44 protein-coding genes are annotated in these 44,392 nt (G+C 70.9%); 28 read left to right on the plus strand and 16 right to left on the minus strand.

What is annotated here, in order from left to right; all coding sequences use genetic code 11:
• The first annotated feature begins 12 nt into the window (after positions 1–12).
• The 8 genes from ACTJI1_RS14485 to ACTJI1_RS14520 all read left to right on the plus strand — a co-directional run bounded on the left by ACTJI1_RS14485 (position 13) and on the right by ACTJI1_RS14520 (position 6,489).
• Positions 13–489: a CinA family protein gene (locus tag ACTJI1_RS14485; RefSeq protein ID WP_440743181.1), complete on the plus strand. Its 477-nt coding sequence runs from the start codon at positions 13–15 to the stop codon at positions 487–489.
• Positions 486–995 (plus strand): DUF6328 family protein, encoded by a 510-nt coding sequence (locus ACTJI1_RS14490; RefSeq protein WP_310132277.1) that lies wholly within the window; start codon positions 486–488, stop codon positions 993–995. Before ACTJI1_RS14485 ends, ACTJI1_RS14490 begins: the two co-directional genes overlap by 4 nt.
• Before the next feature lie 71 nt (positions 996–1,066).
• The gene (locus ACTJI1_RS14495) at positions 1,067–3,451 is read left to right on the plus strand and encodes a molybdopterin oxidoreductase family protein (protein WP_440743182.1); all 2,385 of its coding nucleotides are present in this window, start codon (positions 1,067–1,069) and stop codon (positions 3,449–3,451) included.
• On the plus strand, positions 3,448–3,912 hold the full coding sequence (locus ACTJI1_RS14500) for a hypothetical protein (protein WP_440743183.1): 465 nt from the start codon (positions 3,448–3,450) through the stop codon (positions 3,910–3,912). The genes ACTJI1_RS14495 and ACTJI1_RS14500 overlap by 4 nt, the downstream gene beginning before the upstream one ends.
• 10 nt (positions 3,913–3,922) lie before the next feature.
• A complete protein-coding gene (locus ACTJI1_RS14505) occupies positions 3,923–4,459 on the plus strand; it encodes an HPP family protein (protein WP_440743184.1) in 537 nt (178 codons plus the stop codon).
• Positions 4,456–5,085 (plus strand): nucleotidyltransferase family protein, encoded by a 630-nt coding sequence (locus ACTJI1_RS14510; RefSeq protein WP_440743185.1) that lies wholly within the window; start codon positions 4,456–4,458, stop codon positions 5,083–5,085. Before ACTJI1_RS14505 ends, ACTJI1_RS14510 begins: the two co-directional genes overlap by 4 nt.
• Positions 5,072–5,308: a DUF6457 domain-containing protein gene (locus tag ACTJI1_RS14515; protein WP_310132267.1), complete on the plus strand. Its 237-nt coding sequence runs from the start codon at positions 5,072–5,074 to the stop codon at positions 5,306–5,308. The genes ACTJI1_RS14510 and ACTJI1_RS14515 overlap by 14 nt, the downstream gene beginning before the upstream one ends.
• Positions 5,305–6,489: a molybdopterin molybdotransferase MoeA gene (locus ACTJI1_RS14520; protein WP_440743186.1), complete on the plus strand. Its 1,185-nt coding sequence runs from the start codon at positions 5,305–5,307 to the stop codon at positions 6,487–6,489. Before ACTJI1_RS14515 ends, ACTJI1_RS14520 begins: the two co-directional genes overlap by 4 nt.
• 165 nt (positions 6,490–6,654) lie before the next feature.
• Here the strand turns inward: ACTJI1_RS14520 and ACTJI1_RS14525 are convergent, their stop codons facing one another.
• The gene (locus ACTJI1_RS14525) at positions 6,655–7,551 is read right to left on the minus strand and encodes a glucose 1-dehydrogenase (RefSeq protein WP_440743187.1); all 897 of its coding nucleotides are present in this window, start codon (positions 7,549–7,551) and stop codon (positions 6,655–6,657) included.
• 329 nt (positions 7,552–7,880) lie between these two features.
• On the opposite strand from ACTJI1_RS14525, the gene ACTJI1_RS14530 reads away from it, so the two are divergent.
• The 7 genes from ACTJI1_RS14530 to ACTJI1_RS14560 all read left to right on the plus strand — a co-directional run bounded on the left by ACTJI1_RS14530 (position 7,881) and on the right by ACTJI1_RS14560 (position 15,679).
• Positions 7,881–8,882, plus strand: coding sequence for an SIS domain-containing protein (locus ACTJI1_RS14530; RefSeq protein ID WP_440743188.1), 1,002 nt, complete (start codon positions 7,881–7,883; stop codon positions 8,880–8,882).
• Positions 8,883–8,892: 10 nt separating this feature from the next.
• Positions 8,893–9,813: a PfkB family carbohydrate kinase gene (locus ACTJI1_RS14535; protein WP_310132262.1), complete on the plus strand. Its 921-nt coding sequence runs from the start codon at positions 8,893–8,895 to the stop codon at positions 9,811–9,813.
• Between the two features lie 34 nt (positions 9,814–9,847).
• Positions 9,848–10,948 (plus strand): LacI family DNA-binding transcriptional regulator, encoded by a 1,101-nt coding sequence (locus ACTJI1_RS14540; RefSeq protein ID WP_440743189.1) that lies wholly within the window; start codon positions 9,848–9,850, stop codon positions 10,946–10,948.
• 427 nt (positions 10,949–11,375) lie between these two features.
• Positions 11,376–12,701 (plus strand): ABC transporter substrate-binding protein, encoded by a 1,326-nt coding sequence (locus ACTJI1_RS14545; RefSeq protein WP_440743190.1) that lies wholly within the window; start codon positions 11,376–11,378, stop codon positions 12,699–12,701.
• Positions 12,698–13,696, plus strand: a complete 999-nt coding sequence (locus ACTJI1_RS14550) for a carbohydrate ABC transporter permease (protein WP_440743191.1) — start codon at positions 12,698–12,700, stop codon at positions 13,694–13,696. The genes ACTJI1_RS14545 and ACTJI1_RS14550 overlap by 4 nt, the downstream gene beginning before the upstream one ends.
• A complete protein-coding gene (locus tag ACTJI1_RS14555) occupies positions 13,690–14,526 on the plus strand; it encodes a carbohydrate ABC transporter permease (protein ID WP_310132253.1) in 837 nt (278 codons plus the stop codon). Before ACTJI1_RS14550 ends, ACTJI1_RS14555 begins: the two co-directional genes overlap by 7 nt.
• 4 nt (positions 14,527–14,530) lie before the next feature.
• Complete coding sequence (locus tag ACTJI1_RS14560) at positions 14,531–15,679, plus strand: MFS transporter (RefSeq protein WP_440743192.1); 1,149 nt, start codon at positions 14,531–14,533, stop codon at positions 15,677–15,679.
• Positions 15,680–15,788: 109 nt separating this feature from the next.
• On the opposite strand, the gene ACTJI1_RS14565 is transcribed toward ACTJI1_RS14560, so the two are convergent.
• Positions 15,789–16,349 (minus strand): GNAT family N-acetyltransferase, encoded by a 561-nt coding sequence (locus ACTJI1_RS14565; protein ID WP_440743193.1) that lies wholly within the window; start codon positions 16,347–16,349, stop codon positions 15,789–15,791.
• Between the two features lie 179 nt (positions 16,350–16,528).
• On the opposite strand from ACTJI1_RS14565, the gene ACTJI1_RS14570 reads away from it, so the two are divergent.
• Positions 16,529–17,410, plus strand: a complete 882-nt coding sequence (locus tag ACTJI1_RS14570; RefSeq protein WP_440743194.1) for a manganese catalase family protein — start codon at positions 16,529–16,531, stop codon at positions 17,408–17,410.
• A 3-nt stretch (positions 17,411–17,413) separates the two neighbouring features.
• Here the strand turns inward: ACTJI1_RS14570 and ACTJI1_RS14575 are convergent, their stop codons facing one another.
• The 5 genes from ACTJI1_RS14575 to ACTJI1_RS14595 all read right to left on the minus strand — a co-directional run bounded on the left by ACTJI1_RS14575 (position 17,414) and on the right by ACTJI1_RS14595 (position 21,764).
• Positions 17,414–18,886 (minus strand): aminotransferase class I/II-fold pyridoxal phosphate-dependent enzyme, encoded by a 1,473-nt coding sequence (locus tag ACTJI1_RS14575; protein WP_440743195.1) that lies wholly within the window; start codon positions 18,884–18,886, stop codon positions 17,414–17,416.
• A gap of 46 nt (positions 18,887–18,932) precedes the next feature.
• On the minus strand, positions 18,933–20,129 hold the full coding sequence (locus tag ACTJI1_RS14580) for an MFS transporter (protein ID WP_440743196.1): 1,197 nt from the start codon (positions 20,127–20,129) through the stop codon (positions 18,933–18,935).
• 53 nt (positions 20,130–20,182) lie between these two features.
• A complete protein-coding gene (locus ACTJI1_RS14585; RefSeq protein ID WP_440743197.1) occupies positions 20,183–21,124 on the minus strand; it encodes a helix-turn-helix transcriptional regulator in 942 nt (313 codons plus the stop codon).
• Between the two features lie 63 nt (positions 21,125–21,187).
• A complete protein-coding gene (locus tag ACTJI1_RS14590) occupies positions 21,188–21,361 on the minus strand; it encodes a hypothetical protein (RefSeq protein WP_310132241.1) in 174 nt (57 codons plus the stop codon).
• A 1-nt stretch (position 21,362) separates the two neighbouring features.
• Complete coding sequence (locus tag ACTJI1_RS14595; RefSeq protein ID WP_440743198.1) at positions 21,363–21,764, minus strand: ChaB family protein; 402 nt, start codon at positions 21,762–21,764, stop codon at positions 21,363–21,365.
• A 149-nt stretch (positions 21,765–21,913) separates the two neighbouring features.
• Here ACTJI1_RS14595 and ACTJI1_RS14600 point away from each other — a divergent pair, with 149 nt between their 5' ends.
• The 6 genes from ACTJI1_RS14600 (at position 21,914) to ACTJI1_RS14625 (ending at position 28,528) form a co-directional block, all read left to right on the plus strand.
• On the plus strand, positions 21,914–23,128 hold the full coding sequence (locus ACTJI1_RS14600) for a zinc-dependent alcohol dehydrogenase (RefSeq protein ID WP_440743199.1): 1,215 nt from the start codon (positions 21,914–21,916) through the stop codon (positions 23,126–23,128).
• Positions 23,129–23,161: 33 nt separating this feature from the next.
• Positions 23,162–24,013 carry an alpha/beta fold hydrolase gene (locus tag ACTJI1_RS14605; RefSeq protein WP_440743200.1) on the plus strand — a complete coding sequence of 284 codons (852 nt, stop codon included), beginning with the start codon at positions 23,162–23,164 and terminating at the stop codon, positions 24,011–24,013.
• Entirely contained in the window at positions 24,010–24,795 is a 786-nt protein-coding gene (locus tag ACTJI1_RS14610; protein WP_440743201.1) for a PGAP1-like alpha/beta domain-containing protein, read from the plus strand. Before ACTJI1_RS14605 ends, ACTJI1_RS14610 begins: the two co-directional genes overlap by 4 nt.
• A 68-nt stretch (positions 24,796–24,863) precedes the next feature.
• Complete coding sequence (locus ACTJI1_RS14615; RefSeq protein WP_310132232.1) at positions 24,864–25,247, plus strand: META domain-containing protein; 384 nt, start codon at positions 24,864–24,866, stop codon at positions 25,245–25,247.
• 141 nt (positions 25,248–25,388) lie between these two features.
• Positions 25,389–26,822 carry a glutamate decarboxylase gene (locus ACTJI1_RS14620; RefSeq protein WP_310132230.1) on the plus strand — a complete coding sequence of 478 codons (1,434 nt, stop codon included), beginning with the start codon at positions 25,389–25,391 and terminating at the stop codon, positions 26,820–26,822.
• A 53-nt stretch (positions 26,823–26,875) separates the two neighbouring features.
• On the plus strand, positions 26,876–28,528 hold the full coding sequence (locus tag ACTJI1_RS14625; protein WP_440743202.1) for an amino acid permease: 1,653 nt from the start codon (positions 26,876–26,878) through the stop codon (positions 28,526–28,528).
• 527 nt (positions 28,529–29,055) lie between these two features.
• On the opposite strand, the gene ACTJI1_RS14630 is transcribed toward ACTJI1_RS14625, so the two are convergent.
• Positions 29,056–29,970, minus strand: coding sequence for an SDR family oxidoreductase (locus ACTJI1_RS14630; protein ID WP_440743203.1), 915 nt, complete (start codon positions 29,968–29,970; stop codon positions 29,056–29,058).
• A 107-nt stretch (positions 29,971–30,077) separates the two neighbouring features.
• Between ACTJI1_RS14630 and ACTJI1_RS14635 the strand changes: the two genes are divergently transcribed.
• Together ACTJI1_RS14635 and ACTJI1_RS14640 are read left to right on the plus strand one after the other, a co-directional pair.
• Positions 30,078–30,641, plus strand: coding sequence for a TetR family transcriptional regulator (locus tag ACTJI1_RS14635; RefSeq protein WP_440743204.1), 564 nt, complete (start codon positions 30,078–30,080; stop codon positions 30,639–30,641).
• A gap of 371 nt (positions 30,642–31,012) precedes the next feature.
• Entirely contained in the window at positions 31,013–31,957 is a 945-nt protein-coding gene (locus ACTJI1_RS14640; protein WP_440743205.1) for a PrsW family intramembrane metalloprotease, read from the plus strand.
• Here ACTJI1_RS14640 and rimK read toward each other — a convergent pair.
• Positions 31,944–33,143 carry a 30S ribosomal protein S6--L-glutamate ligase gene (gene rimK / locus ACTJI1_RS14645; protein ID WP_440743206.1) on the minus strand — a complete coding sequence of 400 codons (1,200 nt, stop codon included), beginning with the start codon at positions 33,141–33,143 and terminating at the stop codon, positions 31,944–31,946. The two genes, ACTJI1_RS14640 and rimK, sit on opposite strands and share 14 nt — an antisense overlap.
• 26 nt (positions 33,144–33,169) lie before the next feature.
• Between rimK and ACTJI1_RS14650 the strand changes: the two genes are divergently transcribed.
• On the plus strand, positions 33,170–33,646 hold the full coding sequence (locus tag ACTJI1_RS14650; protein WP_310132217.1) for an ATP-dependent zinc protease family protein: 477 nt from the start codon (positions 33,170–33,172) through the stop codon (positions 33,644–33,646).
• 15 nt (positions 33,647–33,661) lie between these two features.
• Here ACTJI1_RS14650 and ACTJI1_RS14655 read toward each other — a convergent pair whose 3' ends face one another.
• Positions 33,662–34,549 carry a hypothetical protein gene (locus tag ACTJI1_RS14655; RefSeq protein WP_440743207.1) on the minus strand — a complete coding sequence of 296 codons (888 nt, stop codon included), beginning with the start codon at positions 34,547–34,549 and terminating at the stop codon, positions 33,662–33,664.
• Positions 34,550–34,580: 31 nt separating this feature from the next.
• On the opposite strand from ACTJI1_RS14655, the gene ACTJI1_RS14660 reads away from it, so the two are divergent.
• Both ACTJI1_RS14660 and ACTJI1_RS14665 read left to right on the plus strand, forming a co-directional pair.
• On the plus strand, positions 34,581–35,468 hold the full coding sequence (locus ACTJI1_RS14660; RefSeq protein ID WP_310132214.1) for a DNA-methyltransferase: 888 nt from the start codon (positions 34,581–34,583) through the stop codon (positions 35,466–35,468).
• A gap of 100 nt (positions 35,469–35,568) precedes the next feature.
• Positions 35,569–36,393, plus strand: coding sequence for a phosphatase PAP2 family protein (locus tag ACTJI1_RS14665; RefSeq protein WP_310132212.1), 825 nt, complete (start codon positions 35,569–35,571; stop codon positions 36,391–36,393).
• Between the two features lie 19 nt (positions 36,394–36,412).
• Here the strand turns inward: ACTJI1_RS14665 and ACTJI1_RS14670 are convergent, their stop codons facing one another.
• Together ACTJI1_RS14670 and ACTJI1_RS14675 are read right to left on the minus strand one after the other, a co-directional pair.
• The gene (locus ACTJI1_RS14670) at positions 36,413–37,276 is read right to left on the minus strand and encodes an alpha/beta fold hydrolase (RefSeq protein ID WP_440743208.1); all 864 of its coding nucleotides are present in this window, start codon (positions 37,274–37,276) and stop codon (positions 36,413–36,415) included.
• Between the two features lie 8 nt (positions 37,277–37,284).
• The gene (locus ACTJI1_RS14675) at positions 37,285–39,198 is read right to left on the minus strand and encodes a hypothetical protein (protein WP_440743209.1); all 1,914 of its coding nucleotides are present in this window, start codon (positions 39,196–39,198) and stop codon (positions 37,285–37,287) included.
• A 45-nt stretch (positions 39,199–39,243) separates the two neighbouring features.
• Here ACTJI1_RS14675 and ACTJI1_RS14680 point away from each other — a divergent pair, with 45 nt between their 5' ends.
• Positions 39,244–39,789, plus strand: a complete 546-nt coding sequence (locus tag ACTJI1_RS14680) for a CGNR zinc finger domain-containing protein (RefSeq protein WP_440743210.1) — start codon at positions 39,244–39,246, stop codon at positions 39,787–39,789.
• A 105-nt stretch (positions 39,790–39,894) separates the two neighbouring features.
• On the opposite strand, the gene ACTJI1_RS14685 is transcribed toward ACTJI1_RS14680, so the two are convergent.
• From ACTJI1_RS14685 to ACTJI1_RS14700, 4 genes are read right to left on the minus strand one after another with little or no spacing between them, the layout of a single operon-like run.
• Positions 39,895–40,917 carry a LacI family DNA-binding transcriptional regulator gene (locus tag ACTJI1_RS14685; RefSeq protein ID WP_310132201.1) on the minus strand — a complete coding sequence of 341 codons (1,023 nt, stop codon included), beginning with the start codon at positions 40,915–40,917 and terminating at the stop codon, positions 39,895–39,897.
• 35 nt (positions 40,918–40,952) lie between these two features.
• Positions 40,953–42,425: a GH1 family beta-glucosidase gene (locus tag ACTJI1_RS14690; protein ID WP_440743211.1), complete on the minus strand. Its 1,473-nt coding sequence runs from the start codon at positions 42,423–42,425 to the stop codon at positions 40,953–40,955.
• Between the two features lie 2 nt (positions 42,426–42,427).
• Positions 42,428–43,294 carry a carbohydrate ABC transporter permease gene (locus ACTJI1_RS14695; RefSeq protein ID WP_440743212.1) on the minus strand — a complete coding sequence of 289 codons (867 nt, stop codon included), beginning with the start codon at positions 43,292–43,294 and terminating at the stop codon, positions 42,428–42,430.
• Positions 43,291–44,364, minus strand: coding sequence for a carbohydrate ABC transporter permease (locus ACTJI1_RS14700; protein ID WP_310132195.1), 1,074 nt, complete (start codon positions 44,362–44,364; stop codon positions 43,291–43,293). Before ACTJI1_RS14700 ends, ACTJI1_RS14695 begins: the two co-directional genes overlap by 4 nt.
• Positions 44,365–44,392 lie beyond the last annotated feature (28 nt).

Genomic DNA, 44,392 nt, shown 5'->3' on the forward strand with positions numbered 1-44,392 from the left:
TAGGGTTCCTGCATGACGACGGAGCATACGGAGCTCGGCGAGCGCATCGCCGACCTGGCATCGTCCGACGGCGTGACCATCGCGGTCGCCGAATCGCTCACCAGCGGCGCGATCGCATCCGCGCTCGGCGCCTCCCCGCAGGCCGGCGACTGGTTCGCCGGCGGGGTCGTCGCCTACTCCGAGCACGTCAAGTTCGACGTGCTCGGAGTCACGCCCGGCCCGGTCATCACGGCGGAGTGCGCCGGCCAGATGGCATCCGGCGTCGGGAGGCTGCTCAGCGCCGACCTGGTGGCCGCGGTCACCGGTGCGGGCGGCCCCGGCCCTCAGGAGGGCCGCGAGGCCGGGACGGTCTTCCTTGCGCACGGACGCCCCGACGCTCCCCGCGTCGAGGAACTGCACTTCGACGGCGAGCCCGAGGAGGTCGTCACGGCGACCGTGGAGGCCGCGCTCGACGCGGTGCGGCGCGACCTGGAGGAGCTGAGGGGATGAGCGAGGGCACGGACGCCGACCCGACCGACGGCCGCGACGAGACACCGACCCAGCGGGCGGACCGCAACTGGAACGAGCTGCTGCAGGAGTTCCGTGTCTTCCAGACGGGAACGCAGATCCTCGCCGCCTTCCTGCTGACCCTCCCCTTCCAGCAGCGCTTCACGCAGCTGCCGCCGGTGGATGTGGTGGTCTACCTCGTCCTCGTCTTCCTGGCGGTCATCGTCACGCTGTTCGCCCTCGCGCCGGTCGCACTCCACCGGCTGCTGTTCCGCCAGCGCGCGAAGGCGGAGCTCGTGGGCTTCGGCAGCAAGATCCTCATCGTCTGCCTCGCGGCCGCCTCCCTGCTGTTCACGGGCATCGTGCTCTTCATCGTCGACTTCCTGCTGGCTCCCCCGGCGGGCATCATCGCGGCGAGCTGTGTCTTCGCGGTCGTGCTCGTCATCTGGGTGGTGCTGCCGCTGGTGATCCGGGCGCAGCGGAAGGGTCGGCGGGCGGAGCGGTCCTGACGCGCGACGCAGAAGCCGTTGCGCCCGCGCAGGGGCTTGAGTCCTCCGCCGGGTGAGCCGACGATGGCGGCATGGATCAGCCGACGACGGTTTCCGCCGGGGATCGCTCCCGGATCGAGGACGTGTGGGGCGACCGCACGCCGTTCGCGCGCGGAGGGCGGTGGCCCGATCGCGCCGACCTGATGTTGCAGGAGGGTCTCACCGAGGCCGATGTCGACCGCTGGGTGCAGAGCGCCTGCGTGCTGTGCAGCAACGGCTGCGGGTGCGACATCGCGGTGAAGGACGGGCGGATGGTGGGCATCCGCGGTCGGGTCGACGACCCGATCAACCACGGCCGGCTCGGCCCCAAGGGCCTCTACGCCAGCTGGGAGGGGATGCGCGGGCGCGACCGCTTGACGCATCCACTCATCCGCCGCGACGGCGAACTGGTGCCGGCCACCTGGGACGAGGCCATGTCGGCCATCGTCGACCGCAGCCGTGAGCTGCTCGACACCGTCGGCCCGCTCAGCCATGGGTTCTACACGTCCGGCCAGCTGTTCCTCGAGGAGTACTACGCGCTCGGCGTGATCGGCAAGGCCGGCATCGGCACCCCGCACATGGACGGGAACACCCGCCTGTGCACCGCGACCGCGGCCTCCTCGCTCAAGGAGACCTTCGGCGCGGACGGGCAGCCCGGCTGCTACGAGGACATCGACGAGTGCGACGCGATGTTCCTGTGGGGTCACAACCTCGCGGCCACACAGACCGTGACGTGGGCGCGTGTGCTCGACCGCCTCGCCGGGCCGAACCCGCCGCGGCTCGTGGTCGTCGACCCGCGCCGGACGGCGACGGCCGAGAAGGCGGAGGTCCACCTCGCGCTGCGGCCCGGCACCAACCTCGCCCTCCTGCTCGCCCTCGAGCGCGAGCTGCTCGAGAACGGCTGGATCGACGAGGACTACGTGGCCGCCCACACCATCGGCCTCGACGAGCTGAAGGCACAGGTCGAGCAGTGGACGCCGGAGCGCGCCGCCGAGGTGTGCGGCGTGCCGGCCGACGACATCCGGCGGGCGGCGCGCATCTTCGCGGAGTCGCCGCGCGTGCTCTCGACAGTGCTGCAGGGCTTCTACCAGGCGCCGCAGGCGACGGCGTCGTCGTGCCAGGTGAACAACCTGCACCTGCTCCGCGGCATGATCGGCCGGCCGGGCGCGGGCATCCTGCAGATGAACGGCCAGCCGACCGCGCAGAACAACCGGGAGTGCGGCGCCGACGGCGACCTGCCGGGCTTCCGCAACTGGGAGAACGAGGAGCACGTGAAGCAGCTCGCCGAGCTGTGGGGTGTCGACCCGCTGGTCATCCCGCACTGGGCTCCGCCGACCCACGCGATGCAGCTGTTCCGGTACGTCGAGCAGGGCTCGATCCCGTTCCTCTGGGTCTCGGCGACCAATCCCGCGGTCTCGCTGCCGCAGCTGCCGCGCATCCGCGACATCCTGCGCAAGCCGGACCTGTTCCTGGTGGTCCAGGACCTCTATCTCACCGAGACGGCGGAGCTCGCCGACGTGGTGCTTCCCGCCGCCGGCTGGGGCGAGAAGACGGGCACCTTCACGAACGCGACCCGCACCGTCCACCTGTCCGAGAAAGCGGTCGAACCGCCGGGGGACGCGCGCGCCGACCTCGACATCTTCCTGGAGTACGCGAAGCGGATGGACTTCCGCCGCTCCGACGGCGCGCCGCTCATCGAGTGGGAGAGCCCGGAGGACGTCTACCGGGCGTGGCAGGAGTGCTCCCGCGGGCGCCCCTGCGATTACACCGGCATCTCGTACGACGACCTGCGTCGCGAGTCGGGCATCCGCTGGCCGCGGCGCGAGCGCGAGACGGAGAGCGTGACGCGCCTGTACGCGGACGGCGACTTCCCCTCGCACCCGGACTACTGCGAGAGCTACGGGCACGACCTGCTGACCGGCGCGACGGTCGGGCAGGAGGCGTTCCGCGCGCTCCGCCCGGACGGCCGGGCGATCCTCAAGTCGGCGCCCTACTCCGGGCCGCACGAGCCGCCGGACGGCGAGTACCCGCTTCAGCTGACCACCGGCCGCAGCGTCTACCACTTCCACACCCGCACCAAGACGGGCCGCAGTCCCGAACTGGTGGATGCGGCGCCGCACGTCTGGGTGGAGTTGTCCCCCGAGGACGCGGAGGCTCGCGGCATCGCCGAGGGCGACCTGGTCGAGGTCGTCTCGCGGCGCGGCCGCCTGGTGGCGCCCGCGCGCCTCGGGAAGCCGCGGAACGGCACGGTGTTCGCGCCGTTCCACTACGGCTACTGGGATGCGCCGCCCGGCGCGCCCGAGCGCCGCCCGACCGCGGCGAACGAGCTCACCGCCACCGAGTGGGACCCGGTCTCGAAGCAGCCGGTGTTCAAGTCCGCGGCCGTCCAGGTGCGACGGCTGGATGCGGGAGACACCGCTGAGGGGAGCGCATCGTGAAGCTGCCGGTCTACCTGTCGCTCCTCGCCGAGTCCGAGTCCACGCTGGCGCGGTCGTTCCGCCAGGTCGCCGACGCGCACGGCGACGAGCCGGACGTGCACCTGCTCTGCCTGACCCTCGCCGCCCAGTGCGAGGACCACCGGGCGCGCCTCGACCCGGTCATCGAGCGCTACGGCAGCAGCTCCGAGGGTGACGACGAGCCCGAGCGCCTGCACGCCGACGCGATCGAGGAGGCGCGTTCCGGACCGCTCGGACTGCTGCGCGACCTGCAGGATCTCTACCTGCTGGCCAGTCTCACCGACGTCACCTGGACCATGGTCAAGCAGGCGGCACAGGCGCTTCGGGATGCGGAGCTGCTGCAGATCATCGCCGGTTGCGAGCACGAGGCCAGCGTTCAGTTGCGGTGGCTGATGACGCGGATGAAGCAGGCGGCGCCGCAGGCGCTGATCGCGGCGTCATGAGGAGCGATCGATGAAGCCGTCCCTCCTCGAACGCGTGTCGGAGCGCGCCGGTACGGCCGGTGCCGGTGCCTACACGGCGGTCCTGTCGCTCGTGGTCCTGGCCGCCTCCGGCGCGATCGGCATCGTGTTGAGCTCGCCGTGGCTGTTCCCGAGCCTCGGGCCGACCGTCATGCTGATCTTCGGGGCGCCGCAGCATCCCACCTCGCGGCCGCTGAACGCCGCGGTGGGACACGGTGTCGCCCTCGTCGCGGGCGTGGCCTGCCTCTTCCTGTTCGGGATGAACGGCAAGCCGTCCGCACCCTCCGCCGGTCTTTCCTTGGGGTACGTGCTCGCGGGCGCGCTGTCGGTGGCGATCACGGCCTTCGTCCTGCATGCGCTGAAGCTGCAGCATCCACCGGCCGGGGCGACCACGCTCATCGTGAGCCTGGGCGTCATCGCGACGCCGGTCGGAATCCTGTCGATGGCCGCCGCGATCGCGTTCACCATCGTGGTGGGCTGGGGCGTCAACTGGGCGCTCGGGGAGCGTCCGCCGGGGGCCGCCTCATGACCGGCGAGGAGTCCGGCGCGCGGGGCGGCGCTGCGCCGGTCGCGGCGATCGTGGTCGCCGGGGGTCGGTCGTCTCGCTTCGGCTCCGACAAGCTGCAGCACGTCCTCGACGGGAACACCCTTCTCCAGCGGACGATGGATGCGGTGCGCGACATCCCGCACGTGGTGGTCGTGACCGCGGCCGACCTTCCCGATGCGGACGCCGTCATGGTGAGCGAGTTCCCGCGCTGGGGCGGTCCGTGCGCGGCGGTCGCGGCGGGGGTGGACGCCCTCACGTCGGCGGGCCGCCCGCTCGCGGACGGCGACCTCCTACTCCTCCCCGCCGACCTGGCCGACCCCTGGTCGGCGGCGGAGGCCCTGCGGGCGATCGGGCCGGGAGTGCTGACCGACCAGGATGGCAGGCCGCAGTGGCTGCTCGCCCGCGCGTCGCTCGCAGCTCTGCACGCCCGGATCGACGAGTTGCGGGCGGACGGCGGTCTTGCCGGCAGACCGGCGTCCGCGCTGTTCGACCGCGACACCCGCCGCCACGCGGCCGCTGCCCGCGCGTGCGCGGACATCGACACGCGGGCCGACCTGCCCGCCGCGCGCACGACCGACGACAGGAGGCTCGTCCATGGAACCGTCTGAGCTCGACGACTGGGCGGCGGAGGCCGCCGAAGCGGTCGGCGCCACCCTGGAGCCCGGAGACATCGCCGCCGTGCTCGATCTGGCGCGGGATGCGGCGCACGGCATCGCACGCCCGGCGGCACCGCTCACGACCTTCATCGCGGGCATCGCGGTCGGGCGCGGCCTTCCCCTGGCGGAGGTGGTCGCCGCGCTCGTCGCCGCGATCGAGAGGCGCTCGGCGTGACGACCTGGCCGGATGCGCGGGAGCTCGCCCATGAACTCGGGCGGAGCGCGCCGACCCGCGTCATGACGGTGCCGACCGGCCGCGCCGCGGGCCTCGTGCTCGCCTCGGATGCGCGGTGCGCGCATCCACTGCCGCGGTTCGACAACTCGGCCATGGACGGCTGGGCGGTAGCGGGCGACGGCCCTTGGCGCGCGGGCGAGCCGGTGCTCGCCGGGAACCCGCCGCCCGCAGCTCCCCTGGCGCCCGGCGAGGCGCGGCCGGTGGCCACCGGGGCGCCCGTGCCGCCCGGCACGCTCGGCATCGTCCGTTCCGAGCAGGCGCTCCCGTCAGCGACCGACGGGCTGATCGACGTGGTGGAGCCGCCCCTGCCCGGTGTCGACATCCGTCGGGAGGGCGAGGAGGCGGTGCCCGGCGAGGTGCTGCTCGCGGCCGGGGTCGTGCTGTCCCCGCCCGCGCTCGGGCTGCTCGCCGCCGCCGGGGTCGGGCAGATCGACGTCTCCGCGCCCCCGCTGGTTGCGTTCGTGGCCATCGGCGACGAGCTGACGGCGCCGGATGCGGGAACGGGTCCGCGGCCCGTCCCGGGAGCAGTGCCGGACAGTCTCACACCGATGATGCCGTCGCTGCTGACGGCCTTCGGCGCCCGCTGCGCGACCACCCGGCGGGCATCCGATCGACCGGACGACGTGGCCGCGGCCATCCGCCGCACCCGCGCGGAGACCATCATCACCTCCGGCGGCACCGCTCACGGCCCGGCCGACCCGTTGCGGGAGGCGCTCCGGCGGCTGGAGGCGCGCATCCTGATCGACGGTGTCGCACTGCGGCCGGGCGGCTCGGTGCTGCTCGCGCTGCTGCCCGACGGACGCCACCTGCTCGGCCTGCCCGGCAACCCGCTCGCGGCCGTCGTGGCGCTCACCGTGCTGGGCTGGCCGCTGATCCAGGGGCGGCTAGGGCGTGCGCTGCCGGCGCTCGAGCCCGTCGAGCCGGCGGGCGCAGTGGGATTCGCCGGCGAGGGCGGTCACGGTGCCTGCGATCGGGCGGTCGCGTGCACGCTGGCCGACGGTGTGCCGGTACCCGTGCGGTACCAGCGGTCCGGGATGCTGCGGGGGGTCGCAGCCGCCACGCACCTCGTGCTGACGCGCGGGGACTCCGCGCAGCTGCTGCGCTTGCCCTGGGCGGGCTGACCCCGCGGCGCGTGACCGCAGCACGTGACCCTGCGGTGCTGCCCCGTGCATCCGGTGCGGGAACACGCAACCGGCCCCGCCCCTCCGTGCGCGTTCGGGTCGCCACGGCGGGTCGGGGCCGGCAGTTCAAGGTCCGGCTGGCGGAGGCTCCGCCGGTCGGAAGGGTTACGGCGTCGGCATCCCGCCGGTGACGGCGAGGGTCTCCCCGATGACGTAGCTCGACTCCGGAGACGCGAGGAACACGTAGGCGGGCGCGAGCTCGGCGGGCTGACCGGGACGGCCGAGCGGGGTCTGCTGGCCGAACTCGGGGATCGCCTCCGCGGGCTGGCCCTTGCTCACCTGCAGCGGCGTCCAGATCGGGCCCGGCGCGACCGCGTTGACGCGGATCCCCTTCGGCGCCAGCTGTTGAGCGAGCGCCTTCGTGAAGGCGTTGATCGCCGCCTTGGTCGTCGCGTAGTCCACGAGCTGCTCGCTCGGCTGGTACGCCTGGATGGACGTGGTGTTGATGATCGTCGCGCCGGCCGGCAGGTGCGGCAGCGCCGCGCGCGTCAGCCAGAACATCGCGTAGACGTTCGTCTTCATCGTGTGGTCGAACTGGTCGTCGTTGATGTCGGTGAGGCTCTCCATGGAGATCTGCTTGCCGGCGTTGTTGACGAGGATGTCGATCCCGCCGAGCTCGTCGAGGGCGCGCTTCACGACCTCGTCGCTGAACGCGCGCTCCTTCAGGTCGCCGGGGATGGTGACGGCCGTGCGTCCGGCGTCGCGGATGAGGCCCGCGATGCGCTGCGCATCCTCCTCCTCCTCGGGCAGGTAGACGATCGCGACGTCGGCACCCTCGCGGGCGAAGGCGATGGCGGTGGCCGCGCCGATCCCGGAGTCGCCGCCGGTCACGACGGCCTTGCGGCCGGTGAGGCGTCCGTTGCCGACGTAGCTGTCCTCGCCCAAGTCGGCGGACGGCTGCAGGTCGCTCTCGAGGCCCGGCTCGGGCACCTGCTTCTCGTCGGGGTGGATGACCGGGTACCGGTCGACGGGGTTGTCGAAGGTGAACTGGTTCTCAGGCATGCCGCCACGCAACCACGTGCACGCCCGCTCGTTCAGGGGGGTGCGCGGGCCCGCATCCCGGAGTACGCCCCGCGCCGCTTACGCCCTCCGCCGTTCCCGTCCGCTCGCGCTCCCTTCGCGCATTTCGTCCGCCCACGCCCTTCCACCGCCCATCCCTCGCCGAGTGGTGACATCTTGTCGCCACTCGCCGCCGATTGGAGCAACTACTCACGACTCGATGCCGCGCGGTGGCGGGGAGGGCGACGCGCGGTTGCGCGCAGCGCGACCCTGTGCCAGCATTGAGACGAATTGATACCGGTACCAAAAAGTGGATCGGTGGAGGGAGACACATGCTGGGCTTCAATGAAGAGGAATTCCTGGAGCAGGTTCGGAGCACCGTCGCGCTCCGGCCCCAGATCGAGGAGCTCGCGGAGCGCGTGAGCGCCGGCCGCTGGAAGAACATCTACTTCATCGGCGCCGGCGGCACCTACGCCGCCGCGCTGCCGTACGAGCGCCTGTTCCAGACGCACTCGGCGTTCCCCGTGCGCGCCGTCATCGGCAAGGAGTTCATCCTCGCCCCGGACCCGCAGTTCGGCCCGGACTCCGTCGCGATCTTCGCGTCCGTCTCCGGCACCACCGAGGACATCATCGACTGCGTCGAGTTCGCCCGCGAGAAGGGTGCGCTCACCGTCGGCTTCACCGGCCAGGCGGACAGCCCGATCGCCACCGCCGTCGACGAGGTGCTCCTCTCCGCGCCGAAGGCGTGGCCGTTCGACGTGCAGTTCCTCACCTTCGCCGCCAAGTTCCTGTCGCTGCGCGGCGAGTTCGACGGCTACGACCGCCTGGTGAAGGACCTCGAGGCCATTCCCGAGGCGCTCGTCGCCGTGACCGAGCAGGCCGACCCGGTCGGCGAGGCCTTCGCGAAGAAGCACGCCGAGACCGACTACCACTTCCTGACCGGATCCGGTCAGCTGTGGGGCTTCACCTACCTGTACTCGATGTGCATCCTCGAGGAGATGCAGTGGCTGACCACCACGCGCGTCCACGCCGCGGAGTTCTTCCACGGCTCGCTCGAGCTCATCGAGAAGGACACGAGCATCATCGTGTTCGCCGGCGAGGACGAGACGCGTCCGCTCACCGACCGCGTCATCTCCTTCTCGAAGGAGTACAGCGACGACGTCACCGTCATCGACACCAAGGACTACGCCCTCCCCGGTGTGAGCGACGAGTTCCGCGGGCTGCTGGCGCCGATGGTCGTCGACGCGGTCGTCGACCGCTTCAGCAAGCACCTCGCCCAGGTGCGCGATCACTCCCTCGACCTGCGCCGCTACTACCGCGTCGTGGCGTACTGAGCGGGCGCCGATGAGCACGGTGCGCGTCCTCGGTCTCGGGGACAACATCGTCGACCGGTTCGTCGACCGCGGCGTGGAGTACCCGGGAGGGAACGCCGTGAACGTCGCGGTCTTCGCCCGGCAGCTCGGCGCCGAGGCCGCGTACCTCGGGGTCTTCGGCGACGATGAGCAGGGGCGCTTCGTGCGACAGGCCATCGAGGACTGCGGGGTCGACACCTCGCGGTCCTCGGTGCGCCCGGGCCCCAACGGGGTGACCGAGATCGAGACGGTCGACGGCGAGCGGCGGTTCCTGGGCTGGAACCAGGGCGGCGTCACGCTGAGCGATCCCGTCCGGCTGAGCGACGAGGACGTGCGCTACGCGTCCGGCTTCTCGCTCATCCACTCGAGCGCCTACTCGGGCGTCATCCCGGAGCTGCCGAAGCTCGCCGCCACCCGGACGCTGCGCTCGTACGACTTCTCGTCCGAGCCGGAGTACCGCACGACCGAGTACCTGCAGGCGGTCGGCCCGTGGGTCGACCTGGCGCTGGTGTCCCTCGGCACGCTCTCGCGGACGGACACGTGGGCGGAGCTCCGCCGGATCGCCGCGCACGGGCCGTCGCTCGTGCTCGGGACGCTGGGGGAGGGCGGCGCGGTCCTGTTCGACGGGGACGCATACTACTACTCCGACGCGGCGCCGGTGCCGGGGCCCTTCGTCGACACGATGGGATGCGGCGACGCCTACGTGAGCGCGTTCGTGGTTGAATTGCTGCGATCCGGCTGGCGCAGGAACGCGCGGGCCGGCGGCGCCGCGCTGCACCGGTCGATGCGGCGGGCGGCGCAGTTCGCCGCACGGCAGTGCACGGTCGAGGGAGCGTTCGGTCACGGCCGCGCCGTCGACGAGTCGGTGCGGGTCGGTTCGCTGCCGCCGGTGGCCGCGGGCGACGCGGGATAGGGCGCAGGCCGCCCCGGATCAGGAAGGGGTGGCGATGTCCACGGAACGCGATCACCGCACTCCCTCGCCGACGATCTCGGAGGTGGCGGCGGCCGCCGGCGTCGGCCGTGCGACCGTCGCCCGCACCCTCGGCGGCTACGGCTCGGTGAGCCCGAAGACGCGGGACCGCATCCTCGCCGTCGCGAAGGAGCTCGGCTACCGGCCGAACTCGATCGCGCGCAGCATGACGACCGGCGAGACGCGCACGCTCGGCGTCGTGCTCGCCGACGTCGGCAACCCGTTCTTCGCGGGCGTTCTGCGCGGGATCAGCGACGCGGCCCGCAAGGCCGACTACGACGTCATCGTGCTGAGCACCGACGAGGACCTGCGGCTGGAGGAGGCGGCGATCGAGGTGCTCGTCGACAAGCAGGTCGACGGCATCGCCCTCGCCCCCGCGGCCGGCCGCAGCGCCGACCTCCCGCACCTCGACATCGTCGCCAAGCGCGAGATCCCGCTGGTGCTGCTCGACCGCCTCGTGGACACGGTGGAGGCCGACGCGGTGGTCATCAACAACCGCGAGGCGTCCCGTCAGGCCGTCATGTCCCTGATCGAGAAGGGGCACCGCCGGATCGCGTTCGTCTGGGGCCCTGTCACCAACGAGCCTGCCGCCGACGCCGACGACCTCCGCCGCATCATCGACCACGCGCTGTGGTCGGACGGCGAGCGCCTGCTCGGCTACCTCGACGCGCTCGAGCTGGCCGGCATCCCCTTCGACACCTCGCTGGTGACCCACGTGCTGAAGAACGAGTCGCAGGCGACGCGCGCGGTGCTCGGGATGCTGTCGCTCTCCGACCCGCCGACCGCCATCTTCGCCACCGAGACGGATGCGCTGACGGGCTCCCTGCGCGCGCTGCGCCAGCGCGGCCTCCGCTGCCCGGAGGACGTCTCGCTGATCGGATTCGACGACAGCTCGTGGGCGAGCGTCATGACGCCGCCGATGTCCGTGGTCGCCCAGCCCATGCACCAGCTCGGCGGGCTGACCGCCGAGTGCCTGCTCGCCCGCGTCGCGGGCAGCGACGCGCCCGCCGCCACGCACGTCCTCGAGGCGGACTTCATCGAGCGCGACTCCGTCGCCCCGCCCCGCCCGCGCCCGTAGCCCGGCCCCGCGCCCTCGCCCCTCGTACGATTTGTGCCAAATCGTGGTTATCGCCGCCCCATAACGACGATTTGGCACAAATCGTCGCCACGCCCCCGCAACGCAGGGCGCGCATTCGTCACGAATGCGTGCTCCACGCGCATCGTGGCCGCGATTCGTCACGAATGTCGCCACCGGTCCGCACCGCTGCGACGCGACATTCGTCACGAATGCTCCCTCACGGCGGCGCAGGATGCGCATTCGTGACGAATGTCGCGACACCGCCGCGCCTTCGCGACGCGACCACGCCCGCACGTCCGCGATTGAGCAGTGTTGATACCGGTACCAAAATCACGTATAGTCATCGCAACCGGCCGCAGGGAGCGGCGAGGACCGATCCAAAGACGGGTCAGCGGAGATCCCGACCGCACGACCCGCACGACGGGAGATGAGCGTGAAGAACACCACAAGGGCCATCACGGCAGCAGCGGCGGGCGTCATGGCGCTCGCACTCACCGCGTGCTCGTCCGGCGGCGGAGCGTCCGCCGACATCACCGCGAAGCCGGACTTCTCCGGCAGCATCAGCATCCTCACCGCGGCGGCGGGCGACCCGCTCGGCTCGTACTTCGAGAACCTGGTGAAGGACTACAAGAAGCTCCACCCGGATGTGAAGATCACCCTCGCGCAGGAGACCGACGACAACGCGATCAAGGACAAGGAGAAGGTCCTGATCGGCTCGCAGTCGCTGCCCGACATCTACTTCAGCTACGCCGGCAACTGGGGCGAGAACTTCGCCGCCAACGGCCTCGCCGTCGACCTCAGCTCGGTCATTGCGCCGGGCACGACGTGGGGCGACACCTTCGGCGAGGGATCCCTGAACGCCTTCAAGTACGACGGCAAGTACTACGGCATCCCGCAGTACGTCGACGGCAAGTTCATGGGCTACAACAAGAAGATCTTCTCCGACCTCGGTCTCGACGTGCCGAAGACGCTCGACGAGCTCATCTCGGACTGCTCGACCATCAAGTCCGCCGGCTACGTGCCCATCGCCTTCGGCAACAAGGACGGCTGGCCCGGCCTGCACTACCTCGGCCAGCTGTTCGCCTACGACGTCCCGCAGAAGACCCTCGAGGCCGACCTGCTGCCGAAGACCGCGAAGTACACCGACGCCGGCTACCTGCAGGGCATGAAGCAGTTCCAGCAGCTCGTCACCCAGTGCACGGGGGATGCGTCCAACTCCAACGGAGTCACGTACACCACCGCGCAGCAGCAGCAGGCGACCGGCAAGGCGGCCATGTATTACCAGGAGCTCATCGAGTTCGACTCGGTGAACACGAAGGACAGCCAGCTCGCCAAGGACGGCTTCGGCATCTTCCAGCTCCCCGCCGCATCCGGCGCCAAGGGCGACACCTCGACCCTGGAGGCCGCACCCGAGGGCTACATGATCAACAAGAAGAGCAAGAACGCCGCCCTGGCGCTCGACTTCATGAAGTTCGTGATGAACGAGAAGAACGCGACGACGCTCTCCTCACCGCCGTACGGCCAGCCGAGCGCGGTGAAGGATGTGGTCACCGACCAGATCGCCACCCCCGCGGTCGCTGAGGGCACCAAGCTGGTGAACGACGCGAAGTCGACCGTCGTCTGGCTCGACATGGCCAACGTCCCGGCTGTCGGCGACGCCTGGGTCTCCGTCTCGGAGGGTCTCGTCTCCGGCAGCCTCACCCCCGAGGCCGCTCTGAAGGCCGTGCGACAGGCGTCCGAGAAGGCGAAATGACCACGACGCAGGCGCCCCAGGCCCCCGTGCGGCCGCGCACCCAGCCCCTCGCGGGCCCGGGTCGCGGCCACACGGCCCCGGCACCCGGCGGCACGTCGCCTCGGGCCGCCAACCGCGGAGGCGCCCGCTGGCGCGGACTGGTCTGGCTCATCCCCGCGCTCGCGGTGCTGGCTGTCTTCGTCTACTGGCCGCTGATCCAGAACATCGTCTTCAGCTTCCTCAAGTGGAACATCTACAGCGGTGAGCAGACCTTCGTCGGCGGCGACAACTACGCCGAGCTGGCGCAGGACCCGGTCTTCTGGCGCGCCCTCGGCAACAACACCTGGTACGCCGCCCTGTCGATCGTCTTCCAGGTCTTCGGCGCACTGGTGCTGGCCGCCATCGTGGAGAGCGTGCGCAGCGACCGCTGGCGCAAGGCCTTCCGGGCCATCTACTTCATCCCGTCGGCGATCTCGCTGACGGTCGCCGGCCTGCTCTTCTACTTCATCTACCAGCCGCAGACGGGGATGCTGAACGTCTTCCTCGACAACGTCGCGCTCGGTCAGTTCTCGCAGGCGTGGCTCGGCCACGAGAGCACGGCGATCTTCGCGATCATCGCGATGAGCCAGTGGCAGGGGTTCGGCTACAGCGTCCTGTTGTTCTCGGTGGCGCTGCAGCGCATCCCGCAGGAGCTGTACGAGGCGGCGAACCTCGACGGCGTCGGCCCGATCCGCCGCTTCTTCCAGGTGTCGCTCCCGCTGGTGCGCGAGATGACCGGCCTCATGATGATCGTCACCATCTCCGGCGCCTTCCAGGTGTTCAACGAGGTGATGGTCATGACGAGCGGCGGTCCGAACAACTCCAGCCAGGTGCTCGGCACGTGGCTGTACCACGCCGGTTTCGTCACCAACGACTTCGGCTCGGCGGCCGCGATCGGCGTCGCCATCTTCGTCATCACGCTGCTGCTCGCCGCGGCGCAGCTGGCCTACTCGCGCAAGAGGAGAGTGGAATGGTAGCCCTCGCACGTCTCGGCCGTGGCGTCCGCGCCGCCCTCGTCTGGGCGCTGCTCGTCGCGCTCGCGGTCGTCGTCCTCTACCCGCTGCTGTGGATGGTGACCAACGCGTTGAAGACGAACGCCGAGCTCTTCGGCAACCCGTTCGCCCTGCCGAGCCAGTGGCTCTGGCAGAACTTCGGCAAGGCCTGGAACCAGGGCGTCGGCGACTTCGTCCTGACCAGCGTCTCGCTGACGGTGCTGGCGACGCTCATCACCGAGCTGATCAGCGCCTGGGCGGCCTACGGCCTCACCCGCGTGAACATCCCGCTGAACCGCACCTTCACCATCGTCGTGCTCGCCGGGCTGATGCTCGCTCCGACCGTCGCGCTGATCCCCCTGGTGAAGCTGTTCCAGGCGTGGGGCCTCTACGACACGTTCTTCGGTCTGCTGATCCTCTACACGGCGTTCCGCATCCCGTTCACCGTCTTCCTGATGCGGGCGTACATGCTTGACCTGCCACGCGAGGTGGATGAGGCGGCCTCGATCGACGGCGCCTCGCGCGCGGCGACGTTCTGGCGGATCATCCTGCCGATGAGCATGCCGATCGTGGCGACGACGATCGTCCTCAACGTGCTGCAGAACTGGAACGAGTACCTGTTCGCGATGATCTTCACCAGCGGCACCGGCGTGCAGACGCTACCCGTGGGCCTCGCCGACATGATGTCGAAGAACGGCACGCAGTATCCGGTGGTCTTCGCCGGGATGGTGATGGCCGCCCTGCCGATGGTCATCCTGTTCTTCGTGTGCCAGCGCTACTTCGTGCGCGGTCTCGCCGGCGGCGTTGGCAAGTAGCGGGGTGCGGACGTACCTGGAGCTCGTCCGCGTCCCCGGCGTCCTGCGCGTCACGGTCTCGCAGCTGGTGGCGCGCTTCCCGCTCGGGATGCTGTCGCTCGCGGTGCTGCTGCACGTGCGTCAGGCCAGCGGGTCGTACGCCCTGGCGGGTCTCGTGGTCGCCTCGGTGAGCGTCGGCGAGGCGGTGGCGATGCCGCTGGTGAGCCGCTCGGTGGGGGTGTTCGGCATCCGCCCGCCGGTTCTCGTCGCGGCGGTCGTGAACGCCACGGGGATGCTGCTGCTCGCCTTCGGGCCGCCCCTCCCGCTGCTGATGGTGCTGCTCGGCGCGATGATCGGATGCTCGGTGCCCCCGCTGATGCCGGTAGTGCGCGCGCTGTACCCGCGTCTGGTTCCGCGTCGCGCGGTGCCCGCGCTGTTCGCGCTCGACACGTCGGCCCAGGAGCTGATCTGGATCACGGGCCCGGTCGTCGCCACCCTGCTCAGCGGCACGGTGTCGACGCGAGCGCCCCTGATCCTCGCCGCGGCCGTGACCCTCGGCGGAACGGTGTGGTTCCTGCTCACCCCGCACATCGCGGGCGTGCGGCTGCCGCGCAACCCGACCCGGCCGGGGACCGTGCTGCTGACCCGCTCGGTGAGGCTCGCCGCGGCGACGAGCTTCGCGCTGATCGCGTCCTTCGCCGCGCTCGAGATCGCGTTGATCGCGCGCTTCGCCGGCGACAGCATCCTCGCCGGCCTCGCGATCGCCGTGTCCAGCCTCGGCTCGCTGATCGGCGGCGTCGCGTTCGGCCACCGCCGCATCGGGCCGCGAGGGCTCGCCGCGGTGCTCGGCGGGGTGGCGGTGGCGACGGCCGCCGCGGGACTGGTGCCCGGCATCCCGCTGCTCTACGCCGTGCTGTTCCTGTCGGGGCTGGGCTTCGCCCCGTCCCTCGCCGCGCTGTACGCGATGGTGTCCGCGGCGCTGCCGGAGGCATCCACCCCGGAGGCGTTCGGCTGGCTGAACACCGCGGGGCTGGTTGGCGGCGCGACCGGGACGGCCGTGGCCGGCGTGCTGGGGGATGCGCTGGGCGCGCCCGGGCCGTTCGTCGCGGCGACCGCCGCCTCCGTCGTCGCGGCGCTGCTGCCGCTCGCGCCGGGCCTGCGCCCGCGCGCCTGACCCGCGCTCGCGACGCGTCTGCCGCGTCCCGTCACGTCTGCGCCCGCGCGCGCAGCCGCAGACGTGACAGGACGCCGCAGTCGCTCCCACAGTCGCGCCCGCAGACCCGTCAGCGGAACGTCGGGCGCGGGTCGGTGGCGAGCACCGACATCAGGATCGAGTCCGTCCACTCGCCCTCCCACAGCAGGGTGTCGCGCTGCCGTCCCTCGACCACGAACCCCGCCTTCTCATAGGAGCGGAGCGCGCGCGGGTTGAAGGCGTAGACGTCCAGCCCCACCCGGTGCAGGCCGATCTCCGCGAACGCGTGGTCCAGCATCACGGTCATCGCCTCCGTGCCGTACCCGCGGCCCGGGAACCCCGGCGCCAGTGCGATGCGGGTGTTCATGGAGGCGCTGTCCTCGTCGAGCTCGTTCAGCACGATCTCGCCCAGGTAGTCGCCGGTGGACCGATCCAGGATCGCCCAGTCGGCGCGGTCGTCCGCGGCGCCGATGCGGGCGAGATGCGCCGCGACCGCTGCTTCCGTGAACCGGGCGCGGGTGCCGGTCAACCGCATGCTCTCGGCGTCGTGGAGTCCCTTCCAGACGCTGTCGAAGTGCTCGGGACCGAGCGGCACGAGACGCACGCGCGGCCCCTCGAGGACGCGGACAGCGGTGAGCTCGCCGGTCTGCACTGCTTCCCCCTACGGTCTTCCGGACATCCGATCGGGGACCAGCTACCCAGCAGGCGCGGCTAAATCGCGGGCACGAAACTGACGCCCATTAATCGCCCGGCCCACCGGACTGTCAACGGCTGGGGTCATCCCGATTCCGGGGCTCCTCTGGAAGCACCAACCAGAAAGGGGAACCGCGAATGTTCTTCCACCGTCAGGAGATGCAGCACACCGCGAAGCCGGACAAGCCGGACGCGGTCTACGCACGCAAACTGCAGGAGGTGCTCGGCGGCCAGTACGGCGAGATCACTGTGGCGATGCAGTACGGCTTCCAGGCATGGAACGCCCACATCCCGGGCAAATACCGCGACCTGCTGTACGGGATCGGGGCCGAGGAGTTCGGTCACGTCGAGATGCTGGCGGTCATGATCGCCCAGCTGCTGGAGAAGTCCCCGCTCGGGATCACGGAGGACGCCGTCCAGGACGACCCGGTCGTCGCCGCCGTCGTGGGCGGGACCGATGTGCAGCACGCCATTGTCGCCGGCGCGGGAGCGCGCCCGGTCGACAGCAACGGGAACCCCTGGCAGGGCAGCTTCATCACCGCCAGCGGCAACCTGCTCGCCGACTTCACCGCCAACGCGAACGCGGAGATGCAGGGCCGTCTCCAGGTCGCCCGGCTCTACCACATGACCGACGACGCAGGGGTGCGGGACCTCCTCTCGTTCCTCCTCGCCCGGGACACGATGCACCAGAACCAGTGGATCGCCGCCGCCGCAGAGCTGCGGGAGGAGGGCACCGAGGACCTGCCGGTCCCGAGCAACTTCCCGCTCAGCAAGGAGGACCGCGACGTGGCGTACGAGTACATCAACTTCTCGGACGGCGCGGCGGCCGCCGAGGGACGCTGGGCGAGCGGTCCGACCCCCGACGGCAAGGGGGAGTTCACCTACCTCGACGGGCCGCAGGCCACGGTCCCGATGCCGCCGCCCACGCACCCGGACTCCCGGTTCTACGGGACGACGGAGCTGCCCAACACCGTCGAGAAGGTCGCCGGCGCCGTCCAGGACAAGCTCAACAAGGAGTGACGGTCACTCCGGATGCGGCAGGCTCCGGGCCACTCGGAAAGTCTCGAGGCTCGCGTCCGCCGCATCCGGGATGACCATTCCCGCCGCAAGCCCGGTGCGCAGGTAGTCCACGACCGCGCTGTTGATCACTTCGCCGGGCAGCAGCGCCGGGATGCCCGGCGGGTAGGGCGTCACCTGCTCGGCGGCGATGCGACCGGCGGCCTCGCCGGCAGGCACGGTCTCGACCGGGCCGAAGAAGGCGTCGCGGGGCAGGGACGCCATGACCGGCCGGAGGTCGGCCTTCGACGGCAGCGACACCGGGCTCGGTGCGGGCATCGACTCCGCAGCGTCAGGCAGGGCCTCGAGCGCGTCCAGGAGCCGCTTCGTCGTCTGCTCGTCGTCGGCGGTCGAGATCACCGCCTCCACGCGCCGGTGGTCGTTGATGCCCACATCCAGCCGGTGCTCTGCGCGCAGCCAGTCCGCCACCTGGTAGCCCGAGACGCCGAGCTCCTGCACGTCGATCAGGACGTGCAGCGGGTCGAGGTCGTGCGACGCCTCCTCGGCGAGCAGCTCATCCCGCAGCACGTGCAGCCCCGGGATGCGCTCGATCGCCGCGCGAGTCCGCTCGGTCAGCGCCAGCGCGCCCGTCAGCAGTTCGGTGCCGTGCTGCACCATCTGGCGGCGCCAGCCGTCGATCGCGGCGTAGAGCAGCACGTTCGAACTCGTCGTGGCGAGAACGTCGGCGCACTGCGACAGCCGGACCGGGTCGACCAGCGATCCCTGCAGGTGGTAGACCGAACCCTGCTCGAAGCCGATGCCCATCTTGTGCACGCTGACGACGCAGATGTCGGCGCCCGCATCCATCGCCCACGTCGGCAGGTCGTCGTGGAACGGCAGGTGCGCGCCCCACGCCTCGTCGACGATCACCGGCTTGCCGCGGGAGTGGCAGACCTCCACGATCGCGCGGAGGTCCGCGCAGGTGCCGTAGGGCGTCGGGCTGGTGACGACGGCGGCCGACGCGTCGGGGTAGCGCTGCCACATCCGCTCGAACTCGTCGGGTCCGGGTGGATGCGCGATGTGCTGCTCCTCGTCGTAGCGGGGCGACGCCCACCGCGGCTGGAGGCCGGAGAGGACGAGGCCGGCGATGGTCGACTTGTGGGCGTCACGTCCGATGATCAGCTCGCCCTCGCCGCGAGTGACGGCGAGGATGGCCGCCTTCACCGACAGCGAGCTGCCGCACGTGGAGAAGAACGCACGATCGGCCCCGACCGCGTCGGCCATCAGCTCCTCGGCCTTCGAGAGGTAGCCGTTGGACGACTTCCGGTCGTCGAGCCCCGCGGTCGCGAGCACGTCCTCCCGGAGCGCTCCGCCGAGGACCGCGTTCACCCGCTCGTCAGCGCCGCGGCCCTGGCGGTGGCCGGGCGGCGTGAAGCCGTAGCGATCCAGGCGGTGGTAGTCGGCGAGGGCGTCCAGCACGGGGGCTTCGTCGTGATCCATACCTCCTCGGTACACCGCGGGCCGCTGCTCCGGGAGGGGGCTGACATCAGCGCGCGTCCGCCGCGGCACGCCGGAACGCGGGGAGGACGAGCGACACGACCGTGAGCCCGGCGAAGACCGTCGCGCAGGCGATGATGCCGCCGGTCGAGCCGGAGCGGTCGAGCACGAGCCCCGCGAGCACCGGCGTCACCGGCGCCAGCAGCCCGACCACCAGCACCATGCTCGACTGCACACGCCCGACGAGCGCGTCGGGGACGCGCACGGACACCTCCCCGAACAGCGACGCCGCGACGACGGGCGCGGAGAAGAAGGCGACCGCCCCCGCGACCCCGATCAGCACCGGTGATTGCAGGGGCAGCAGGGCGAGGGTGGCGGCGGTGTCGACGAGCGCGGCGAGGCGGAAGACCGCGCTGGGCCGGAGCCGCCGCTGGATGGCCGGGGTGAGCAGCGCGCCCGCCAGGCCTCCGGCGGCGCTGATGCTCGACATCAGACCGATGGCTGCGCTGCCCGCCCCGCGGTCCTGGGCGACGACGATCACGATGAGGCCGACCGCCGAGAAGGTCGCGGTCAGAGCGGCGACCCACAGGGCGGCGGGGAGGAGGAAGCCGTCGCGACGCAGCCAGCGCCAGGCGGACCTCCGTTCTCGGTCGGGGACGACGGCCGCACCGGAGTCCACCGAGGACGCCGACCTCGGCAGTGCCGCGACCAGGGCGAACGAGGCGGCGTAGCTCAGCGCGTCGACGGCGAACGGCAGCCAGGGCGCGATCCCGAAGAGCACCCCTCCCGCCAGCGGTCCGAGGAGCCCGGCCAGCTGGGAGCGGGACTGCATCCGCCCGACCGCGATGGCCCGTTCCTCCGGTGCGCTGATCGCGCGGAGCAGACGGAACTCGGCCGGCCCGAACACCGCTCCGGCGCAGACCTCGAGGCCGACGACGACCAGCACGGGCCCGATACCCGCCAGCCCGGCGGAGACGGACACGCCGAGCACGGCGAGGAGGATCGCCCGGGCGGCGTCGGCAGCGAGCATGAGCGGGCGCGGCGGCCGCCGGTCGGCCAACGACCCCGCGGGAAGGCGTGTCACCAGTCCCGCGACGGCGACCACCGCGCCGACAAGACCGGCCTGCGCCGCCGATCCCGTCAGCTCCAGGATGAGGAGCGGGTACGCCAGCGACGAGACGCTCGTCCCGAACTGCGAGAGCGCCTGCGAGATCCACAGCAGGGCGAAGGGGCGCCGCACATCCATCCGGGGATTCTACGAACCCGGACGACTCCTTCGTCAGCGCCGTGGACTGCGCATCAGCGCGCGAGAGTCGCCGCAGGCGCCTCTCCGTACTGCTCACGGTAGCGGCGCGCGAACCGGTCCGCGTCGGGGAACCCCCACCGCGCGGCCAGGTCGGTCAGATCGGTGGTCACGGGGTCGGAGACCAGGAGGTCGGTCCGCGCCGCCGACAGCCGGACCGTCTGCAGGTGGGCGCGGGCGCTGGTGCCGCCGTGCGACCGGAACGAGGAGTTCAGCTGGGCGATCGTCGCGCCGACCGCGCCCGCGATATCCGTCACCGTGATCGGGAGCGACGCGTGGTCCTCGATGAAGCGGACCGCGGCGCGGTACGTCTCGCGCTGACCGGCGGGGCTCAACGGCCGCTCCCGCGGGTCGCCGTTGAGCGGGAAGCACTGCAGCGCCGCCATCGAGAGGGTGTGGAACAGGCTCGCGCGCACCAGCGGGTGGCGGAACGTGCCCGACTGCACGTACTCGGCGGCCACCGTCGCGGCGGTCATCATGTAGGCGGCGTGGCGCGGACTGGTCGTCTCCGGACCGTCGAACACCACGGTCAGGTCCTCGTCCCCGTACGTGGTGCGCGCCACATCCTGCAGCATCGCCGGCGGGAGGAAGATGTCGACGATGTCGGCATCCTCGGCGAAGCAGGTGAAGTCGTGCCCGGGCCGGATGAGGAACGGCGAACCGGGTGCGACGCCCCGCTTCCCGTCGATGTCCCAGAGATAGCTGCCGCGCGTCACATTGACGATGACGATGTCGTCGAAGTCGCCGGACGCCTCCCACTCGCCGCCGATGCTGAACTGGCCGATCGAGAACGACGGGTCGACCGCCTGATCGACCGCGAACGAGAAGCCGCCGTCGGGCTCCGAGGCGAACGCGAACCGGCCGCCCGCGGCGGCGAGAAGTGCATCGGCCTCCGCCGGCTCCGACGTCCGGCTGTGCAGCCGGGTGAAGTCAGCCATCGCTCCACGCTACCCCGGGCGTCCCGTGATCGCGAGCGTCCTGCACACCCTGCCGGGCAACCCTCAGTCGGCGTGTCCCAGCACGTGCACCGGGATGCCGAACGACAGCGCGATGCACAGGATGCCCGCGAAGAACACGAGGCCCTGGAACGCCGGGAGGGTGTCCGCCAGTCCCAGTAGGAAGATCCCCACCAGGAACAGCAGGAAGCACAGGATGAACGCGATCACATCGCCCATGTCAGCTCTTCTTCCGTTTCGCCGCCGTCTCGCGGCGGTTCGCCTTCTTGATCTCGTCGACCAGCTCGTCCTTGGTCATGCGGGTGCGGCCCGAGATGTCCAGACGCTTGGCGACGTCCAGCAGGTGGGACTTCGAGGCGTTCGCATCCACGCCCTCCTGCGTCTTCGCGCGCGTGCCGCGTCCGCCCGCCGCCTTGCGGTCGGACGGGCCGTTCTTCGCTTTGCGCTCCCAGTGGTCGCCGACCTTCTCGTACTCGTGCTTGAGGGCGGAGAACGCGGTGCGGTGGGCGCGCTCGCCCTCGCCGTACTCCTTCACGGCCGAGTCGTGCGCCTTCGACCAGAGCGCCTGAGCGTGCTTCTCCGATCGTTCGAGCGTCGAGGGGAGCTCCTGTGAAGCGGGCATGATCCTGTGGTACTCCTTCCGCTGCGAGTGGGGCTAGTACTTCCCCTCCACAGCTACGCCTCTTGCGCGGGTTTTCAACGGGTTCCTGAACCCCCGCCCGTCGCGCGTACCGTCGCGCCAGTCTGGAGAAACGACCGGGAGGAGAGAACATGAAGGCGATCGTGTGGCACGGAGTCGGGGACATCCGGCTCGACGATGTACCCGACCCCACCATCCAGGAGCCGACGGACGCGATCGTCCGCATCACGACGAGCGCGATCTGCGGCACCGACCTGCACATGATCCGCGGCACGATGGCGGGCATGAAGCCGGGCACGGTGCTCGGTCACGAAGCCGTCGGCGTGGTCGAAGAGGTGGGGGATGCCGTGCGCGGCTTCTCGCCCGGCGATCGCGTCATCGTGTGCTCCACCATCTCCTGCGGGGTGTGCCCGCAGTGCCGCGCGGGCAACACGGCGCAATGCGACGTCGCCAATCCCAACGGACCGGCCGCGGGCACGTCGTTCTTCGGCGGTCCGGAGACGACCGGCCCGGTGAACGGGCTTCAAGCGCAGTACGCCCGCGTGCCGTGGGCGCAGCACACGCTCATCCCGCTGCCGGACGCGGTGAGCGACGAGCAGGCCATCCTGCTGTCGGACATCTTCCCGACCGCGTGGTTCGGTGCGGAGCTCGCCGGCGTGAAGCGCGGCGACACCGTCGCCGTCTTCGGTGCGGGCATCGTGGGTCAGCTCGCGATCGCCTCGGCGTTCCGCCAGGGCGCCGGCCGCGTGTTCGCGGTCGACGGCATCGAGACCCGCCTCGCTCAGGCGCTCGATCAGAACGCCGAGATCATCGACTTCAACGCCGAGGCGCCGGTCGACGCCATCCTCGAGCTGACGCGCGGCGCCGGTGTCGACGCGGTGATCGACGCCGTCGGCGTGGATGCGCAGCGCCCGAAGAGCGGGCCGGCAGCCGAGCAGACACAGGAGCAGGAGCCGGAGTTCCAGGAGGCCCAGCAGGAGGTCGCTCCCGAGACGAACGTGCAGGGGGACCAGTGGGTTCCGGGGGATGCGCCGACCCTCGTCTCGCAGTGGGCCGTCGAGTCCGTCGCGAAGGCGGGGCGCATCGGCATCATCGGCGTGTACTCGCCGCAGCTCACGCACTACCCGATCGGCGCGGCGATGAACAAGAACCTCACCGTCCGGATGGGCAACTGCAACCACCGCGCCGTGACGCCACCGCTGATCGACCTGGTGGCCGCCGGGCTGTTCGATCCGACGCGCTTCATCACGCAGGAGGTCGGGGCGACGGACGCGCTGGAGGCGTACCGCAGCTTCGACCGCCGCGAGGAGGGATGGCTGAAGACCGTCCTCGACCCGTCGGCGTGAGGCGGCGTGACCGCGGGTGAGTACCGTGGGAGGGTGAGCGCCGACCGAGACCCCCTGCCGACACCCGCAGCCGTGGTCACGGTGGACACCGGTGGCGACGCCGGTCGCAGTGGTGACGCCGGTGCCAGTGCCGGCGCGGGACCCGTCTTCGTGCTGGTGCACGGCATCGGCGTGAGCTCCCGGTACTTCGAGCGGCTGGTGCCGGCGCTCGCCGAGGAGGGACGCGTGATCGCGGTCGACCTGCCGGGCTTCGGCAAGGCGCGCCCGCTGCGCCCGAGGCTCGGTTTCTCCATCGAGGAGTTCGCGGACGCCGTCGCCCGGGCGCTCGACGGCCTCGGCGTGTCCGAAGCGGTGATCGTCGGGCACTCGATGGGAACGCAGGTCGCCGTCTGCCTGGCCGACCGGCGCCCCGACCTCGTCCGCGCCCTCGCCCTGCTCGGACCCGTGATGGCGCCCGACGACCGCAATCCGCTCCGCGCCGGTGCGCTGCTCGGCCTCGACACGCTCCGCGAGGACGCGCGCGGCAACCGCATCGTCATCGGCGATTACCTGCACTGCGGCGTCCGTTGGTACCTGGCGACGCTCCCCGCCATGCTGGGCTACGAGACGGAACAGGAGATCGAGCGGGTGCACGTCCCCACCCTCGTGGTGCGCGGCGGGCGCGACCCGATCGCCCGCGACGCCTGGGTGGATGCGCTCGCCGAGCGCTCCGGGGGCGGGGCCGCGCGGGTGCCCGGCGTCGCGCACCTCGTGATGCACGGGGCGCCGTGGCGCACGGCCGAGCTCATCGCGAGCCTGGTCGCAGCGCCCGGAAGCGACGCCTCGCAGCAAGCGGACGCGGCGCCGGTCCGAGACGCGATGCCGGAACGAGACACGACACGATGAAACGCACCCTGCTGCGGCGCGCCGGCGTGGTGGTGCTCGACTACCTCTACGCCGGCCGCTACCAGCTGCGTGCCCTGCTCGACCGCAGCACGCCCGACGCGCTCGTCGCGGGCGCGGGGCACAAGGCCCCGGTCGTCCTGCTGCCCGGGATCTTCGAGACCTGGCGTTTCCTGCGCCCGTTGACCCAGCACATCCACGCCGCCGGGCACCCGGTGCACGTCGTCACCGCGCTCGAGGACAACCGCATGTCAGTCCCCGAGGCGGCGGCACTCGTGAACCGTCACCTCGAGCAGCACGACCTGGCCGACGTCGTCATCGTCGCCCACAGCAAGGGCGGGCTCGTCGCCAAGTACCTGATGGGGATGCCCGACTCCGGGCCGCGCATCCGCACCGCTGTCACCGTGGCCACCCCGTACGCCGGCTCGTCGCTCGCCCGCTTCATCCCGCTGCCCAGCGTGCGGGCCCTCATGCCCGACACCCCCGGCATCGTCCGCCTCGCGCTCAGCCGCGCCGTCAACGCGCAGATCGTGTCCGTGTGGGGCTGGTTCGACCCGCACGTCCCCGGCGGCAGCCGGCTGGACGGCGCCCGCAACATCGAACTGGACGTGGGCGGCCACTTCCGCATCCTCGCCCGGCCGGAGCTCCTCGCCATCGTGGACGAGGTGCTCGGCGACCGGCCGCCCGCCGACCGGCCGCCCGCGGACAGGCCGCCCGCGGACAGGCCGCCCGCGGACCTTCACGCCGAGGACCTCCCGGCCGAGGACCTCCCGCCTGCGGAGTGACGTCTGTCGCTCCGCCCGCGCCCGGCGCTACCCTTCGCGCAAAGACAGGGGATCAGCCGGGAGGCACCATGCTCCAGCACCACCGCATCACCACAGCTCGCACCGCGGCCGTCCTCGCCGCCACAGTCCTTCTACTCGCCGGGTGCGCGGGCACCCCGAGCGGCGCTGCGGTCGTCGGCCGCTGGGGCTCGACGTCGTCCGGTCAGCCCAACCTCGACATCCAGAACGACGGCACGTTCGCCGGGAGCGACGGATGCAACCAGCTGAGCGGCCAGGGTCAGATCGACGGCGACGAGATCACCTTCGGCGCGATCGCCTCCACGATGAAGCACTGCGAAGGCGTCGACACCTGGCTGAGCAAGGCCGCGACCGGCAACGTGAAGGGAGACACCATGACCGTCCTCGACACCGGCGGCAGCACCATCGGCACCCTCAAGCGCTCCGGATCCTGACACCGGGAACTGTCTTTCGCGGCCCCAACGGGCGTGATTAGCGTGTGCCGTGCCACGCCGGGCCAGGGCACGGCCGACGCGGTGGCGGACCGGGGGAACCTCGCGCGAGCCGGGAACGTGCCGCGAGGAGTGAACGAACCCATGACCATCGCAGAGCCTGGAGAGAAGTCCGCCGCAGCGTCGTCGCCCAGCACCGCCTTCACGGGCATCAACGACCGCACCCAGCTGAACCCGATCTTCGCCCGACCCGGTGAGGACACCGACCTGCCCGTCGACCGCATCCCGGACAGCGAGTCGCTACCCGAGACGGCCTACCAGATCGTGCACGACGAGTCGATGCTCGACGGCAACGCGCGCCTCAACCTGGCGACGTTCGTGGGCACCTGGATGGACGACCACGCCGCCCGGCTGTACGCCGAGTCCGCCGACAAGAACATGATCGACAAGGACGAGTACCCCCAGACGGCCGCGATCGAGACGCGATGCTGGAAGATCATCGCCGGCCTGTGGAACGCTCCCGACCCCGAGAAGGCGATCGGAACCTCCACTATCGGCTCGTCGGAGGCGTGCATGCTCGGCGGTCTCGCCCTGAAGCGCCGGTGGCAGCAGGCCCGGCGCGCCGCGGGCAAGCCGACCGACAAGCCGAACCTCATCATGTCGAGCGCCGTGCAGGTGTGCTGGGAGAAGTTCTGCAACTACTGGGACGTCGAGGCCCGCTACGTGCCCATCAGCGACGAGCACAAGGTGCTCGACGGGCACGACCTCGAGAAGTACGTCGACGAGAACACCATCGGTGTCGTCGCGATCATGGGCGTCACCTACACCGGGATGTACGAGCCGGTCGCGGAGATCTCGAAGGCGCTCGACCGCATCCAGGCCGACACGGGACTCGACATCAAGATCCACGTCGACGGCGCCTCCGGCGGGATGATCGCGCCGTTCCTGCAGAAGGACCTCGAGTGGGACTTCCGCGTGGACCGGGTCGTGTCGATCAGCACCTCCGCCCACAAGTACGGCCTGGTGTACCCCGGGCTCGGCTGGGTGGTCTGGCGCACGGTCGACGACCTGCCCTCCGACCTCGTGTTCGATGTGACCTACCTCGGCGGCCACATGCCGACGTTCGCGCTGAACTTCTCCCGCCCGGGCGCACAGGTGCTGCTGCAGTACTACCTGTTCCTCCGGCTCGGGTGGGACGGCTACTACCGCGTCCAGAAGGCGTCGCAGGATGTCGCCCTCTACCTCTCCAGCGAGATCGCCAAGATGCCGGCGTTCGAGCTGTGGAACGACGGCTCCGACATCCCCGTCTTCGCCTGGCAGCTGAAGAAGGGCCACACCGACAAGTGGAACCTCTACCACCTGTCCGAGCGGCTCCGCCTGAAGGGATGGCTCATCCCGGCCTACCCGATGCCCGACGACATCGCAGACCTCACGGTGCAGCGCATCGTCGTCCGCAACGGGCTCAGCCGCAACCTGGCCGAGTCGCTGGTGGTCGACATCCGCGAGGCCGCCGACTACCTGGACCGCCTCGAGGCTCCGATGCCGGTCGAGGGCCAGGTCCAGTCCTTCACGCACTGAGTCATCCACTGAGCCACATCCACTGACCTTCATCGACGAGCGGGGAGCGAATTATGACGGCAACGAGCGAGCCCGGCAAGGCCGAGGCTCGGCAGACACGGGCCGACGGAACGTCGGCGCCTTCCCCCGACCACGTGAAGCCGCATCCGTTCGACGCGGTTCCGCACAAGCCGGCCATCGGTGCCCCGGGCACCACCGCAACGAAGTTCATGAGTCTGACGCAGCTGGCGATGCTGACGGTGGTGGCTGTCGCCTCGCTGCGCAGCCTCCCCGCCATGGCCGGCTTCGGCCTCGGCTCGGTGACGCTGTTCATCATCCCGGCGATCTTCTTCCTGATCCCGGTGGCGCTGGTGGCCGCGGAACTGGCGACCGGCTGGAAGGGCGGCGTCTTCACCTGGGTGCGGATGGCGTTCGGCGAGAAGTGGGGATTCCAGGCGATCTGGCTGCAGTGGGTGCAGAACGTGGTCTGGTATCCCACGCAGATCGCCTTCATCGCGGCGTCGCTGGCGTTCGTGTTCCTCGACCCGAACCTGGCGAACTCCGGCTTCTACACGGCGGTCGTCATCCTGGTCATCTACTGGTTCTCGACCTACATCACCCTCCGCGGCGGCAACCTGTTCGCGAAGGTCGGGTCGTGGTCAGGGCTGGCGGGAACGATTTTCCCGGGCGTGCTGCTCATCCTGTTCGGGATCATCTGGCTCGGGACCGGCCACCCGAGCGAGACGCCGCTGACCGCCTCCGCGATCATCCCGCCCTTCACCGGCATCGCCTCGATCGTGCTCATCGTCTCCAATGTGCTCGCCTACGCGGGCATGGAGGTGAACGCCGTGCACGCGAACGACCTGAAGAACCCGGGCAGCGGGTACCCGAAGACGGTGCTGATCTCGTCGATCCTCATCCTGGGCATCTTCATCTTCCCGACCATCGCGATCTCGGTCGCGGTGCCGTCGTCGGAGCTCGGGCTGACCACCGGCATCAACCTCGCGTTCAAGACGTACTTCGACGCCTGGGGGATGGGCTGGGCCGTCCCGCTGATCTCGCTGCTGATCGCCCTCGGCGCGTTCGCGTCGGTCGTGACCTGGATCGCCGGACCGTCGCGCGGCCTCCTCGCCGCGGCCCGCTCCGGCTACCTGCCGGTGTTCCTGCAGCGCCGGAACAAGGCGGGCGTGCAGGTCGGCATCCTGAACGTGCAGGGCATCGTGGTGACGCTGCTCGCGGCGCTGTTCATCTTCGTGCCGAACATCAACACCGCGTTCATCCTGCTGGTGGACATGGCCGCGGCGCTCTACCTGATCATGTACATGCTGATGTTCGCGGCGGCCATGCGGCTGCGGCGGACGCATCCGCAGGTCGTCCGCACGTACCGCACCCCGGCGATGGGCCTGATCGCGACGATCGGGTTCCTCGCCTGCTTCGCCGCCTTCGCGCTCGGCTTCGTGCCGCCCGCGGGCTTCGCGGCCGGGGCTCCCGGATGGGCGTACCCGCTGCTGGTGGCGGTCGTCGTCATCATCCTGGGCGTGCCACCGCTCATCTTCTACGCGATCCGGCACCCCTCCTGGGATCAGCGCACTCCAGAGGAGAAGACGACCTTCGACGACGTGCTGGTGAACCCCGGCCAGACCGCCGCCCCGCCCGGCGCGTCGGCCGCGCCCCCGGCGACGCCGCCCGCGCCACCGCGCACCGGCCCGGCCGCCGGCCCGGTCTGAGCGGCGCTGGGCGCACCCCGCGCGCCGCGCGCCCCGCGCGCGCGCCTCGGCGCCGAGTGGTGACTACACGTCGCCACTCGGCGCCGATTGGCGCATCTACTCACGACTCGCCAGCGTGATGCCCGATTCGCGCATTCGCTGAGGGCTTGCTAGCTCGTGTCGCGCATGACGCCCGATCCACGGAGCCGCTCGCGACTCGTTGGCGCGTGTCGCGCCCGATTCGCGGAGCGCGTGGCGTCGGCCCCGCGATTCGTGCCGAATGTCGCTTCTGCTCTACCCCACGCCGCCATTCGTGACGAATGTCCAGCTTCCTGTGACGCGAGCCCGCGCTTCCCCAGAGATTTTGCCAAATCGTCGTTATGGCGCTCCCAATACCGCGATTTGTGCCAAATCTTCGCGAGACCGCCGACACTACAGCGGCCACAGCATCCACGATTTGTGCCAAATCGCGGTTATGGCGCTTCCAGTACCGCGATTTGTGCCAAATCTCGCCCGCCGGTGCCAGGCGGCCGGTGCCCCGCTCGCGCTCAGCGCGCCGCTGCGGCCGCCCGCTCGAAGTAGGAGGGCGTCGCGAGGTCCTCGAGGAGGGTCGGGCCGACGGGCTCCCAGCCCAGGCGCTGCCGCGTGAGCGCGCTCGAAGCGGGGATGTCGAGCCCGAAGAAGGCGCCGATCCAGCCGAAATGCGACTCGACCTCCGCCGGGTCGATGGACGCGACGGGTACGTCGGCACCACGTCCGATCGCCTCGGCGATGGCGCGCGACGGGACGCCCTCCTCCGCCACCGCGTGCACCACCCGCGCGGCGTCGGGCTGCGCCAGCGCGAGGGCGACCAGGCGCCCCGCGTCGCTCCGATGGACAGCCGGCCAGCGGCCGGATCCGTCGCCGACGTACCCGGCGACACCCGTCGCGCGCGCGACCCGCACGAGCTCGGCCATGAAGCCGTGGTCGCCGTCGCCGTGCACCGTCGGTGCGAAGCGGAGGGCCACCGGGCGGATGCCGCGGTCCACGGCTCCCAGCGCGAGGGGTTCGACGCCGCCGCGCGGCGCATCCGGTCCGCTGAAGGGCGACCCGTCCTCCTCGGTCACCACGCGGCCAGGGCTGATCAGTGCCACGCCCGACGCGAACAGCAGCGGCTTGCCCGAGCCGTCGAGGACGTCGAGGAACGTCTCCATCACAGCGCGCTCCGTGCGTCCGGATGCGGCGTAGTCGCTGAAGTCGTGCTTGAACGCGAGGTGGACCACGGCGTCCGAGGAGGCCGCCGTCGATGCCAGGACGTCGAGCGTGTCGAGGTCTCCCCTGACGGTTTCGGCTCCGGCAGAACGGACGGCCTCTGCCGACCGGTCCGAGCGGGCGAGGCCGACGACCTCGTGCCCACCCGCAACGAGTTCGGACACGACGGCGGAGCCGATCCAGCCGGATGCCCCGGTGACGAATACGCGCATGATGCGCTCCCTTCAATCCTTCGATCGGGTGATGTCAGTAAGTGACGTCACTCACTGACATGACGATAGCATTCATGTCAGCATCTGTCATCACTACACTGGAACCCATGGGACGCTGGGAACCGGGAGCACGCGAACGTCTCGCGGGCGCCGCGATCGAGCTCTACGGCGACCCCGGATACGAGCAGACGACGGTTGCGGACATCGCCGCGCGCGCCGGCGTGACGGAGCGGACGTTCTTCCGCTACTTCGCCGACAAGCGCGAGGTGCTGTTCGCGGGGTCCGACCTGTTCAAGGAGGGGGTGCTCACCGCGATCGCCGCCGCACCGGCCGATGCCTCTGCGCTGGATGCGGCCGCCGCAGGATTCGAGGCGGCCGCCGGCTTCATCCAGAACCAGCCGGACCCCGACTTCCCCCGTCGCCGCGCCGCCGTGATCGCGGCCAACCCCAGCCTCCAGGAGCGCGAGCTGCTGAAGCTGTCGACGGTCGGGTCCGCCGCAGCCCGGGCCCTGCAGGACCGCGGCGTCGACCCGGTGGAGGCGTCGATCGCCGCGCAGGCCGCGCTGGCCGCCTTCCACCTGGCCTTCGAGCGCTGGGTGTCGTCCGACGAGCCACTCGGCCTGCCCGCCCTTGTCCGCGACGGCATCGCCCGCATCCGCGCGCTGCGCTGACCGTGTGGCGTCCGGCCGGGCGCACGATTTGTGCCAAATCGCGGTTATCGGCCGCTCATAACCACGATTTGTGCCAAATGTTTCGCCCCCGAACCGCCGACCCCGAGCCGCCACCCCGACCGCCAACCCCGCACAACGTCCCGCTAACACGTCCCCCCAACGAGAAGAGCCCGCCGATGTGCCGTCGGCGGGCTCCGTCACGCTCCGGCCCCCTGGCGGACCGTGACCGAAGGGCGCACCGGAAGCCGATCCGGCACGCCTTCCTCCATGAAAACGCGTCGCCACGCCGACCATGACGCGGTCCCTCGCCCGCCACCGCCCGCAGTGGGAGGATGACCGACACACCTCCGCCACCGACCGAGGGGATGACGATGGCTGCTGACATCAGCGTGGACACGCCTGCCGTGGCGCCGCACCCGCACCACCACCACGGCTGGTGGTGGAAGACCCTGTTGACCGGTTTCGCGCTCTGGGTACTGACGATCGTCGTCACCGCGACCACCGGCAACACCAACCTGGTGCCCACGCTGATCCTGATCGGCAGCTTCCTGGTCCCGTTCTGCGTGGTGCTGTTCGCGATCGAGCGGGTGACCGGCAGCATCAGCGCGCTTCAGCTCGTGCTCGCGTTCTTCGTCGGCGGCATCTTCGGCGTGCTCGGCGCATCCCTACTGGAGGTGAACCTGCACCAGTCGTGGGGGATGTACCTGCTCGTCGGGCTGATCGAGGAGTTCGTGAAGGCGGTGCTCCTGATCATCATCGGGTGGCGCGTCGTGCCGAAGACGGCGACCCAGGGCGCCTTGCTCGGCGCGACCGTCGGCGCCGGTTTCGCGGCGTTCGAGTCGGCAGGCTACGCGTTCAACGCGGCGATCACCGCGCAGGGCATCGATCTCGTCTCGCTGCTGCAGACCGAGGTGCTGCGCGCCATCCTCGCGCCGGTGGGGCACGTGCTGTGGACCGCGGTGCTCGGCGCCGTGCTGTTCGGTGCTGCGCGCGGACGCGACCGGTTCCGGTTCTCGATCTGGATCGTGGTGACCTACCTCGGTGCGGCGGTCCTGCACGGCCTGTGGGACTCGGCGAGCGACCTGGCAGCCGTGATCGCGCTGATCGCCAACGGCCGCGCCCTGGCGGAGCTGACCACCGCGGGCGGCCTCACCACACAGACGGCGTCCGCTGTGACGGCGCTCGCGGGCATCCTGTACATCGTGGTGCTGGCCGTGGTGGCCGCCGCCGGCATCCTGACGCTGTGGCTGATCCTCCGCCACTACCATCGCGCCGAGCGACTGCGCGCCGAGCGGCCGGTGCTCACTCCTCAGTGAGCGCCTCCTGAGCCTCCTTCGGCAGCTTGCGCACCTTGGCTCGCCGCTTGCGGCGGTCCGGGATCATCGACCGCATCTCCTCCAGGCGACCGAAGCACAGAAGCCGGTCGCCCGACTCCAGCACCACGCCGCTGCGCGGGTTCGGGATGACGGACGTTCCGCGATGCAGGGTGAGCACCGAGATGTCGCGGTCGCCGAGGCCGGAGTCGCGGAGCGACTTGCCGACGAGGTCCGCGTTGGAGTGCACGAGCAGCTCGGCCACCCCGTAGCCGGTCGAGACGCTGAGCCGCTGACGCACGTCGATCTCGGGGAACGCGACCTGGTTGTCGATGAAGTCGATGATCGCGCCCGCCACGTCCAGCCCGGTCGCCCGCTCGATGCCTTCGAGGCCCGGTGAGGAGTTGACCTCCATCACGAGCGGGCCGTCCTTGCCTTCGAGCATGTCGACGCCCGCGACGCGGAGCCCCATGATCTGAGCCGAGCGGACCGCGGCCTCCTCGAACTCGGGCGTCAGCGCGACCTTCTCGACCGTGCCGCCGCGGTGCACGTTCGAGCGGAACTCGTCGCCACTTGCCACGCGACGCATCGCGGCGACGACCCGGTCGCCGACGACCAGCGCGCGGATGTCACGGCCGCGGCTCTCGGAGATGAAGCTCTGGATGAGGACGTTCTGCTTGGTCGAGTGCAGCGTCTCGATGATCGACTCGGCGATCTTCGCCTCCGGCGCGAGGATGACGCCGATGCCCTGGGTGCCCTCGAGCAGCTTGATGACGACAGGCGCCCCGCCGACCCGCTCGATCGCCATGCGCACATCCGCGCGGCTGTTCACGAACGCCGTGCGCGGCATCCCGATGTTGTGGCGGGACAGGATCTGCGTCGCCCGCAGCTTGTCCCGCGAGTTCGTTATGCCGTTGGCCGTGTTCGGCGTGTACACGTCCATCTGCTCGAACTGCCGCACCACGGCCGTGCCGTAGTACGTGATCGAGTTGCCGATGCGCGGCAGGATGGCGTCGTAGTCGGAGAGCAGCCGCCCCCGGTACTGCAGGTCGGGCTCGTCGCCGGAGAGGTCGATCGCGAACCGCAGCGTGTTGAGCACCTTCACCGCGTGGCCGCGGCTCTCGGCCGCCGAACGCAGCCGCTGCGTCGAGTACGCGTGCGGGGCGCGCGAGAGGATGGCGAGTTTCACGGGTGGGCTCCTGCGAAGATGGGGGAATGGCCGACCTCCATCCAACCACCGACACGGTCGGCTGGCGTGAGTGGGTGAGCCTGCCCGGCATCGGGGTGTCGTGGATCAAGGTGAAGGTCGATACCGGCGCACGCAGTTCGTCCCTCCATGCCTTCGACATCGAGGAGCTGCCGGGCGACCGAGTGCGGTTCCGGGTGCAGCCGTGGCAGGACTCCGACCGGGATGCGGTGACCGCCGAGTGCGCGGTGCACGACCGGCGCGTGGTGCGCAGCTCGTCGGGCCACACGGAGGAGCGGATCGTCGTGCTGCTCGACCTCGTGATCGCGGGCCGCTCGGTGCGCGCCGAGACGACCCTCACGAACCGCGACCAGATGGGCTTCCGGATGCTCGTCGGCCGCGAGGCGCTGCGCCAGGGCTTCGTGGTGGACCCGGCGCGCTCCTTCCTCGGCGGACGCGCTCCGCGCGAGGTCCGCCGCCGTAACCGCGGGCGCGAGCTGGGCTGAGGCGAGGGCCGGGCGTCACACCGCCGCGTCGAGCCCCAACTCACGCCGCCAGTGCGCCAGGAATTCCGCACCCGCGTCGTCGTGCACCGCGTCGCCGATGGTGATGACCTCGTACGGCCGGTCGAGCACGCCGTCGGCGGGCCGCACATCCACGTGGGCGACCTCGTAGCCGGCGTCGTGCACGAAGTCGGCCATCTTGTAGTCGCTGCGGGAGTCGCCGATCGACCGCCAGCGCCGCGGCAGCGGACCCTGGGCCGCAAAGTAGTCGAACGCCCGCTGCGCGCCGCGATCCTTGTCGAGGAGCACCGACTCGATGTCCGTGGAGATGATGGTCGGGTCGATGCGGAACGGCACCGCGCCGACCGCGTCGGGCGAGACGCGCGAACCGTAGCGCAGGCCGATTCCGAGCCCGGTCAGCAGGCCGAACGCCGCGTCCTCGAAGCGCCCCTGCGCCTCGCGGTAGGTGTCCGCATCCACGTCGGTCCGCTGCTCGACCGAGATCATCGCGCGCTTCGTCTCGTCGAAGAACATCGTGTCGGCGAAACGGTCGCGCACCAGCCGGCGCACGCCGTCGACCGCCTCGTCCGGGAACGCGACGCTTTCGTCCACGGTGACCTCGCCCATCCCCTCGCCGGTGATCGGGGCCCAGGCGCCGCCCTTCTCGAAGACGCCGAACATGCGCGCGCCGTGCTGGTCGAGGGCGTCGCCCAGCCCCGCGTCGCAGAGCGGCGCGACCACCTGGTGGCGGATGAAGTCGCCCGACCGCCCGGTGATGAACGCGATCGGCACCCCGGCAGCCGCCATCGCGACCAGGTCCGTGACGATGCTGCGGATGGCGATGGTACGGGTGACGGGGCTCGCGAGGGGGCCGTCGACGTCGAAGAGCAGACCGAGATTGTGCACAGTCCATTCTCTCCGCTGCGAGAATGGACGCATGTCGCAGCCCGTCCCGTCAGCTAGGCCGCTGTGGCATCCGGATGCGCCGAGCACCGTCGCGCACGCCGACAACCTCGACGTTCTGGCCGGCCTGCCCGACGCGTCCTTCCGCCTCATCTATCTCGACCCTCCCTTCAACACGGGCCGGCCGCAGGCGCGGCAGACGCTCACGTCGGTGCGGTCGGAGGGCGGCGCGGGCAGCGTCATCGGCTTCAAGGGCCGCAGCTACGAGCGCATCAAGGGCGACCTGCTCAGCTACGACGACCGGTTCGAGGACTACTGGGGCTTCCTCGAGCCCCGCCTGATCGAGGCCTGGCGGGTGCTCGCCGACGACGGCACGCTGTACCTCCACCTCGACTACCGCGAGGCGCACTACGCGAAGGTGCTGCTGGATGCGCTGTTCGGCCGTGAGTCGTTCCTCAACGAGATCATCTGGGCTTACGACTATGGGGCGAAGCCGAAGAACCGGTGGCCGGCCAAACACGACACGATCCTGGTCTACGTGAAGGACCCGGCGGCGTACCACTTCGACTCGGCGGCGGTCGAGCGCGAGCCGTACATGGCTCCCGGCCTGGTGACGCCCGAGAAGGCGCAGCTCGGCAAGCTCCCGACGGACGTCTGGTGGCACACCATCGTGTCGCCGACCGGACGCGAGAAGACCGGGTATCCGACCCAGAAGCCGGAGGGCGTGCTGCGCCGGATCGTGCAGGCGTCGAGCCGCGAGGGGGACTGGGTGCTCGACTTCTTCGCGGGCAGCGGCACGACCGGTGCGGTCGCCTCCGCTCTCGGACGCCGGTTCCTGCTGGTGGACAGCAACCCGGCGGCGGTCGCGGTCATGCGGGAGCGGCTCGCCGGGTGCGAGCCGGCGGTGCGCTTCATCGACTGATCGCGCGTTTTCGCTCACAGGCCGCCGACGCGACGCGTTCTCCCCATCCTCGGTGTTCGTCCGGAAATCTCAGAGTCGCGTGTGGAAGGGTGGATGCACTATGCGATCGAGCCTGCGCGCCCTCCCCTTCCTCTGGGGTGCACTCGTCTCCGCCGCGCTGTTCGTGGCCGTCTACCTGGTGTTCGTCCGCAGCTACATCGGGCAGGTGATCGACGAGCGCGCGTTCGCCGGTGCGGACGTGTGGAAGGGCGGCGTGATCGAGTTCGCGCACACGTTCCTCAACGCCCTCCCGGTCGCCTCGGTGGTCATCGGCGCGATCGTCGCGGTGGTGATCGTGCTCGTGCGCCGCAACTGGCTGGTGTTCGCGGTCGCCGTCGGGGCGGCCGTCGGCGCCAACGTCAGCACGCAGGTGCTGAAGTACACCATCCTGTCGCGGCCCGAGAAGGGGGTGGATGCGGGGCTCGCCAACTCCCTGCCCTCCGGTCACACGGCGGTCGCTGCCTCCGCGGCGCTCGTCGTCTTCCTCCTGGCGTCTCCGCGGTTCCGTCCGCTCGCGGCCGTCGTCGGCTCGATCTTCGCGATCGCGGCGGGAGCATCCACCCTGGTCGAGCAGTGGCACCGGCCGAGCGACGTCGTCGCGGGAATGCTGGTCGTGGCGTTCTGGGGGTGCATCGCCGGCATCGTGCTCGCCTGGCTGCGCCTCCCCGGAGCGGAGCCGCCCGTGCGGAGCAAGCTCTGGCCGCTGATCTGGGTGGGCGTCGTCTGCCTGGTCGGCTCGGTCGTGGCGCTGCTGGTCACCTACTTCTCGACCCAGAGCGGCACCGAGCACCTGTTCATCGCGTATGCGGGCGGGGTCGCCGCGATCGTGGCGACCGGGTTCGTGCTCGCCGCGCTCGGCAACCGGCTGTACCGCCGGCTGGCGTGAGCGCGCGCTCGACGCTGTCTCAGTCCTCCAGGAAGAACGCGCCGAGCGCATCCACCAGCGGTCCGGGTGCCTCCTCGGCCACGTGGTGCCCGGAGTCGATGCCGGCCCCGCGCACATCCACCGCCCAGTCCTGCCAGATCGTCAGCGGGTCGCCGAACAGCTGCTCGAGGTCGTCGCGCAGCGACCACAGCAGGAGGAGCGGCACGGTCACCCGGCGACCGGCCGCCCGGTCGGCCTCCTCGTCGGCGCGGTCGACCGTGAGCCCGGCGCGGTAGTCCTCCAGCATGGCGCGCACGACCTCGGGACGGTGGACGGCCTCCCGCCGCTCGTCGAAGTTCTCGCGGCCCATGGCGTCCGGGTCACCGTGGTACCAGGCGTCCGGGTCGGCCATGATCACCCGCTCGGGCGTCTCGGGCTGGGCGAAGAAGAACCAGTGGTACCAGGCGGTGGCGAACTCCGGCGTGATCCGCTCGAGGTGCTCCACGATCGGGATGCAGTCGAGGAGTGCCGCGCGCCGCACCGCCTCGGGGTGGTCCATCGCCAGCCGGAACGCGACGTAGCTGCCCCGGTCGTGCCCCACCACGTCGAACCGCTCATGGCCGAGGCTGCGCATGAGCGCGAGGATGTCGCCCGCCATCGCCCGCTTCGACGCCTGCGCGTGGTCGGGCCGGGGCGGCGGCGCGGTCGAGCGTCCGTACCCGCGCAGGTCGGGGACGACCACCCGGAAGCCGCGCTCCACGAGCAGCGGGGCCACCCGGTGCCAGGTCGCCCCTGTGCGCGGATGGCCGTGCAGCAGCACGATCGGGCGCCCCTCGCCGCCCTGCCGGACGCGGAGGCGCACGTCGCCGACGTCGACGTCCGCGGTCTCGAAGCCGTCGAACACGGCCGGAATCAGGCCTTCGCGCGCAGGTTCTCCGCGATCTTCGCCAGAGATCCGTCGAGCGCCTGCTGCATCCCGTCGAAGTCCTGCGTCGTGTGGATCGTCAGCTCGACTCCGTCATCGGTCAGCTTGAGCGACCCGTGGTAGTCGTGCGGACCGGGGGCGGACCAGGTGATCTCCCGGGCGGCGCGGTCGACGTCGAACGCGGCCTCCGAGGTGACGGTCTCGTCGCTGCCGTCCTGGTCGGCGTCGACGTGCGCGGTGGTCTCCACCTTGCCGTCGGGCAGCTCGTGCGCCTCCGTCACGCGCGGGAAGTAGGCGGGCAGGTTCTCCGGGTCGGCGATGTAGTCGAAGTACTCGTCGGCGTCGCCCTCGAGCGGGCGTGTTGCGGTATAGGTCGGCATGCCGCGACGGTACGCCCGGGCGCCCGGTCCGCAAGCGCCTGGCCCGCCCGGATTCGCGAGTCGTGAGTCGTGGCTGTGTCGGGGCGTGGATAACGACATCACGTCACCACTCGCGCTCGGGTCGGCGCCGTCCCGCGGGCGTCGTCGTTCGAGTGGTGAGTCGTTGCTGCTTTCCCCCGCGGATAGCGACGTCAAGTCACCACTCGCCGGCGGCTCCTGGCCACCGTGAGCGTGCCGAGCATCGAGCCGTGAGTCGTTGCTGTCTCCCCGCGCGGATTGCGACACCAAGTCACCACTCACGCGCGGCGCGACGCCGTCGCGCGACCGCCGACGCCCGAGCGCCGCATCCGCCGCGACGACCACCAGCGTCACGGCGCACACCGCGGCCGCGCACACGATCAGCACGCCCGGCCCGAGCGGCGCGACGAGCCCCGCGGCCGCCACCCCGAGCGCGCTGCCTCCGACCTTCACACCGGCGACGGATGCGAACACGCGGGCGGCCGCGCCAGGCGGCGAGTACTCGGTGCGCGCGGCGAGCGTCGCCGCGAACAGCGCCGAGCTCGCGGCCCCGACCGCGGCGAACGCGGCGCCTCCGAACACCGCTCCCGCCGCCGGGAACGGCAGCGCCAGCAGCGGCAGGAGCAGCGCCACCCCGGCGACCGCCACTCCCACACGCACCAACCGCTCCGGATCCCCTCTGAGCGGCCGCGCGATGAGCACCAGCGAGGCGACCAGGCCGCCCGCGCCGTACAAGGACATGAGGACGGCGGCCGTCGACGGGTCCGCGCCCCGCTGCGCGGCCAGGGCTGCAGCGATCACCGGCGCCGCCGCGAGCGCGGTCGCGGAGCCGACGGTCGCGACCGTCGTGCGGCGCAGCGGCGCCGAGGTCACGAGCAACCGGAGAACGCTGCCACTCGCCGCGCGCACGGCCGACCCGGTTGCGTGCGGCAGCCAGAGCACGACGACCGCCGCCACGACGAGCAGCCCGGCCGTCGCGGCAAGCGCCCCCGTCGGCGTCAGGATGCGCGCGGCCACCGCGACCGCGGCGGGCCCGACGGTGCCGGACACACCGTACGTCAGCGCGTCGAGCGCCTGCCCCCGCCGCTGCTTCCGGCCGGATGCGTCCACCGCTGCCGCCTCGCGCTCCGCGAGCAGCGGCGCCAGCCGGCTGCTCAATCCGCCCGTGACCAGCGGCCCCGCGCATCCCGCCGCCGCCAGGGCCAGTGCCGCCGCAGGGATGCTCACCCCGAGCAACCCCGCCGCGACCACCACGAACACCGCGTACCAGGCGAAGGCCCCGCTCAGCACGAGCCCCGGCCGACGCCGTCCGTCCAGCAGCCGCCCGGCCAGCGGTCCGATCAGATGCGGCACGGTCAGCGCCGCCGCGAGGAGACCGCCCGCGGCCGGACCCCCGACCGCCGTGCCCGCCAGCACGGCGGCGACGATGGCTCCCGCGTCGGCCGACCGCGCCGTCACCGCCGCGGCCAGGTAGACCGTGAGACCGCCCCTGCGTGCGCTCATGCACGACACCTTGCTCGCGAATGCGTCACCTGTCAAGATAGTGACGTGAGTTTCGAGTTCGTTGCGGGAAACCTCGCGCTCGACTTCGTCGCGACGGTCGCCGAACGCCGCACGACGGCCGTCGAGCGCATACCGACGCCCTCCGATCTGGCGCAGTGGCTGGCCGATGCGGGCCTCGTGGATGCGCCTCCCGCGGTCGACGCGGACGGCTACGCCCGCGCGATCGCCCTCCGCGAGCTGATCTGGACACTGCTGACGACCGACGACTCCCGCCCACTCCCCGCCGACGCCGTGGAGGCGCTCAACGCCGGCGCCGCCGGGCCGGCCCCGACGGCTGCGCTCTCCCCCGACCGCTCCGTGGCCACGACCGCGGACCTGGACGCCTGCCTCACCGCGATCGCCCGCGCCGCCGTCGACGTCTTCCGCCCGGCCAACCGCGTCCGCCTCACCTGGTGCGAGGGCACCGACTGCACCCGCGCCTTCCTGGACGCATCGCGCGCCCACAACCGCCGCTGGTGCGGCATGGCCGGCTGCGGCGACCGCGCGAAGGCCGCCGCCTACCGCGCCCGCCGCCGCGCAACCCCCGCCTGACCCGCGCCTCCCCGCCATCGAGTCCTCACAAAGTGCGCGCGACACGCCGCAAAAGCGTGCACTAAGTGAGGACTCGATGGCGGGGCGAGAGGCGGGCGGAGGCCCCTACGAGCTCTGACGCACCACGAGCTCCGTCGGCAGCAGCGTGACCCGGTCGACCGGCTCGCCCGCGAGCAGTCGCACCAGCACCCGCGCCATCGCCTCGCCGAGGCCGATCGACGGCTGGTGCACCGTCGTCAGCGGCGGGGACGACATGAGGCCGAAGTTGTCGTCGTCGTAGCCGACCACCGCGATGTCGCCCGGGATGCTGAGCCCCGCCTCGTGGATGGCCGAGTACGCCCCGGCCGCCATCTGGTCGTTCGCGGCGAAAAGTCCGTCGATGCGGCGGCCGTCGGCGAGCAGCCGGCGCATCGCGTCCGAGCCGGAGGCCGGGGAGAAGTCGCCGTACGCGACCAGCGACGTGTCGAGTCCCGCCTGCGACATCGCCTGCTTCCACCCGGTGTACCGGTCGAGGCCGGCGGGCATGTCCTGCGGTCCCGTGATCAGCGCGATGTCGCGGCGCCCCCGGTCGATGAGGTGCTGGGTGGCCACCTGCGCGCCCGCAACGTTGTCCACATCCACGTAGTACGACGAGTGCTCGCTCTCGCTCACCGGGCGTCCGCCGAAGACCAGCGGCAGGGATGCGCCGAGCTGCGCGTACGAGTGGTCGCCCGAGTGGTGGGACACCACCAGCGCGCCGTCCACGTTGCCGCCCATCAGGTAACGCCTGGTCTTGTCCGGGTTCGTCTCCGACGAGATGACCATGTTGAGCGTGTACTCGGTGTCGGCCAGGGCCAGGGCGACGCCCTGCACGATGGAGGCGAAGAACGGGTCCGCGAAGACCTTCGCCGTCGACTCCGGAAGCACCAGCGCGATCACCTGCGTGCGCCGGGAGGCCAGCGAACGGGCCGCGCGATTGGGCACGTAATTGAGGTCGGCGATCGCGCGTTCCACCGCGGCCACCACCTCGGCGGTGACCTTGGGCGAGCCGTTGACCACGCGTGAGACCGTGGCGCGGGAGACGCCGGCGCGCGCGGCGACGGCCTCCAGGGTGGGAACCACCCGGCCGGGCATCTGCTCCGTGGTCATCCGGTCTCCTCGTCGCTTTGGTCCATGCTAGACGGCTAGACGCGCGAGGCGGCGGCCTCCTCCACGACGTCCTCGACCTCACCGGCCCGGGCGCCGGCCCGCGCGGCGGCGATGATCCGCGCGAACGCGAGACCCGAGTCCTTCACGGTCCGCTCCTGCGTTTCGTAGTCGACCCGGACGATGCCGAAGCGCTTCGCGTACCCCCACGCCCACTCGAAGTTGTCGAGCAGCGACCACACGAAGTAGCCGCGCACGTCCGCACCGTCGTCGATGGCCCGGCCGACCGCGTCGATGTGGGCGAGGATGTACTCCTCGCGTTCGCGGTCGTGCACCTGCCCGTCCTCCGAGACGACGTCGTCGTAGGCGGCGCCGTTCTCGGTGATGTACAGCGGCGGCAGCGCCGGGTAGTCGCGGGTGAGCCGCACGAGCAGGGCATGGAGACCATTCGGGTTGACCTCCCAGCCCATCGCCGTGGCCGGCAGGTGACGCGACGGGAACGTGACGAACTCGCTGCCCACGAACGGTGACGAGGTCGGCCGGCCGGTCGGCACGACGGGTGCGGGCTCGTCCGCGCCCAGCGGATGCCCGCTCACGTTGTCGTCGTGGTAGTGGTTCACACCGAGGAAATCGAGCGGCGCCGCGATCACGTCCAGGTCGCCGTCGTGCACCAGCTCTTCGAAGCGGTGCTCGCGCACATCCTCGAGCACATCGGACGGGTAGGCGCCGAGCAGCAGCGGCTCCAGATACATACGGTTCCACAGCCCGTCGATGCGGCGGGCGGCGTCGAGGTCGAGCTCGTCCGCCGGGTCGTTCGGGACCGCCGTGGTGAGGTTAAGCGTGATGCCCAGCCGCAGGTCGGCGGAACGCCCGCCCCCCGACGCGCGCGAGCGGATCGCCGCAGCGGCGAGCCCGTGGCCGAGGTGCTGGTGGTGCAGGGCCGCCAGCGCTGCGCGCGGCTCCTGCCGCCCCGGGGCGTGCTCACCGCCCGCATACCCGATCAGCGACGAGCACAGCGGCTCGTTGAAGGTGGTCCAGTGATTCACCCGGTCGCCCAGCGCCTCGTACACGGCGACCGCGTAGTCGCGGAAACGGTACGCGGTGTCCCGGTTCGCCCATCCGCCCTTCTCTTCCAGCGCCTGCGGCAGATCCCAGTGGTACAGCGTCAGCCACGGCAGGATGCCGGCGCCGATCAGCTCGTCGACCAGCCGGTCGTAGAACGCCAGGCCCGCCGGGTTCACGGCCCGGTCGCCCGGCTTCACGCGCGCCCAGGAGGTGGAGAACCGGTACGACTGGAGGCCGAGGGACGCCATGAGCGCCACATCCTGCGGCATCCGGTGGTAGTGGTCGACCGCCGTCTCGGGGGTGTCGCCGCCCGCGATCGCGCCGGGGACACGCGCGAACGCATCCCAGATCGAGTCCTCCTTGCCGTCCTCGTGGGCGGCGCCCTCGATCTGCGCGGCGGCGGTGGCCGACCCCCAGAGGAAGCCGTCGGGCCAGGTGCGGTTCATTCTCAACCTTTCACCGCGCCGGCCATGATGCCGGAGACCAGCTGCCGGCCGGCGAGCACGAAGAGGATCAGCAGGGGGATGGTGGCGAGCACGGCTCCGGCGAGCACGATCGAGTAGTCGACGTACTTCGCCGACTGCAGCTGACTCAGTGCCACCTGCAGCGTCGGGTTCTGGGGCGCGACGAGCAGCGGCCACAGGTAGTCGGTCCACGCGGTCATGAACGTGAACAGGCCGAGGATCGCCATGGCCGGTCGCGCGGCAGGGACGCCGACGTGCCAGAACGTGCGGATCATGCTGGCGCCGTCGACGCGAGCCGCCTCGATCAGCTCGTCGGGGATGACGTCCACGAGGTACTGCCGCATGAAGAAGACGCCGAACGCCGTGACCAGGGTCGGGACGATGACCGCGCCGAGCGTCCCCGTCCACCCGAACTGCTTCATCACCATGAAGAGCGGGATGATGCCGAGCTGGGTCGGGACGGCGAGCGTCGCGACGACGAAGACCATCAGCCCCTCTCGTCCGCGGAACCGCAGCTTCGCGAAGGCGTAGCCGGCCAGCGTCGAGAACGCGACGACGGATGCGGTGATCACGGTGGAGACGATGATCGAGTTGCCGAGCGCCTGCCAGAACGGCACGGTGTCGAGCACCTGACCGATGTTCGTCCAGAACTGGCCGCCCGGCAGCAGCGGCGGCCACGTCGAGGTGAGCACGGTGCTGTTGCTGGATCCGGCGACGAACGACCACCAGAGCGGATAGGCGCCGCCGAGGAAGATCGCGAGCAGGATGCCGTAGGTCAGGAAGCCGGGGCGGCGGTCGATGCCGAGCGCGCGGCGCTTCGGCGGGCGGGTGTCGCGGGCCGTGGCGGTCACAGGTTCTTCTCCTCGCTCGCTGCGGCCAGGATGCGCGAGGCCTGCAGTCGTCTGGCTGTCCGTCTGCGATGCAGCCGGGTCTCGGTGGAGGCGATCCGCCGCGAGATCAGGAAGTTGATGACCCCGAAGATCACGATCAGCAGGAAGAGCAGCCACGCGATCGCGGACGCCTTTCCGAAGTTCTGGCGGTTGAACGCCATGTCCCAGAGGTAGAGCACGGTCGTCTGGTACTGCCGCTGCGGGCCGCCTGGGACTGCGCTCGACGGGTTGAACAGTTTGGGCTCGGTGAAGATCTGGAGTCCGCCGATCGTCGCCGTGATGATGACGAAGATCATGGTCGGCCGGATGCTCGGCAGCGTGATCGAGAAGAAGCGGCGGAACGAGCCGGCCCCGTCGAGCGCGGCGGACTCGTGGATGTCGCGGGGGACCGCCTGCATCGCGGCGAGGAGGATGAGGGCGTTGTAGCCCGTCCACCGCCAGTTGACCATCGAGGCGATGGCGACGTGCGACGGGAAGGTCTCGGTCTTCCACATCACCGGGTCGAGCCCGAGCGCCTGGATGATGTTGTTGATCAGGCCGTACTTCTCGTCGAACGCGCTCGAGAAGATCAGGGTCACCGCGACCGGGGTGACGACGTAGGGGAGCAGCACGCTCATCCGCCAGAAGGTCTTGGCGCGCAGGTTCTGGTCGAGGATCGCGGCGATGAAGACGGCGGCGACCAGCTGCGGGATGGCGGAGAGCAGGAAGATGCTGATCGTGTTGAAGAGGGAGTTCCAGAAGAACGGATCCGTCAGCTCGGCCGCGTAGTTCTTGAAGCCGACCCACTCGCCCGGGCCGGTGAGCAGGTTCCAGTTGTTCAGCGAGACGACGAACGTGTAGATGAGCGGGAAGAGGCCGACGAGCCCGAAGAGGATGAAGAACGGCGCCACGTAGAAGTAGGGCGACGCCTTCACGTCGAAGCGGCTGAGCCGCTGCTTGGCGGTCAGGTCGCCGCGTCCGGCGCGCCGGGGCGGCGACGCGGGCGCGGTGGTCGCGGCGTCGTCGCGCGCGGTGGTGGCGGTGGTGGTCATGGCGGTTCTCCCCGTGGTGCGGGCCCCC

The organism is Leifsonia sp. 22587, from assembly GCF_052044215.1.
Taxonomy (GTDB): Bacteria; Actinomycetota; Actinomycetes; order Actinomycetales; family Microbacteriaceae; genus Leifsonia; species Leifsonia shinshuensis_C.

Bases quoted from the DNA above. Each gene is read 5' to 3' on its own strand.
- ACTJI1_RS14575 (WP_440743195.1), bottom strand. From the start codon at position 18,886: ATGGATCACGACGAAGCCCCCGTGCTGGACGCCCTCGCCGACTACCAC.
- ACTJI1_RS14690 (WP_440743211.1), bottom strand. From the start codon at position 42,425: ATGAACCGCACCTGGCCCGACGGCTTCCTCTGGGGGTCGGCCACCGCC.
- ACTJI1_RS14540 (WP_440743189.1), top strand. From the start codon at position 9,848: ATGTCCACGGAACGCGATCACCGCACTCCCTCGCCGACGATCTCGGAG.
- ACTJI1_RS14505 (WP_440743184.1), top strand. From the start codon at position 3,923: ATGAAGCCGTCCCTCCTCGAACGCGTGTCGGAGCGCGCCGGTACGGCC.
- ACTJI1_RS14630 (WP_440743203.1), bottom strand. From the start codon at position 29,970: ATGCGCGTATTCGTCACCGGGGCATCCGGCTGGATCGGCTCCGCCGTC.
- ACTJI1_RS14485 (WP_440743181.1), top strand. From the start codon at position 13: ATGACGACGGAGCATACGGAGCTCGGCGAGCGCATCGCCGACCTGGCA.
- ACTJI1_RS14635 (WP_440743204.1), top strand. From the start codon at position 30,078: ATGGGACGCTGGGAACCGGGAGCACGCGAACGTCTCGCGGGCGCCGCG.
- ACTJI1_RS14550 (WP_440743191.1), top strand. From the start codon at position 12,698: ATGACCACGACGCAGGCGCCCCAGGCCCCCGTGCGGCCGCGCACCCAG.
- ACTJI1_RS14585 (WP_440743197.1), bottom strand. From the start codon at position 21,124: ATGGCTGACTTCACCCGGCTGCACAGCCGGACGTCGGAGCCGGCGGAG.
- ACTJI1_RS14535 (WP_310132262.1), top strand. From the start codon at position 8,893: ATGAGCACGGTGCGCGTCCTCGGTCTCGGGGACAACATCGTCGACCGG.
- ACTJI1_RS14580 (WP_440743196.1), bottom strand. From the start codon at position 20,129: ATGGATGTGCGGCGCCCCTTCGCCCTGCTGTGGATCTCGCAGGCGCTC.
- ACTJI1_RS14700 (WP_310132195.1), bottom strand. From the start codon at position 44,364: ATGACCACCACCGCCACCACCGCGCGCGACGACGCCGCGACCACCGCG.
- ACTJI1_RS14615 (WP_310132232.1), top strand. From the start codon at position 24,864: ATGCTCCAGCACCACCGCATCACCACAGCTCGCACCGCGGCCGTCCTC.
- ACTJI1_RS14495 (WP_440743182.1), top strand. From the start codon at position 1,067: ATGGATCAGCCGACGACGGTTTCCGCCGGGGATCGCTCCCGGATCGAG.
- ACTJI1_RS14545 (WP_440743190.1), top strand. From the start codon at position 11,376: ATGAGCGTGAAGAACACCACAAGGGCCATCACGGCAGCAGCGGCGGGC.
- ACTJI1_RS14555 (WP_310132253.1), top strand. From the start codon at position 13,690: ATGGTAGCCCTCGCACGTCTCGGCCGTGGCGTCCGCGCCGCCCTCGTC.
- ACTJI1_RS14570 (WP_440743194.1), top strand. From the start codon at position 16,529: ATGTTCTTCCACCGTCAGGAGATGCAGCACACCGCGAAGCCGGACAAG.
- ACTJI1_RS14620 (WP_310132230.1), top strand. From the start codon at position 25,389: ATGACCATCGCAGAGCCTGGAGAGAAGTCCGCCGCAGCGTCGTCGCCC.
- ACTJI1_RS14640 (WP_440743205.1), top strand. From the start codon at position 31,013: ATGGCTGCTGACATCAGCGTGGACACGCCTGCCGTGGCGCCGCACCCG.
- ACTJI1_RS14490 (WP_310132277.1), top strand. From the start codon at position 486: ATGAGCGAGGGCACGGACGCCGACCCGACCGACGGCCGCGACGAGACA.
- ACTJI1_RS14600 (WP_440743199.1), top strand. From the start codon at position 21,914: ATGAAGGCGATCGTGTGGCACGGAGTCGGGGACATCCGGCTCGACGAT.
- ACTJI1_RS14590 (WP_310132241.1), bottom strand. From the start codon at position 21,361: ATGGGCGATGTGATCGCGTTCATCCTGTGCTTCCTGCTGTTCCTGGTG.
- ACTJI1_RS14675 (WP_440743209.1), bottom strand. From the start codon at position 39,198: ATGAGCGCACGCAGGGGCGGTCTCACGGTCTACCTGGCCGCGGCGGTG.
- ACTJI1_RS14665 (WP_310132212.1), top strand. From the start codon at position 35,569: ATGCGATCGAGCCTGCGCGCCCTCCCCTTCCTCTGGGGTGCACTCGTC.
- ACTJI1_RS14515 (WP_310132267.1), top strand. From the start codon at position 5,072: ATGGAACCGTCTGAGCTCGACGACTGGGCGGCGGAGGCCGCCGAAGCG.
- ACTJI1_RS14510 (WP_440743185.1), top strand. From the start codon at position 4,456: ATGACCGGCGAGGAGTCCGGCGCGCGGGGCGGCGCTGCGCCGGTCGCG.
- ACTJI1_RS14625 (WP_440743202.1), top strand. From the start codon at position 26,876: ATGACGGCAACGAGCGAGCCCGGCAAGGCCGAGGCTCGGCAGACACGG.
- ACTJI1_RS14650 (WP_310132217.1), top strand. From the start codon at position 33,170: ATGGCCGACCTCCATCCAACCACCGACACGGTCGGCTGGCGTGAGTGG.
- ACTJI1_RS14660 (WP_310132214.1), top strand. From the start codon at position 34,581: ATGTCGCAGCCCGTCCCGTCAGCTAGGCCGCTGTGGCATCCGGATGCG.
- ACTJI1_RS14685 (WP_310132201.1), bottom strand. From the start codon at position 40,917: ATGACCACGGAGCAGATGCCCGGCCGGGTGGTTCCCACCCTGGAGGCC.
- ACTJI1_RS14595 (WP_440743198.1), bottom strand. From the start codon at position 21,764: ATGCCCGCTTCACAGGAGCTCCCCTCGACGCTCGAACGATCGGAGAAG.
- ACTJI1_RS14530 (WP_440743188.1), top strand. From the start codon at position 7,881: ATGCTGGGCTTCAATGAAGAGGAATTCCTGGAGCAGGTTCGGAGCACC.
- ACTJI1_RS14610 (WP_440743201.1), top strand. From the start codon at position 24,010: ATGAAACGCACCCTGCTGCGGCGCGCCGGCGTGGTGGTGCTCGACTAC.
- ACTJI1_RS14525 (WP_440743187.1), bottom strand. From the start codon at position 7,551: ATGCCTGAGAACCAGTTCACCTTCGACAACCCCGTCGACCGGTACCCG.